The organism is Paenibacillus lentus (genome assembly GCF_042714055.1).
Lineage (GTDB): Bacteria > Bacillota > Bacilli > Paenibacillales > Paenibacillaceae > Fontibacillus > Fontibacillus lentus_A.
Window position 1 is genome coordinate 230,687 of record NZ_JBHGVC010000005.1, and the last position, 57,671, is coordinate 288,357.

Sequence of the window (57,671 nt, forward strand, 5' to 3'; positions counted from 1 at the left end):
ACCGGAGCAGGCGTTATCCCGGCTACGAAGGTAGATACATCTAATCTTGAATTGCCTCAATTGTACATCGATCTGTTTAACGAAATGAATCAAGCAAGCAGCATTACCTTGTTCGCAGACGTACAAATGCCTGCGAATGCGGCTGAGACACACCTTAACATGATCCAGGCTCTTTTTGGCAAAGCAGTAACACCGGAAAAATTCTCGGAAGAGCATGATGCGGCCATTGCCAAAGGACAATAATAGCTTCGGTTCAAGACATTGTGCAACAGGACGAGGAGACCTATCCGGCAGCATTGCCGGATAGTCTTTTCTAAAGAAACGACTATGAAGGAAAGGAGTCGGACAACGTGGATAAGGTGCTCTCAAATAAAAAGATAATCGCACTCTATGTACTGCCATCACTGCTACTCATCTTGGGCGTCGTTTACATTCCAATTATACTTACAGGCTTTTATGGATTGAATAAGTGGAATGGAATCAGCGCCATGGAATTCATCGGGATGGAAAACTACCTGGCTCTAGCGAAGGATTCTGCATTTTGGAGCAGTGCCTGGCACTCGCTTCTGCTAGCTTTGTTCTCCACGCTCAGTCTTGTGATCTATTTGGCTGTAGCGATGGTTCTTGCTACCCGCATTAAGGGGGCAAACCTGTTCCGTAAAATTTATCTTATTCCGATGCTGTTGTCTTCGGTTGCGATTGCGCAATTGTGGCTTAAAATTTACCATCCGACCAACGGGATTGTAAACAGCTTCTTGGAATCTATCGGTTTCGCTAATCCTCCTGCATGGCTTGCAGAAACATCATTGGTATTGCCTGCTCTATTCATTCCGATTCTGTGGCAATATGCGGGTTTCTATATTCTGATTTACTATGCTGCTTTAAAGAATATTCCGGCATCCCTCGAAGAAGCGGCGAAAATCGACGGTGCCAATGCATTGCAAATCGCCTGGAAAATCAAGCTTCCGCTGGCTATGGAAGTGATCAAGGTGACGATCGTTCTTGCCGTTGTCGGGTCGCTCAAATATTTTGACCTGATTTACGTTATGACCGATGGAGGGCCTAACGGAGCCAGTGAGGTTATGGCCTCCTACATGTATCGCGTAGCTTTCCGGGCTCATGATTTCGGCTACGGCAGCGCGATCGGATTCTTCCTGCTCGTGATTTGTCTTGTCATTACTTGGATCATTCGTAAATTAACCGCTACTAAAGATACCATTCAATATTCATAAGGAGGGACGCTTCATGATGTCTGGAACCGCAGGACAGCTTCAGAGCGGACCGGCTAGCTCGGGGGCAGCCCTTGGACGCAAATTAGGTTATGGCATATTGTACATTGTGCTTATTCTTGTAGCCGTCCTGCAATTGCTACCGCTGGTATGGCTGCTGTTCTTCTCATTAAAAAACAATCAGGAAGTGTTCAACCTTCCACCGTTCTCACTCCCTATGGACCCTAAATGGGAGAACTATTCCAAGGTGTGGAGCGCAGGGAATATCAATGTCTACTTCTTGAACAGCGTATGGGTTACCGTATTGGCGACCGCCTTGACGGTTGTATTGGGCAGCCTTGTCACGTATGCCGTGACAAGAATGAAGTGGAAGGGAAGCTCCTTCGTGCTCGGCCTGTTCATGGTAGCGATGATGATTCCCGTTCACTCGACGCTCATCCCTTTATTTAGCGTATATAACAACATCGGTTTGACGGATCATCCGTTATCACTAATTTTCTCATATGTTGCTTTTAACATGCCGATTACGATTATGATTTTGCTCGGCTTCTACTACGCGCTGCCGCGGGAAGTAGAGGAGGCGGCGGTCATCGACGGCTGCTCGGTGAATCGAATGTTCGCGCGAATCGTGTTCCCGATGACCAGCTCCGTGCTTGCCACGACGGCCATCATCAATATGATCTATAACTGGAACGAATTTATATTCGTAAATACGTTCATCAGCTCGGATATCTACAAGACCCTGACGGTCGGCGTTCAGAACTTTATCGGTCAGTATACGACGGATTGGGGCGCAATCGGAGCTACCCTTATGATCAGCATTCTGCCGATCCTGATCACCTTCCTGTTCCTTAGCGACAAGATTGTTGAAGGGATCGCCGCTGGCTCGGTTAAGGGTTAAGCTTTAGCTAGGCTAAGTTATTCTAAGCTAGGTAACTCTGACGCAACTCCGAGAATTTGGCTATAACTTAAACCGGATGGGGATCGGATGTGGAATAAGCAAAGGTGGAGGTTACAGACCGGGTTTGGTTATATCTATATCTGCTAAAGAATCTGAGGCTTGCCTCAGGTTCTTTATTTTTTGATGAGGAAATGCCCGGATCGGTGAACATAGGAGTCATCCATCACGATCCATCCCATCTGAGAAACACAAAAAAACAGGCCGCTCAAGGCAGGAACCCCTTGATACGACCTGTTTGTATATTAATTGTTCTTGTAGATGAAGTAGTCGAAGTCGGCAGGCTCGTTTTGGCCGGAGGTATCCTGGCATTGCATGCCTACAAACGCTCCTGTAAAGAAGCCTCCGCCTTGGATGTAATCGTCGGACAGCTTATAGGAGTAGAAGCTGACCGGGATAACCGTCCAGTTATCTCCATCGAATGAATAGGAGTAACGATATACATCCGTCTCTACATCTACGCGCAAGTACACATATTCAACATCCGCAGGAACTGCGATTTCATTGCCTTGCAGCGGGGCGGAGAACGTAAAGTTGTCGCAAACGACGAGTTCCAGAATTCTTCCCTTGTCTTCGTTCCAGGAGATTTGGCAGGAGGTCCAGTTCTGCGTGTTATAGTAATTCACTAATCCTGCCGACTGCTGGAAGGTCGTCGGATTGAATGCAACCTTAGTTTCCGCAGTGAAGTTAAAGTGCTGCCAGCGTCTGGCGATGAACGCCTGCGTAAATTTGGACGTCAGCGATTCCTTACCATACAGGCGCAGATGCCCCGGCTTGTCGGTTAGCGACACGATATGATCGCCCAGCGGAATGCGCAAGCTTTGGAAGTTCAGATTCAGCTTGTCGCTGTCGAAATCGTCCTTCTCCGGGAAGTCGGGTTCCCACTTCACTTCCGGAATGCTTGGCCCTTCGATTTGCAGGGATGGCTGGTTGCCGCCAACAACGTAAGGCCAATCATTTTTCCACTCCAGACGCTGAATAGCCGTCTCTCTGCCAAGCGGACAGAAGCCGCGAGGGTCAAGCAAAGGCTGGCCTTCCCGGGATAATGGTCTTCCCGTTAAGTGTACAAGGAACCATTCATCGGTATGCGTGTGCACGATCGAAGCATGTCCCGCCTTTTGCAGCGGATTGCGCGGTACGGAGAACGACGAGATCAGCGGGTTCTCTGGATGCACCTCATATGGACCGCGCAGATTTTTGGAACGGGCCATCGTAGCGCAGTGATCGTACTTGGTACCGCCTTCGGCCGTGAGCAAGTAGTAGTAGCCGTTTATTTTATATAAATGGGGTGCTTCCGTCAGCTTAATATCGGTTCCCTTGAAAATAATCTCCTTGTCGCCGACGAGCTTCCGCTCGCTGGCACTATACTCTTGAAGCACGATGCCGTAGAAGCTGTGGTGACCGACGCGCTGATCCCACAGCATGTTGACCAAATATTTTTTACCGTCTTCATCATGGAACAACGAGGGATCGAAGCCCGAGCTGTTCAAATAAATCGGCTCTGACCATTCGCCGTCGATGGTGTCGCAAGTAACGAGGTAGTTATGGCAATCCTTCCATTGTCCTTCCGTCACTTTAACGTCGGTGTAAATCAGCCAGAATTGCTCGTCCGCATAGGACAACTGAGGCGCCCAAATTCCGCCGGAGTCCGGATTTCCCATCATGTTGAGCTGACTCAAACGGTTAAGGGGTCTCGTTACGAGTCTCCAGTTCTTCAAATCCTTCGAGTGGTAGATGCCCACGCCAGGGAACCATTCAAAGGTAGATACGGCAATATAGTAGTCCTCGCCTACGCGGCAAATGCTAGGGTCTGGATTAAAGCCTGTCAAAATCGGGTTTTGAATTGTAGCCATGCTTCTTCTCCTTTAACATGTTATTTTGAAAAAAAAGTGTGAGTCAGAATTGGGGTTCACAAAGATAAATTACCCATTTCAATTTAAAGACAGAAAGGGTCGTAAATATGGTACAATAACTATATTATATCAATGTTATATGACTGTTCCCATATCCATTGCATGTTGATATTTACCCAAATCAATCAACTTCAAATTCGTGTCTAATATACGTAAAGGGGGTAGGGATTATGGAGGTACAAATGGAGCGCATACGAAGGGAAATGATGCTTCCCGACATGGAGTCCACCTTTCGCGTGTTTGCTGCCCACTGGCGCACGGTCGACCCGGGATGGAAATACCCTTCCCATAAGCATCCGCTATTTGAGGTGAATTTAGTCCTGTCAGGTACGCAGGAAATGATTGTGAACCGGACGGTTTATGTACAGAAACCGGGTGACTTCCTCTTGCTTGGCCCGGATGATGTTCATGAAAGCCGAGTGCTTGGCGAGACGGAAATGACCTATTATTGTCTGCATTTTGACGTCGATGAGAGGTCGTTTCGCGAGCTGCTGTATCGCAATAAAGCCTGTTACCACGCTTCAGGAAGCGAATTGGCGTCTGCGATTCGGCCTGCGCTCGATAAGCTGATTGCTTTGACCTCGGAGGAGGCGGTCGTGCGTGTAGAATCCCGCATGGCCGCATTATCGGCGATATTTGAGGTTTTTGCGGGGATTAGTGGTACGCTTGGCAAGCGGAATGGAGATACTGCCCCATCGCGAATGTCCCAAACGGCATCCCAGGTGGCTGCCCTTTTGGAGCAAGCCGTGGATGAGACCGCAGACGGAAGCAGAGACGGGCGAGAAATGGAAACGATCGAGTCAATTTCAGCGGCAGTAGGCTACAGCCCATCCTCCGTTAATCGAATGTTTGCATCCGTATTCGGTATATCGCCCCGGCAGTATATGTCCAATTTAATGCTGAAGAAATCCAAGCTGCTGCTCATGGATCCCGAGCTGACGATCGAAGGCATTTCCAGCAGATTAGGCTATAAAAATATCGCTCATTTCAGCCGGCAGTTTAAGCGTTGGACAGGAGAATCGCCGAGCAGCTTTCGCGCGCGTTTTCACACTTAGGTCTTAATATCTAATTTTGGGTTTAACATTTACAGAAGTATAAATATAACATATACTCCTTACAGTTTGGGACTAAAAGAGGAAATCATCTACAAATTGTAAGGAGTGATATTTCGTTGGATCAGACCCCCTTAACTAATGCATCCTCAGTTGCAGACACAAATGCAAATTCAACTCTCAAATCAAATACCTCAGGACCTCCTCCGTGGGGAAATTACAAGGGCCCCCCAATTCAGCCGGGTTCATTCCCTTCCGTTGCAGACATGATCGTGTATAGCTATAGTTCATCCATTATTTTTAGGCGTTGGGCTGCTACGGTGCTGGATCTCCTAATCTTTGTCGGTTTATTCGGTACAGCTCTCTTTTTTGATAGTATTTATCTAGCTTACGTCATTACTGGATTCATTTTGCTGTATTATCTACTGCTGGAGGGTTTTACCGGCTATACGGTAGGTAAATACATCCTTCGTATTCAGGTTGTACGAGAGGATGGAAGGCCGCCCGGATTCGTAAAATCCCTCATACGAACACTGCTGCGGATTGTCGATACGAACCCTGGACTATTAGGGGGATTGCCAGCCGGGATTTGCGCTCTGGTGACGAAGAAGAGGCAGCGGTTAGGAGATATGGCTGCAAATACATATGTAGTAAAAGTAGCTGATTTGAGCTTTATAAAACCAAGCCGCAGAACCAAGATTACGCTAGCCGTCATATTTTCTGCCATTATTTTATCTGCTGTAGTGCCGAACGTGATTGCCTGGACGACAACCGGTTATCCCGAGTCCAAACCCACAAGTGTTATACATAGAAGTGAAGATGGAAGATTTCAGATGACGGATTGGGGCCGGTTAAGGCGGGATTCTTCGTCAATGGCTGAGCTTGACGCCAATATGGCATTATCTAATGCTTTGAAAACGAAAAATATCGTCTTGTTTACATATACTAAAGAAGAAATGGGAGCAGATATCACTTTAGAGGATTTTTATTTCTACATGCAGGAGCAGAGGCTGGATCGTACGACGGAGGTAATTCGAGAAGGGGAAGCCGGAGTGTACGGCGGCAAGGCTTATGAGCTGACTTATCGGGGAGAAGTCGATGGCGATGAATATATGTATATCGCTACTTTTGTAGAAACTTCAGAGCATTTTCATGAAATCATTGCCATTACGGAGAAGAGAGATTATGCGAAATACGGGCCTGAACTCCGTGCAACAATAGCAACCTTTAGAGAAGTGAAGGGCGAAAACTAATCACGCAGCTCTCAGTGCTGCCCCAACGGTCTAAGTATTATCGTTTACGCACGGGTGGCTACAAGGCTATCCCTTTGGATCTACTGAAGATCCCAAGGGATAGCCCTCTTTACTTGGAATAGGACTGTTTTTCCTCGCGTTTCCTGGAGGCCCGGGGCGAGTGGCCGATCACCTTTTTGAACATTTTCGAGAATAGAAACGGGTCGGTATAGCCAACCGAGCGCGATACGTCACTGACGGTAAGATCGGGATTGCGCAGCAATTCCACGGCCCGATTCATTCGATATTCCAGCAAAAAAGTTTGCAAAGAGACGCCGAATTGCGCCTTGAACAGTCCTGACAAATAGGTTCGATCCAGCCCGACGGAACGAGCGATATCCATGACGCTGATTTTTTGGCTGTAGCTGCTCTCGATCCATTCGATCGCTTTGCGCACATAGACTTCTTTCGGGTAGGAGCTCTTCGGCTCCAGAACCGAATCCGGAGAGGAGGAGATAAGCTCGGCCATGAAGCGGTATATCATGCTCTGAATCAGCACATCCCCGCCTCGTTCCGAACGAGCTCCGGCGAGATCATCGTAACAGGTTTGAAATATGTGGCTATGAGACTGAAAAACAGGATTCATTAGGGATAGATTGGCTCGTTGCAATAGTGATTTGACGTGAAGCCCTCGGAAGCCGATCCAGGAATAAGTCCATGGGCAATCGAAGTCAGCTTCGTAGTAAACTAAGGTCTCCGGGGGGATGAGAAAGCCATGGCCTGCCGTCAATTCATAGGTTCGGTCATCCATGCGGAAGTGTCCCGATCCTTCATGGACGTAGTGGATAATGTAGCAATCGCGCAGACCAGGACCCCAGGCATGCCCGGACAGGCACTCCTCCTTGCCGAAGAACAGCAGATTCAAATCCATTTGATTTTGGAACGTTTCATTAAAATGAACGATGTCGATACGGCTCATGCTTCACATTTCACTCCCCCGCTTCTGCACCTTATCATATATGCATTATAACAGGTTTAATGTCGTGGACAAACGGATTATCCGGGTTATGAAATGGGATTATGACATGTTTTAGCGGGAAAGAGCCATGTTCATCCTGTTGCGGCGCGCTTATAGTTAAGGTACGTTCTAGCGAATAATGGAGGCGATGAATCAATGTCGAAAATTACATTTATGGGTGCGGGAAGCACGGTCTTTGTCAAAAATGTTCTCGGAGATGTCATGCTCACAGAATCCCTGCAAGGCTTTGAACTCGCTTTATATGATATTGATATGGAGCGGCTGAAGGATTCGGAAAACCTGCTGAACAGCTTAAAACAATCGCTCGGCAGTACCTGTGTTGTAAAGGCTTACAGCGATCGGAAGGAAGCGCTTCGGGGTGCGAAATATGTCATTAACGCGATCCAGGTAGGGGGGTATGACCCTTGCACGATCACGGATTTTGAAATTCCGAAGAAATATGGCCTGCGGCAGACGATTGCCGATACATTGGGGATCGGCGGCATCTTCCGCAACCTGCGGACGATTCCGGTCATGCTTGATTTTGCCAAGGATATGCAGGAGGTATGTCCGGATGCCTGGTTCTTGAATTACACGAATCCGATGGCCGTGCTGACGAACGTGATGAACACGGTTGGCGGCGTTAAGACGGTGGGACTATGCCACAGTGTGCAAAAGTGCATCCCTGAGCTGTTCGGAGCGCTTGGTTTGAGTGAGGAAGGGCTGGAGACGAAGATCGCCGGAATCAATCATATGGCCTGGCTGCTGGAGGTGAAGCGCGACGGCAAGGATCTGTATCCGGAAATTCGCAGACTTGCCGCGGAGAAGCAGAAGGAAAGCCATCATGACATGGTGCGCTTCGAGCTTATGCTGCGCTTTGGCTACTATGTGACGGAGTCCTCGGAGCATAACGCGGAATATCATCCGTATTTCATTAAGCGCAATTACCCTGAGTTGATTGAGCGTTTTAACATTCCGCTGGATGAGTATCCTCGGCGCTGCATTGAGCAGATTGAAGGCTGGAAGGCTCAACGGGAGAAGCTGTTTGCCAGCGAAAATATCGAGCATGTCCGCAGCCTGGAATATGCCTCGTACATTATGGAGGCTATGGAGACGAATCGCCCTTACAAAATCGGCGGCAACGTCATGAATACAGGTTTGATTACTAACCTGCCGCAAGAGGCCTGCGTGGAGGTGCCTTGTCTGGTGGATGCGTCAGGCATTACGCCGACTTACGTGGGGGCACTGCCTCCGCAGCTTGCCGCTTTGAACCGGACGAATATCAACACGCAGCTGCTCACGATTGAAGCAGCCGTTACCGGGAAGAAGGAGCATATTTACCATGCGGCGCTGCTTGATCCGCATACAGCAGCGGAGCTCTCGATCGATGATATCGTAGCGATGTGCGATGATTTGATCGAAGCACATGGGAATTGGCTTCCAGAGTTCAGATAAAAGAGAGGCAAAACGGCATACACCAGGCTCTTGAGGAAAAGGGGCTTTAATGGAGCAATCAAACGCTGTGAAGATTTTGAAGCAGATGACATATGATCGACCGACTGCTTCATTTAGCACAGCACCGATAGCTAGGAGTTGCATGATTAGAAGAAGGTTTATACGTGTTTCCAGAAGAGGGTCTCACCATTCAAAGTTGGGATATTGCCGAGATAAGGGGTAAAGCCTTCGCAATTATAATAATTATGGCTGTGCTGTGCTGTGCTGTGGCCAATGGCTAGCGTCGAAAGTCGGCCGTAAGTAATATGAGAAAGGGGCTCCTGCGCTCTGAAGCGAGCGGGGAACCCCTTTTTCTTACTATGAGGATCTAGATTATGAACACGAGCATAGTTCTGATCTATCAAAATCCATTTATATCCAGTTAGAAGTTCATATAAATAAATTCCTGCGTTTCGCCAGAGAAGAATAAGATGCCTAGCACGATAGCTATGATGACAATGGCTCCGCCGATTGCTGTCCCCAGCATCATCAGTGCTCGGCCCACACGATGACTGAGGCGATTGGCTTTCGCTCTGGCTAGCTTGGCGCTACGAGTTTGTAATTCCATATTGCATCAACTTCTTGTATAGAATTTCGCCGAACATCTTGTTGCCTTCATCCAGAAGGTGGGACGGATCGCGGTATAATTTATGCGGGATCGTATTTTCCTTCCCCTTGTTAAACTCGATATAAGGATAGCCTCTAGATTCAATCAGCTCCTGGTAAGCTCCCATCACTTTGTTGTAGTCTTCCCAGTTAAGCAGCTTTTTCTTGGTAATATGCTCCTTATCCAGGGGAGCGGAGTAGAAGACTGCCGTCTTATTATGCTCCTGCAATAGATCGAGCGTCTTCTCGATCATAAACAGGCCGAAGCTGTTGTCTTTATCGAACGGCTTATTCCAAACGTACAGCTGTTTGAAATGCTTGTTGATTTCTTCTTTATGTTTGTCCTGCATTTTTTCGTATGCCGTGTACATCGGAGCATAGCTTGGCGTCACGCCATTCTTCTTATCCTGTTCTTTCTTGATTTCCCGGCGGATTTTCTCCATCGGAGTGCGGGTCTTGAACAGCTTGTAGCTGATGACGTCGCGATCGTGATACAGTGTCCATTTACTTAGGAAATTGGATGTAGCCCAGTTGTGAATCTCGCTTGGAAGCGATTGACGGCTCTTATCCGGGAAATCATTCAGCCAGCTTCGCGGAATATTCTGGTCCAATTTGGTAATGAGAGACGGATAGACCGTTACACTAGGCTCATTATCCGAGACAACGGCAATTCCGTAGTTAATTTCATATACGACATAATCGACTTCATCGATGATTGAGGCTAGAACGGCATAGGTTTCCGTAAATCTGCCGCCTGTAAGTCCCATGTTGAGCACTCGACTGTCTTTCAGATGAACCTGGAGAACGCCGGCAGAGGTGTTGGCTCCTTTCATCACCGTCGTACCGAACACGGTAGAGGGACCGAATAGGCCGACCACCTGCTTCCCGTCATCCGGCTGCTCTTTTAAGTATTCAATCCACAGCGGCGTATAAACGATGGAGTCGTAAGCCGGAACCCGCAGCTCTTTCTTCGCGTGGGTCACCACGTCTTCCTTCATATGATCAACAATCGGATTGGCCCCGTCACTAATCCCAATCAAACCTGCAATAGCAAGCGAGACCATCATAACGGTTACCGTCTTATTCATGAATAAATTCGGCACTTTGTAATCCTCACTTTCCTTCAATCCATTTTATCGTAAACCAAGTAAGCGCAGCATTAAATCCCATCCGTCAACGATCGGCAGAATGAAGAATACCCGGCTCATTGTTACACCAAAGAATGTAATCAGAATGGCCATCAATGTTGTTCCCGGCTTCAGCCATTTTGGAACAGGCTTTAATTTTGGTTTGATTTGCTTCACATGGAATCTATGAATGCACAACATAACGCCATGGAACATTCCCCAAACGACGAAATTCCAGGCTGCACCGTGCCATAGCCCGGATACCGTCATCGTAGCCATCAGATTCAAATAGACCCTTGGAGCAGCTACGCGGCTGCCGCCGAGCGGGAAATACACATAGCGGGTCAGCCAGGAGCCCAGCGAGATATGCCACCGGTTCCAGAACTCGGCAACGCTGCGGGCAAGATATGGAAAACGGAAGTTCTCCGGAACGACGATACCGAACAAGCGGGCTGTACCAATAGCGATGTCTGAATATCCCGAGAAATCAAAGTAAATGACAAACGTATAAGCGATCAATGAAATCCATAGTGTCCCGATATCGGCTCCGACAATCCCGGCTTTAGAGTAAACCGGCTGAGCCAATAGATCGATCGAGCCTGCCAGCACAAGCTTCTTGAACATCCCAAAACCAATCCGGGTGACCCCGACCATAATATGGTCGATGTGAAACTTTGCTTTGAGCTGCGGATAGAACACCTGGAATTGCTTGATCGGCCCGGCGACCATCGTTGGGAAAAAGAAGATGAACGATAGCAGTCCTTCCGGTCTGTGCTCCGGCAAATTTCCGCGCTTGCGTTCAACCAAGTAATGGATGAGCTCGAACGTAAAATAAGAAATTCCTAAAGGAAGGACGATTTGCTCCGCCTTTGGGAAGAAGGGCTGCTGCATAAACGCGAACAAGCCGTTTAACGTGTCCAGCAACATATTCGTATACTTGAAATAACCGAGCACGAGAATAACCCCGATGATTGCAGCGGGGTAAATCCAGCGTTTACTCCACTTGGCAGCCGCCTTGACGACGATAATCGCAATGACGACCTCGGCCAGCAGCAGGAACAGGTAGGAGCCTGCGTAGTAGTAATAAAAAGTGACACCTGCGGCGAATAATACCCAGGGTCTGATTCGATGCGGCATAATGTGATACGTGACGACAGCCACGAGCACGAACAGCCAGTATATCCAGTCTGTATAAATCATAATATTTCGTTTCCACCATCCAAGTTGTATACTGTCTCTACTATTACTGCTTGTTCATGATAGCACAACATCGAGGTAACCGGTTATATCAAAATTCGCTAAATGCCCCAAATAACAGGAATATGAATGTACCCTGGAATACAAAATTCGCCAATTTGCAATGTTATTCCTCCTTTTTCTGTATAAAAAAAACGATGCTGCAATTGGTCTATAGATTAGACGTATTTCCTCCATAAAAGTTTCCAGCATTAGCGGGCTATAACGGCGAGCAGCACGAAAATGGCGCGGCCTGCATACGATATGAGTAATTCACCTAGGGGGTAATGCCGTGATTATTACGTTGAACATGGGGGCTGGCCGGCTCAAGCAGCTGGCATCGACAGAGCTGGATCAGAGTATTATTCGCCAGAAAAGATGGAGCACGGCTGTGCATGCTTATCGTTCACCGGAAGCGCTGAATTTTGAACTGAGTATGAGAGCGGCGATCGTGCAGGCCGCTAGAGACTTTTACGCAGGAGGAGCCCAATTCGCGACCTTCAAAAACTCCAGGGCTAATGAGCAGTACTGGACGCGCATGCCTAACGGGGGGTTTAGGCTTAAGGAGGAGGCCCAGCCATCGGAAGCGATTGTCGATATTTTTACTAACGGCCACAGGTATGCGATGGAATGCGCTACGGCCATGGTCGTTATTCTTTATAAGGGGGTGCTGGATTCCATCGGCGCTGAGGCCTTTAATAGCCATTTTAATCAACTGGTGCTCTACGATTGGCAATATGACAGTGACCTTCAGATGATTCGAGCACAGCAGGCAGCCGCCGGAGACGTCGTTTATTTTGAAAATCCCGATTTTAATCCGCAAACGCCCGAATGGCAGGGGGAAAATGCCATTGTATTGGACAATAACCTCTACTTCGGTCATGGGCTGGGCATCTCTTCGGCAGAAGCAATCATCGACGCCTTGAACGCAAAAAGAAAACCTGGAAGCACCACCTCGGCCTTTTTATCCGACCTGGTCGTCCATCCTGATTTTGAATACATCCGCAGGCTCGGCGGGCGTCGTTATCGGCAATGAATATATTCGACAAAAATCGAGGAAATAATTAACAAATATATCAATATATTTAACTATATAAAATATTTTTCTAGACCTAAGCAGTGGAGTATGTTATACCGATAATAAATTAGGAAAAACTTATTGTCATAGCGGGAAACACCGTGGAAAAAAGTCCAAAGTCGTTTGTTGCTGCACTGCTTTTAGCATTTTTTCTAGGATCTTTAGGAGTTCATCGTTTTTATGTGGGTAAGGTTGGAACAGGAATTATTCAGCTGCTTACTTTAGGCGGTCTAGGAATCTGGACATTAATCGACTTTATTCTCATCGCTGTGGGCAGCTTCACGGATAGCGAAGGCAGACCAATTAAGGCTTAGGTTCAATACATAGAACAACCCGATCGAGCTTCAAGTCGCCATCTGGTGGTATATGGAGATTCACGAACATAAGTAAATGCAAAGCGACCGCATTTCGGCAATAGCCGGGGCGGTCGCTTTCATTTACTTGGCGTACTGTTCGATTTGCTGAGAAGAATATATGGCTATCCTCTTAGGATCGTCCTTAGCTATCAGGTACATCGACTGGGCTACAGTCTCTGCTTCGATCGCTCTATATTTTCTAAGAGGGCCGGTAAATAGAAAGGAAAGGGCTTTGAAGCTCGCTCCTCCCCATCGCTCGGCAGGCCGGCATTCCTGGCGATCCCCCAACAGCAGCGAGGGCCGCAGAATCGATATGCTTTCGAAAGGCATTTGGCAGAGCTCTCGTTCAGCAATGCCCTTGATCCGGGAGTAGAATATGCGAGAGTCAGGATTGGCTCCCATCGCGCTAATGAACAGAAAATGCCGCGCTCCTTGCTGTAAGGCTAGTCTAGCAATCGTCAGCGGATATTCGACATCTATTTTATACATGGCTTCCTGTGTCTTGGCTTTTTTGATTGTGGTGCCCAGGCAGCAAAATACGTCATCTACGTTGAAGTACTGCTCATATTGCTCCAGTTCGTCAAAATCGATAATCAGCTCCGTGAGCTTGGGATGTTCCAACTGAAGGGGAGTCCGGACGATGGCTACTACGGCCTCGTAATGCTGTCCCTCCAGCAGCAGATGGAGCAGCCTATGGCCGACAAGTCCGCTGCCTCCGACGATCAGGGCTCTTTTTTTCATGAGATGCTCCTCTCCAGATTCGATCTAATTGTTTGCATGATTCTAGTTTACTATAGTTGAATAGCTTTTGGATTTGTTTTGAAGCGCTCGCAAGTGTACAATGTGGACGAAAGCAGGTTATTGATCAGTTGTCAGCTACTTAAGGAGGGATTAGGTTGAAGTATCGGAGACTAGGCAAAACAGAATTGAACGTATCCGTCATCGGCATCGGGACATGGCAGTTTGGCGGTGAATGGGGCATGCAGTTCAATCAGGATGAGGTGGATGCCATCCTTGATAAAGGCCAGGAATGCGGCATCAATCTTATCGATACGGCGGAATGCTATGGCGACCATCTCTCGGAGTCGTTTATTGGCGACTATATTAGCCGCCGCAAGCGGGAGGATTGGATTGTTGCCACGAAATTCGGCCATCATTTTCATGAGCGTTTTACCCGTACGGACGTATTTGATGCCGAGGATGTTCTAAAGCAACTGGACGCCTCTCTCAAAGCGTTGAAGACGGATTATATCGATTTGTATCAATTCCATTCGGGGCCGGATCAGGTATTCGATAACGATAAATTATGGACGATGCTGGACAAGCAGGTTGGGGCCGGTAAAATACGCCATTTGGGCACGTCGATCGGCAGCAATGATAATCTGCACCAGACCGATGCGTCGAGCCAAGTAAACTCTAAGGTTATTCAAGTCGTGTATAATCGCTTGGATCGCGTGCCGGAGAACCGTGTCTTTCCATCCTGCGAGCGGCAGGATCTTGGCGTGCTTGCCCGCGTTCCGCTGGCCAGCGGCTTCTTGAGCGGAAAGTATAAGCCGGGTGCGCAGTTTGGTGCAACGGACGTGCGGCATCGCCAGGATGCTGAGGTGGTTCGCCGTAAGCTGGAGGAGGTAGAGCGCATTCGCCGGGAGGAAGTGCCGGCGGGCGTGGATATGGCGCAATGGGCCTTGGCCTGGTGCCTCAAGAATCCAGTTGTGAGCTCTGTCATTCCTGGCTGTAAAAATCCCGAACAGGTTGCATCCAATGCAAGTGCAGCAGATTTAGTAGAATAATGATAAACAGGCCCCGCTAGCGTTAGACGCTGGCGGGGCTTAATTGTGCTAATGTGCTTAACGGCTATTTCAAAATTTACTCTTCGTGGGATTTCAGGACGATTACCGCGTTATGTCCGCCAAATCCGAAGGAGTTCGATATCCCGATGCGGAGCTTGGCCTGCCGTGCCTGATGAGGCACATAGTCCAGATCGCAAATCGGATCGGGATCATGCAGATTGATCGTTGGCGGAATGATGCCCTGCTCCAGCGATTTGACGAGAGCTATGGCTTCTACGGCGCTGGCCGCACCCAGCATATGCCCGGTCATCGATTTATTGGCTGTGACCGGAATCTGGTAGGCATGCTCTCCGAACAGCTTCTTTATCGCCTTTGTCTCCGACCAGTCGCCTACCTCCGTACTCGTTGCATGCGCACTGATAACGTCTACGTCCTGCGGCTCGATATTCGCCTCCTTCAGTGCGAGCTTCATGGCTCGGTAAGCCCCGATGCCTTCCGGGTGAGTCGCAACGATATGGTAGGCATCCGAAGTGGCCCCGTAGCCGATGACCTCGGCATAGATGCGGGCGTTTCTCCGTTTGGCATGGGTGAGCGATTCGAGAATGAGGATGCCAGCGCCTTCTGCCATAACGAAGCCGTCGCGATCCGCATCAAACGGCCGGCTTGCCTTAGTCGGCTCATCATTGCGCGCCGAGAGCGCGGTGGCATTGCCGAAGCTGGCTACGGAAATGTCCGTAATCGCCGCCTCGGTTCCTCCGGCAATGATCATGTCGGCACCGCCCGAGGAGATGAGCCGATATGCTTCTCCTATCGATGTATTTCCGATGGAGCAGGCGGTGACCGGAGATAGGGTAGGGCCGATCGCTCCGTATTTTATACTGATCATCGCAGCGGCCATGTTGGAAATCATCATCGGAACGAGAACTGGGCTAATTCGTTCGGCTCCTCGTTCCTGCAGCAGACGGCTCTGCTCCAGAAGTGTCTCGATTCCTCCCGTGCCCGAGCCTACATACACGCCCATGCGCTCCTTATCAATCTGCTCCAGATCCAGCCCTGCGTCGGCCACAGCCTGGTCGGCAGCAGCCAGCGCAAATTGGCAGAAGCGATCCATCCGGCGCGCTTCCTTGCGGCCGAACATCGCTTCGGCATCGAAGTCTCGCACGATGCCCGCGATCTTCGATTTATGCCTGGACGTATCAAAAGTATCAATGAGGGAAATTCCCGATTCTCCGTTCATAAGGCGATTCCAGAACAACTCTACCTGATTGCCGAGCGGTGAAATTACGCCCAGTCCTGTAATTGCGACTCTTTCCATAAGAACCTCCTTTAGAGCTGTTATGGGAGTCATTGTGCCATACGATTTATCCTATTACAAGTTGTAGTTTATTATAGTATAATTAGTACCACTTTAAGACGGATAATGAAGGAGGATATGGCATGAAGCAGCAGACGCGATTGCAGGAGCTATCCGCTTTTTTGAAGGCGCAGCGCGCCAAAATCGTTCCCCAAATGGTTGGACTGCCAGCGGGAACGCGGCGCCGAACGCCTGGTCTGAGGAGAGAGGAGGTTGCCCAGTTAGCAGGCGTCAGTACCACCTGGTATACCTGGCTGGAGCAAGGAAGGGACATTAAAGTGTCCGCATCCGTACTGGATAATATCGCAGCGGCCCTTCGCCTTACCCGTGATGAGCGAAGCTATCTGCATGCGTTGGCGATGGATACCGGGGGAGGCCCGGGCGCAGCAAGCCAGCTGCTGCAGGAAGGGCAGCCGGAGATCAGCCCTTCCCTGCAGAAAATTTTACAGGAGTTAAGATACTGTCCTACAATTATTTCTGACCGAAGATGTCAAATTGTCGGCTGGAACGAGGCGGCCTCGCATGTGTTCCTCGATTTTGAGCAGATTCCGGTAGAGCAGCGGAACATGATCTCACTGCTGTTCATGAGACAGGAATTTCGCAGGCTGGCCGTTAACTGGGAGCAGTTTGTGCGCGGTTTCCTGGCTATTTTTCGAGCCTACTATGGGCAATACGTGGAGGATGAATGGTATAATCGCTTTTTGCTAGAGATGAAGGAGGCCCATCCCCATTTCAATCATCTCTGGGAGCAAAGCGAGGTCAGCTCGGCGCCGGAGGTCATCTTGGAGTTCAGGCATGCAAAAGGGGGAAAAATGCATTTTCAGCTCACTTCGCTGCAGGTGCATGGAAATGTGGATTTACGCTGCAGTATTTATACTCCGGCCCCGGAGACAGCAACGGAGTACAAGCTCCGGCAGTTGATGGAGCGGCAGGAATAGTACATCCACGAATTACCAGTGTATTTTCGCGCATGTTATAATGTTCAGAAGAAAAAGGCGAAGATATGAATCGAAACGCTGTAATTCGTTTAGAAAAGTCAACTTCCAGACAGGTCAAGCAAGGAGAAAGGTATAGGTATGGAGCGAATAAATGAATGGTATAAATCGAAGCTAGTCGTGTTTTTTATGCTGTTTGCCCTTAAGCTACTGCTGCTGCGCACGTTCTTTTTTGGAGAAATATATTGGAGTGGTCTGCCCGCAGAATGGCTGGCCATTCTGGGGCTGTTATGCTTAGCAGAGCTGCTGACGCCAGCCAGGGGCAAAGGGGTCGTCTATTGGAGCCTGAACGCGGTATTCTCTTTCCTGTTATTCTCGTCAGCTCTTTATTTCGCTCATTTCGGGACAGTGCCTACGTATGCTGTGCTGAGCGGGCTGAATCAAGTTCCTCAGGTACGGGCAAGCGTCAGTGCGCTGCTGCGACCGGAGCAGTTCTTATTTTTTGCGGATTTTGTGATCTTCGCGGGATGGCGGATCGTCCGGGTTATACAGCGGCACCGCAAGGGTGTAGTTTACACATTTACGTTTAAGGAGCAGAAGAATCGAAACTGGATTTGGAGCATGCTCGTCACGGCCTTGCTTTTGGTTAGCGTGGTCTCATCCATATATTATGTTCGTCAGGGCAAGCAGATCGACAATGAGCTCGTTCGGGCGGAGAAGGTCGGATTTTTGAATTATCAAGTCGTGGCTGCGATCAGCAGCCGTGAGGAAGACCAGATGATCGCGGAAGGAAACATAGAGGTAACGAAGGCCAACATTGAGAAGCTGCAGAGCAGTTACCCTTATCGAACGACAACGAATGTGGCCGACGGAGAAAGAAGCCCGGATTATTTCGGCATAGCGGAAGGGATGAATTTGATCGTCATCCAGATGGAGTCCTTCCAGAACTTCCCGATGAACTTAAAGCTGAATAATGGCGCGGAGATTACGCCGGTATTGAATAAGCTGGCTGGAGAGGGCGTCTATTTCCCACACGTATATCAGCAGATCGGGCAAGGCAACACGTCGGATGCCGAGTTTATGTTCAATACGTCCATTTATCCGACGGCGGCAGTGGCGATGTCAACCGGCTATGGCAATCGGGAGCTGCCCAGCCTGCCGAGATTGCTGCAGCAGCGAGGTTATACGGCCAATACGTTTCATGTAAACAAGGTAACATTCTGGGATCGGAATATGCTGTATCCGGCCCTGAACTTTAACCAATATTACGATAAGCCCGCCTTCAATAATGATCATTTCAACGATTATGGGGCATCCGATGAGGAGATGTACCGGGTTGGCGTGGAGAAGATGAAGGATCTCCATGCGCGGAACAAATTGTTTTATGCCCAGTTCGTAACGACCTCCAGTCATTCTCCGTTCGTCGTTCCGAAGTCCTTCCAGCAAATTGAGCTGCCGGCTGAACTGGAAGGAACGAATCTGGGAAATTACATCAATGCGATTCATTATACGGACTATGCTATCGGCCAACTGATCGAGCAGCTAAAGGAAGCCGATCTGTGGGATAATACGATGCTTGTCTTCTATGGAGACCATTTTGGTCTTCAGCCAAAAGAGACGAGTGCGGAGGAAATCACCGCCAAGCTTGGCGTGCCTTATGATGATACGATTAGCCGTTTCAACATTCCCTTTATTATTCATGTGCCTGGCAAGAAGCTTGGCATCGTATCAGAGCGTGCGGGGGGGCAGGTGGACATGCTGCCGACCGTAGCGAATATGCTGGGTCTTTCCTTGAACAAGGAGCATTTCACCGCTCTGGGTCAAGATTTGCTGAATATTGACCGCAATGTATTCGGCGTCCGGTACTACTTGCCGACGGGATCTTTTTTTAACGATGATATTATGTTCATCCCAGGTCAAGGCTTCGAGGACGGACAAGCTGTCTCGATCAAAACGCTGGAGCCTGTTGCTGACTTTACCCAGTACCGTGAGGATTATGAATATGTGACTTCGCTCATGAAGCTTTCGGATGAATATGTAAAGCTTCTTCCAAAACGCAAGCGCTGAAGCCGGTGATTCAGCAGGCGATTTACTCATTTAGTAGAAAAATATAGCCAAGTAAAGAAACTTTTGCTGGTCTCAACACGTCAAATAGTCTAGACAACAGAAATAGGGGTAAGTTACCTATACCACGACATAGGAGGTTAAGCATGTGAGGAAACTTTGGATAACTATTCTATCAGCACTCTTAATTTTTCCATTAGTATTACAGACGCAGGCTAATGCAGCACAAGCCATCAGTATTTACATTAATGGGGTTAAGTTGCCGACAGATCAGGCTCCGATCCTGGTCAGCGGCCGGGCGATGCTGCCTCTCCGCGCCATATTTGAAGCGCTGGATGCAGATGTAGATTGGAACAACAAGACGAAGACCGTAACCGCTTGGAAAGACGGGACGACCGTCGTACTAAAAATGAATACCAAGGCGGCAACGATCAACAATCAAACAGTGAGCCTTGACGTTCCCGCACAGAACGTAAAGGGAAGAACGATGGTTCCCGTGCGCTTCGTCAGTGAAGCTTTAGGCGAAAGCGTAGTATGGGATCCTAGCAGCAAGACGGTGTACGTTACAACCAATAATGATCCTGTAGCGGCAGAACCCGTAGCATACGTTTCGGCTAGAGACATTGCCAACAATGGGGATGGACGCGACCTTCAGGTCAGCTTCTCCCGGCCTTCGAACCAGTCTTCCATTGATCATTACCGGGTATTTATCGTTAAGGCCAACAAAACCTCCGGTTTTAATCTGGCCGCTGCCTTAAAGGTACCGTCGGGCAACTATACGAGCGTAGCGGTCGGCAGCATTGATCCTACGATCACGTTGACGTCTCAATCTCGCGACGTTGAGGGAGATTTGATTAAGGCGAATCAATCTTATGTTGCCTATGTGGTCTCTGTCGGCAAGGGGAACTTGTCCAGCGCTCTCTCTTACCCGTCTCCTGCGATCACGCTGGGCACCAGCAGTTCGGTAGACGCGGCAACGAATGTCAGAGTCAGCGACGTCAGTGACTATGGCGATGGCAGAGATCTTTATGTGACCTTTACGAAGCCATCCAAGGACAGCGACATTTCCAGCTACCGCATCTTTGTCGTGAAGACGAAGGATGCAGGCAAGTTTAATCTCACAACGGCCAACGGGCTGTCCAGCCAGTATTACACCGTTGTCAATAAAACATCGAACAGCACGCTGACAGCCACATTAAGCTCCAGCGCAAGAGATACTTCCGGGGATTATATCAAGAACGGCGTTGCTTATACTGTATTCGTGCAGTCGATCAGCAACAATACAAGCAAGGCATCGCATAAGCTGTCTTCAGCGTCATCCTCGATTACGCTGAACAGCGGTTCCATCGCGGCACCAGTTATTACACAGGTCATCGATGAAAGCGACTATGGGGATGGACGCGATTTGCGCATCAGCTTTACGAGGCTGTCGGATGAATCAAGAATTAGCGGCTATCGCGTTTTTGTCGTTAAGGCTAGCGATTACGGCTCCTTTAACTTAGCGAAAGCAAATAATGTATCTAGCGCGAATTATACGGAGTGGAACAAAGACGGCTATAACTTTAATAAGAACTTGCCGTCCGGAGCAAGGGATGTAGATGGAGCAACCATCCGTAATGGAGTCAGCTACCGTGTATTCGTGATGGCGGTAGGCAACGGCGCTTATGCGGGCAACAATGCGCTGTCCAGCCCGTCTTACGCCATTACTCTGCTCAACAACTACAGTGTAGGCACCATTTCTAATCTAAGTGTAAGTGATGTCAGCGACTATAATGATGGCCGCGACTTGCTAGTTTCATTCAACCGGGCATCGGATGAATCCAATCTGAGCCATTACCGCGTGCTTGTCGTGAAGGCTTCGAATGCCAGCAGCTTCAACCTGGCGAAAGCGAATGCCGTGAAGAAAGAGAATTATACGCAAATCAACAAAGGCAGCAACAGCTATGTATCTCAGGCATTGTCATCTGGTGCTAGAGACGTCGATGGGGCAGCTATCCGCAACGGGGTCAGCTACCGGGTGTTCGTATTGTCGGTAGGCAGCGGCAGTTACTCAGGTAACAATACGCTATCTAGGGAATCCTCCGCAATCACGCTGTCTTACAATTATAACGTAGGCGCCGTAAACGACCTTACTGTAAGAGATGTGAATGATTATAACGATGGCCGTGATATGCAGGTATCGTTCAATCGCGCATCTGATGAATCAAACATCAGCCACTATCGTATCTTTGTAGTTAAGGCAGCGAATGCCGGCAGTTTCAATGCTTCCAAAGCTATCGGCGTATCGAGCAGGGACTATACCCGTGTCGACAAAGCAGGCTATAATTTGAGTCAAACGCTTGCGTCCACCGCACGTGATGTGGATGGAGCAACCATTCGCAACGGAGTTAGCTATCGCGTATTCGTACTCTCTGTAGGCTATGACGGCTCCGCAAATCAGAATGCTTTGGCCTCCGCGCCTACAGCAATTACGCTGACCGGGAATAGCGCGGTTACGCCGGTTGGCAATTTGACGGCGAACGTGAATGGCAACAATGGCGACGGACGGGATATCGTCGTCAGCTTCACTAGATCGGCTACTGAAGACAACATTTTAGAACACCGCATTTTGGTCGTGCCGACCAGCCAATATTTTGGCAAAGAAGAGGCTAATACGGTAGGCTCAGCGAACTATACGGTAGTATCGTCAGGCAGAGACATTTCCCAGGGCTTGACTGCTTCTACCCGAGATGTGAATGGTAATGTGATTAAAACGGGTGAGACGTACCGGATATTCATCCTATCTGTGTCCAGAAGCAATACGGCTTCGCTGAACGCTCTGGCCGGCCCGTCAAATGAGGTAAGATTATCTGTCATTGACCCTGCGGCTCCTGCCGCGACGGGTGTCAATGCTTGGTCAGACAGCAATACGGCAAGCCTGATCGTCAGCTTCACTAAACCGTCGAATGAGAACGGCATTTCTTCTTATGCGGTAATGATTGTTCCGGCAGGCGAGGGCATGAGCGAATCCCGGGCGAGCGGACTGGAGTCGCGGGTGTATAAAACCGTCAGCAAAGGCGCTGCTCCGATCGTAACCTTCACCGAGGCCGATTTGGATGCATCCGGCAATCCTATTACAGCGGGCGTATCTTACCAGGTCTATGTGCTCTCCGTTGCTGATGGAACGAACGCTACAGCAAACCGTTTGTCCGATCCATCCAACTCGGTAGCTCTGGCCAGCAGCAACTTTTTAAGTACCGAGTCTGAGGCCATATAACTAACTTTCATGGCCGAGCGTCAAGTGAAAAAGCGCGATATGCGCTAAGGCCATGGGCACCAATCACCAAGTACGACAAAGAACCTGAGGAGACTCCTCAGGTTCTTTTTTTAGATATTAGGAATGCGGACTGTCTGCTTAGAGAGTAATCATACGGCTATAACAGACGGATAAGGCGGCGATGGCCGGATGATCCGTTATTTAACGAGATGAACTGGCGGCGGGCCATCACTCTTCAGTAGGCTAAAGCATAGGATATCGATGAATTCACCATCATCATATTCGGCCTCTCGCTCGGTTCCCTCATGGCGGAAGCCTAGCGATAATAACGTACGCTGAGCCGCTTGGTTGCTGCCCTCTATTCGGGCTTCAATCCGATTCAGCTCCATGTCCTCGAAGCCAAAGTCAATGAGTGCGCTTAACGCTTCTTTAATAAACCCCCGCTTCCGGAAGTCGGGATGAAGCTCGTATACGAGCTCTGCTTTGTAATGAGCCTTGTTCCAATGGCAAAAACCGCAGGAACCGATCAGTCGGCTGCTGTTATTCAGATAAATACCGAAGCGGATTCCCCGTTGCTCCTGATAGGGGGTCATGAACCATTCCTGTATGCGATAGGCTATGGCTTCCTGTTCAGGGAGCCGTTGCTTGCGCTCTTCCTTGTTCGCCTGGGAGTTCGGGTGCTTGTCATTGCCCTGGCGAGTCTTCATCATCACGGAATTTCCATACAACTCTGCGGCCGCGTCCATGTCCTGCAGCGTCACTTCTCTTAATTGCAGACGTGCGGTGGACAGGGCGGGGAAGCGGTCAAACATGGTGATCCTCCTTGGTCAATCATTATTCTCGGGTCCTAGTATTCACGTCCTGTATATTATAACCGATATTGCGCTTAACCGCTTCTTGAGACGGATTGAAAAACTTCTCTTTTTCAAAGGAAACCTGCTGTTTGACAATCGACCCTAACGTTAGTACCCTTACAATAATAACTTGTACCTGAAAGGTCATATGATGGAAAATAGGCATGAGATAGACGATGTTCTTATATATGTATCCGCCAGCGGCGAGCTCGATGATCGCCATGTGTGGAGAAGGGATAAACTTTATCAGGGCATGAACGGCAAGTTCGTGGAACGCTTCTATGCGTCGCCGGAGCAGAGCTACATCTTCAAGCCGGTAACGCATGAGGGGAGCGAGGATCGTGAAGCCTGGGTGTACAAGCACATTCTATCCGCTTTCCCGCCTATATATCCGCGGTTGCTCGGCTGTTCCAAACCCGGTCAAGGGAAGGCGGGCTGGAGTATATTCGAGGATCTCGGCGAGATAAGCCATCGGTTCAACGTAAAGCATGCCCTGCTCGTAGCCAAGCAGATAGCTTGGTGGCACTCTTTTCCAGCCGTGCATTGGGGCGATGTGCCGGACATGGGACAGAAGCCGAATTTGAGACGGATGTCAGCCGATTTGTATGAGCGAAAGGAAGAGGCGGAGGCTTCTTTGGAAGGCGCGGAGCTGCCGCGAAGCCTGGCTGGCGATATTCTGCACAAGCTGGAGCAAGCAGGCTCCGGCCTGTTGGACAAGGATGCGGAAGTGCTGTCGCACGGGGATTTGCACTTGGGCAACTATGCAGTAACCGAAAGCGGCGAGCTGTATATTTTGGATTGGGAGCATGCTCATCTGAATGTCCCATACTGGGATCTGTATTATTTGCTCGACATGTCGCACCCTCGTTATCCGAAGCAGATGACACTGGCCTACAGGGAACGGATATTGCGGTACTATTTGAAGCAATCCGCTTACTACGGGAAGACCTGGGATGAGGAAGCTTTCATCAAGGATTACAGTCTTTTGGCGGCGGTATTCTCGTTATGGATGCTCATGCTGATCGCTAATGATCTGCAGCAGGGAAACAGCGTATGGTCGAGGGCGGAGCTTCTTTCACAACGTAACGAAGTGAAGGCCAGCTTAATCGATTGCTGGGATAGGATTGAGGCGGGGGATGACCAGGAAAATCATGTATTGCACAACACAGAAAGGGCGGCGAATCAGTGAAAAAGGTCGGTTTAATCATGCGTAAAATCCAGTTTGCCGAAGCCCAAGGTCCGCGTGTTTTTGCGGAGCGCCTTCGGGCTCTCGCTGCTGAGCTTGGAGTAGAAATCATCTTTATCTCGCCGGAGCGCCATGTCAGCGATCACGACTGGATTCCCGGTTATGAACACGAAAAAGGGGACTTGGTAAATTACGATATCGTACTGGATCAAATTCACGTCCAGGGCATTGAGCATGTCATTTTTACCGTCTCCGGCTTCACTTATTTAAAGATGTTTATTAAGAACAGCGTGCTGTTTCCGCACAGCTTTCCCGACCCGGCCCTGACGGGCTACGAGATGATGAAGCCGTTCTATAGCATCGTCGATAAAGCTGTCGTACAAACCGAGTTTTTGAAAAAACAGCTGGACAGCGTGTTCGGCGTCACGGATGTCGATGTGATTCCGATCGGCTTCAGCGAGGAATTGGCACATCGCTATTTCGATCCGGACGCGATCGTGCACAATCGTGTGCTGTGGATCGGCCGGGACGAAGAGAATCGCCGGCCGGATTTGGTGCTGGAATATGCCCGGCGCAACCCGGATCAGGAAGTATTTATGGTGTTCGGCGGTGAACGCTACCGGGAAAGCATGAAAAAATATGACATTCCCGGCAACGTGAAGCTGCAATTTGCTCTGTCGCAGACCGAGATTTTTCAATTGATGAACTCAGCCAAAGTATACTGGAGCTGCTCCAGGTTCGATACGTTTGCGATGCCGCTGACAGAAGCCTTGGCCATGGGCAAGATCGTCGTCAAGCCGGAGCATCCGTGTTATGACCACATCAGCTCGCGTCACGCTTTTGCGGGGAATGAGCAGAACTGGTTCGAGCTGGTCAATATGGCACTGGCCTCGCCCTTGTCTCACTCCTTGGATAACCGGGAATATGCTTTTGGCAAATTTTCGAGCACGGTGATGAAGGAAGGGTATCGGCAATTTTTCGATCAATGGTTGAGATAACCCTCCTCATCCAACCAGACGAAGCTTAAGCGGCCGACCTGCCGTCGTCGTGCAGGCGTAGGTTACTGTGAGCTGGGAGCTGCGCGCTAATATCAAATGCTAGTGCCAATCTAATAACGATGCGAAGTAGCGTCGAAATCTCAACTGGGCTCGAAGCTGCTTAATCGGTGCGGAGAGCGTAAATTGGCTGCAGCTTGGCAGCTTTATTTAAATCAAACTGAAAGATTGCTGAAAGTATGCGTGCGCTAAAACGGCAAAAGGGCTTATTGCCGAAATCGGTGTACCGATTCGCAATAAGCCCGTCTTAAGCCCCAAAGGCGGTTATTTGCTATTTTGGATCATGGATGATATGGCTCTATTGAGCTGCCATCAGCAGCTTTTCGATCGCCTGTTCTTCCAGCGGACGGCTGTAATAGAAGCCTTGAATTTGATCGCATCCAATTTCCTGCAGGAATTTGAACTGATCCTCGGTCTCGACGCCTTCCGCCAATACGGTCATGCCTAAAGATTTGCCAAGTTCGATAATCGAGCGGAGCAGTGAGCTGTCCCGCTGGGAAGATGGTGTTTCCTGAATAAATGTTCGGTCGATTTTTAACACGTGCAAAGGTAATGTTTTTAAATAATAAATGGAGGAATACCCTGTGCCGAAGTCGTCCAGAGATAAGCTGATGCCTCGTTCCTCTAAGGAATCGAGCTTCTCTTTGATCATCACCGGGTTGTTTATGAGTGATTCCGTCAGCTCCAGCTCCAAATATTCCGGTGCCAAGCCGGTTTGCTCCAATACATATTTCACCATATGAACGAAATGGGGATGCCTAAACTGAACTGCTGAGACGTTGACCGAAATCGGCAGCTTCGGATATCCGGCGTCCTGCCACTTTTTATTCGTGCGGCAAGCTTCCCACAGTACCCATTCTCCTAGTTGGACGATGAATCCGGTATCTTCAGCGATAGGAATAAATGAAGCAGGCGAGATACGCCCCAGCTCAGGATCATTCCAGCGAATCAGCGCTTCCAGCCCGGTAAGCTTTCGGGTGGCGGCATCGATTTTCGGCTGATAATGCAGCTCGAACTCTCCTTCGGCCAGCGCGCGCGGCAGCTTTTTCTCGATGTTGACCCGCTCCAGCAGCTTGTCCAGCAAATAATAGTCGAAGTAATGCGGGCCATTGAGCACTTCGATCTTCGCTTCCTTCATAGCGAGCTCGGCGTGCTTAAGCAGGATTGTCGATTCTGAGCCGTCATCGGGATAGAGGCTGATTCCCATCGCGAATCCGAGCGTTATTTCCTCATCGGATAAAATATAGGGCCTTCTCAAGGCATCGTTCAGCTCATTAGCGATCTCATGAACTTTCAGCGGATCGGCAATGCCGGTCAGCAGAACGATGAAGTCATCCGCAAAGCTGCGGCAAATCGGCGTTCCTTCCATCAAAGTGGCTTTGAGCCTTAGCGCCACTTCCTTGAGCAGCTCGTTGCCGGTACCTTCGCCGTAGCTCTCATTGATGTAACGGAAGCGATTCAGATTCAAACGGATGACGGCAGCCGTGTGAGTCTTCATTTCCGGTGCCTGGAACTTCTTTTTCATCGTCTCCCGAAAGCCGTTGTTATTCAAAAGTCCAGTGAGAGGATCGAAATTAGAGAGCAGCTTGATTCTTTGCTCAGAGGCATCGCGCTCTTCCATCTCTTTGGTGACATCAAATTGCAGGCCAATGAAATAGGTCGGCTCGCCCTCCGAATTAATGACCGGGCAAATAATAAACTGGTTCCAGAACGTGCTTCCATCTTTTTTGTAGTTTTTAATCGTAACGCTATCGGTTCGGCCTTCCTTGATCGCCTGGCGGATAACCTCTAAATGGGCTTTGTCCGTCTCTTTGCCTTGCAGAAACCGGCTATTTCGCATGAGAACCTCTTCGCGAGTATAACCGGTGATCATTTCAAAGCCCTGATTGACATAGACGAGCGGGTTGTCCTTTAAATTAGGATCGGAAATGGCTAAACCGATCCCCATCTTATCGATAGATCGCAGCAAAGTGGCCGAATCGATAATTGATTCGATACCCGAATGACTCAAAATATTAGCCCCCTCAAGTTGAACCGCGAATTGGTGTAGGACTTATGATGTAAGCATATTGGATTATGCCTTAAAAATATCATATTGCGGACGGTGTAGGAAATCAATGGATAGAGCATAAGAAATTCAGGAAAAATGGAGTTTTTTGTCGAAATATCGCAAACTCTTCAGGCAAGAGACATGAATCGGGCAATTTACATCTGTCCGAACGGGCTGACATTTCGTATGAGGTTACTAAATTTTGTATAGGTTTGACGGGCTCATGAAGTTCGTTTTACAATGCAGGGGAAGTTCAAAAAGCAAGGCGAAAGCGCATACGAAAGGGGCCCCTATCCCTGAAGTATGCGCTTTTTTTTATGCTCAATCCCTCTTCATGATGTCCTGGCGTGGTTTAGGCAAGCTGTCGTGAGAGGGATTTATTCGTTTAGCCGAAATTTATGACCCCTAACACGAAATCTGAAGCCTTACGACAGTCGGAGATAGATCGTACAATGAATCCGAGCGATGAAAATGCTTTCACGTATACGTTTAGGAACGAAACGAACATCTTGGAGGTCAAGCTATGGGACTAGAGCACCATGCCGAATCAGCCGCATTGTCAAAGATGAAAGGTACGCTCCCTGAGCCGCCTCGCCGCAATGGGCTGAGGAAGCTATACCGGCAAAGGCATATTCAGGTGATGGCTTTGCTGGGAATCGCTTGGATTATTTTATTCAACTACGTACCCATGTACGGAATTATTATCGCCTTTAAGGACTACAGAATCATTAAGTCCATTGCTGAGGCACCGTGGGTGGGCTTCGAGCATTTCAAGGCCTTCTTCGAGGATGATAATTTCGGAAATGTCATGAAGAACACTTTAGGCATCAGCCTGATTAAGCTGATCATCGGCTTTCCACTGCCGATTATCTTCGCCCTTTTTTTGAATGAAATACGTTCAATTCGGTTCAAGAAGGCTATTCAGACGATCTCTTATTTGCCGCACTTCTTATCCTGGGTCGTCCTCGGCGGGATATTGGCGACATGGCTTGCGGATGTCGGGATCATTAATAACATTTTGTTAGCCTTGAACCTGATAAAAGAGCCAATATCGTATCTTGCTGAGCCGGATTATTTCTGGGGAATTATTATTACCTCGGATATTTGGAAGGAGCTTGGCTGGTCCGCGATTATTTACTTGGCCGCAATCTCCAGTGTATCGCCTGATTTGTATGAAGCAGCAACGATTGACGGCGCGGGAAGGTTCCAAAAAATGTGGTATGTCACGCTGCCATCGATCAAGTCCACGATATCAATTCTGTTCATTCTGGCTGTCAGCGGCGTGTTGAACTCCAATTTTGATCAAATTCTAGTGCTGCGCAACGCTTTGAATGAGAGCGCCAGCAACGTCATCGATATTTATGTATACCAGACAGGGATGCTGTCCGGACGCTTTTCCTACTCTACTGCGGTTGGTCTGTTCAAATCGGTGATAGCCCTGATACTTCTGCTGATCGCGAACAGCGTAACCAAGAAGCTGAATAACACATCACTCTTCTAGAGAAGGAGCCTAGCAGAACATGCTGAGTCTTAACCGAAAGACCAAGGGAGAAGCGATCTTCGACCTGGTAAACCATATTGGAATGCTGCTGATATGCTTTGTGACCCTATACCCGATCTGGTATGTCGTCGTAAATTCGTTGAATGAAGGCATGGATGGCATGCGCGGCGGGATCTACTGGTGGCCTCGGATATTCAGCTTCGAGAATTACGTGGCTGTATTCAAAAGCCCCGGCATTATGACGGCTATGGGCATTACGGTCGCCAAGACCGTGCTTGGAACGCTGCTCCATGTATTTTTCACAGCGATGGTCGCTTACGCCTTTTCGAGGCGGGAGTTGATCGGAGGCAAAGTTTATATTTTCATCGGTACGGTGACGCTGTTTTTTGGCGGGGGGCTTATCCCTACCTACCTCTTGATGAAAGATCTACATCTGCTGGACAATTTCCTAGTATATATTATTCCGGTTTTGTTCAGTTTCTTTGATCTTATTATTTTCATGACCTTCTTTCGGGAAATTCCCGATGGACTGGAGGAAGCGGCAGAAATCGACGGAGCCAATGATTGGTCAATCTTCATTCGAATCATTATTCCGGTCTCCATGCCGGTCATCGCTACGATTTCGCTGTTCCACGGCGTATATCAATGGAATGATTATTTCACCGGTGTGATTTATATGAACAATATGGATCTGCAGCCGATCCAGACTTATTTGTATCGGGTGGTCGCTCAATCGAGCTCCAATCAGATGGCGGCCCAGGTGCCTGGCGGAGTCGGCAAAACCGTCACTTCGCAATCGATCAAGCTGGCGACGATGGTCGTGACTACGATGCCGATCGTATTCGTCTATCCATTCCTGCAGCGCTACTTCGTCAAGGGAATGATGATTGGCTCGATCAAGGGTTAGAAAAGGGTAATCTCTCTTGCTAAGCGATTAGTGAGAGTCACATATATTTTTATTAGAAAAGGGGTAGTTTTACATGATGGCAAAGCGAAAGACAAAGAGTTTGGCAATGCTTCTATGCGCGCTGCTGTTAGTTCTGTCGACGGCCTGCTCCAGCGGGGGAGGCGGCAAGAACGAGAATGGCGCTCAGCAACCGAGCGGGGAGCAGACGGCTGAAGAAGTAAAGTTAACCGAGAATGATCCGGGCTGGAAGGAAGATACGTCACCGATTACGTTTGATTGGTACATTAACTTTGCCTGGTTCCCGAACAAATGGGGCGTAGATATTACGAGCCAATATGTTACGGAGAAAACGGGAGTACACGTAAATTTCATCGTCCCGGCTGGTAATGAAGCGGAGAAGATGAACACGATGATCGCGTCCGGCAATCTCCCGGACTTCATTACGCTGGGCTGGAATGAAGACGCTGTTAAACAAATGATCGAAGGCGGCCTGGTGCTGCCGCTCAATGAGCTTGCCGATCAGTACGACCGTTATTTCTATAAGGCAACCGACCCGGCGAAGGTATCGTGGTATACACAGGAGGATGGCAATGTGTATGGGTATCCGAATGCGTCCTCCTCGCCGGAGGACTATAAGAAATTTGGCGATAATCTAACCTCCACCCAGACGTTTCTTGTACGCAAAGATATGTATGAAGCGCTGGGCAAGCCGGATATGCGGACACCGGAAGGCTTCCTGAAGGCGCTGGAGGATGCCAAGAGGATGTTCCCGGACGTGAACGGGCAGCCGTTAATTCCGCTCGGCATGTACGATTTTCATGAGAAAGGTAACGCTTCACTGGAGCATTATATTCAGAACTTCCTGGCAGTTCCTTATGAGAAGGACGGCAAGCTGAATGACAGATTTACCGATCCCGATTATGTGAACTGGCTAAAAACAATGCGCAAGGCGAACGAGATAGGATTGCTTGCCAAGGATATCTTCATCGATAAGCGCCCGCAAATGGAAGAGAAAATTGCCCAAGGCCGTTACTTTGCAATGCTGTATGCAAGGACCGATCTGGCGGCCCAGCAAAACGTATTATTTGCCGAAGATCCGAACTCGGTATATATTTCGGTAGACGGCCCGGCCAATTCCAATTTGGATCAGCCTACTCTAGCGGGGCCTTCGATTTCCGGCTGGACGATTACTTTGATCTCCAAAAATGTTAAAGATAAAGCTCGGGCCATTCGCTTCCTGGATTATATGATTTCAGAGGAAGGCCAGCGGGATACGTTCCTCGGGAAGAAGGGCGTAACCTGGGATACGATCGATGGCAAGGATCAATTCCTGCCGGAAGTGGTCGATATGCTGAATAACGACCGCAGCTCCTTCGATAAGCAGTACGGCGCTTCCCATACGTTCTGGATGCTCATGGACACAAACATGACTCCGGCCTGGGCACCGCCTGCCGTGGAGCCGTTTAAGCAAATGGAAGACTGGACGCGCGGCAAGACGATGAGCTTCTCGCAATTCGACCAGATCGATCCGCTCGGCAACTCGGATGAAGGCATCATGAATACGAAAATTTTGCAGGAGTGGGGCAAGGTACTGCCTAAATTAGTACTATCCAAATCGGATGAGGAGTTCGATAAAATCTGGAACGACTACCTGAAGAAACGGGATGAGCTGGGCTTTGCCAAAGTTCAGGAATACAAGCAGAAGAAATACGAGGAAAACCTGAAAAAGCTAGCCAAGTTTATTGAATAGAAGAATAGCCTTTATTGTTACGGGGTACCCCATGTCCGGCTTGGCCGGGTGGGGGCCCCTTTGGCCTTGTTTTCAAGTAGAATATGTACGAGTGGCCGTAAGGTAACGTATTTTTGTGCAGACAGGAAGTGCAGGGGATGAAGCAGCGTATGATCTCGGCTGGACAGCCGGTCATTTATTGGCTCAAACGCAGATCGATGCAGAGCCGACTTGTAACCGCGTATATTGTTATCATTTTGATTCCGAGCATCATTATTTCCAATTACTTCTTCAATGAAATTAGCAAGACATATACCCGGGATGCGCTGAAGCAAAGCCAATTTATGCTGGAGCTGGAGAAATTCCACATCGAGAAACAAATCGAGATCATGGAGTCAGCTGCACAAATTTCGACTTTAGATCAGGAATTAATGGATTATTTAAGCCTAGATGAGGAGCCGGGAACGATTGAATTGCTGGAGCTCACCAGGGGAACCTTTGCCGACTTCAGTCGAATTCAATTCAATAATCCGAGTATTCTTCATTGGCGGCTCTTCGGGAATAATCCGCTGATTCACGAAATATGGCCGATCGTATTCCATGAGAAGCGGATTCAGAATGAATCCTGGTTTGCCGAGGCCAGCTCGTTGGGCAATGCCGAAATGTGGGTGTTCCAGAACGGCGATCGGGATATTATGAAGCGCTATACGATAGAGCCGAATGTCGATCAGCCCAAGGTATCCCTGCTGCGGGAAATCAACAAGGGCGGCAGGCATGTTGGAATTATCAGCATCGAAATGCTGCTGAAGGAGTTTTCGCCGAAGACATTTGCCGGCATCGGGGACGTTGAATACCAAATGATGATCATGGATCGAGACGGCGTACTGTTTATGGATCAGAGACGAAATATTTCCGGCGATAATGAGGCGCTGGTAGAGGAAGTTCGTCATCAATTCGCTCAGCTGCAGCAAAGCGGCGAGGGAAAAAGCGAGTTCAAGATCAATGATCGTTCGTATTTGCTTACGGCCTCCCCGGTAGAACGGGTGGGAGCGCATCTGCTTAATATTATATCGATGGAAGAGCCTCTAAATCATATATCCCAATTAAAAAAGCAGATCATCGCCGCCAACATTATATTGATTCTTGTCCTGTCGGTGATTACGTATTTCTTGAATTCTATGATTCTAAAAGGCTTAAGACGTCTAACCGAAGCAATGAAAAAGGTACGCAAAGGGGAGCTCAATACAACGGCCCCGCGCCTTGAAGGAAGCGGCGAGGTCGGCGAGCTGGCGCATCATTTCAATAAATTGCTGCAAACGATTAATGAGTTGATCGCACAGGGAGTCCGAAAGCAGGCCATTACGAAGGAGGCGGAGCTGCGGACTCTATACAGCCAGATCGATTCGCATTTCCTCTACAACACGCTTGAAAATATCAAAATGCTGGCCGAGATTGAGAACCAGAGGACAATTTCGGACGTATTAACCTCGCTGGGCGGGATGATGCGCTACAATTTCAAATGGACAGGTGAATATGTAAAACTCAAGGACGAAATACGCCATATTGAAAATTATATCGATATTATGAATATACGTTTTGACGAGCCTGTTGTGTTGTCTTTAGACATCCCGTCCTATTTTATGGAGCTGGAGGTGCTGAAGATGTCGCTTCAGCCGCTTGTCGAAAATTGCATCAAATATGCCTGGCCAGACGGGGAAGACCGATCCCGCGAGATCAAGATTACCGTGAAGGACTGGGAAAATAACGGAATTGTCATCACGGTGGCCGATAACGGCAGAGGCATGGATGAGATCCATTTAAGCCGGATTAATGCCAGCATCGTGGCTGCAGGGCTGCAGGAAAGAGAGCGGGTGGCGTTTGGGCGGAGCGAGGAGAAGACGGAAGGGATCGGTCTCCGCAACGTTCATGAACGGATTTTGCTCTATTACGGCAGGCCCTATGGTCTAGAAATCACCAGCGTGTGGGGGCAATATACCGAGGTTGTCATGAGAATCCCGAAGGTGCTGCTAACAGGAAGGGGGATGGACATTGAGAAAGCTGTTGATCGTGGATGACGAGAAGAATATCCGTTTAGGGCTAAAAATGATGATTGAGCGCGAATTTCCTGATACCTATGCCATCATGACGGCCACACAGGGGGAAGAAGCACTCGCATTGTATTGCAGTGAAGGAGCGGACATTCTCATTACGGATATTCGCATGCCGGTGATGGATGGGATTACCTTAATAGAGAAGCTGAGTGACATCGATTCATCGGGAGAGCAGCGTTCCAAGCCGAACATTATCATTCTTAGCGGCTATGAGGATTTTGAATACGCCAGGGCTGCGATCAAATATCAGGCCCAGGATTATTTGCTGAAGCCGATTCGGCGGGATGAGCTTTTTGTATCGCTGCGCAAATGCGAAGAGGAGCTTAACAAGCGTTTGCAGTTAGCGGAGACAATAGCGGGGGCAGAATCTTACCGCCGCAAGCTGCAGTCCAGCCGCTTGCAGGAGCTGCTGCTGCAGACGGAGCTGGCCGATCAAGAACGGCGGGAGCTGGAGCGGGAAATTGATTTTGCGAGCTATGTCACTCCTTTTACGGTAGCCGTAGCAGCTTATAAGTATGAGGATGGACGAGAGATGAAGCGCGGAGAATTGATGGCGCTCGTCGAGCAGCTGCTGCATTGCGGGGATGGCATTGCACTGAACGCGTCGTTGCATGATCGGGAGGGTCGAGTCGTGCTCATCGGCAGCACGGACGAGAAATTTGTCGAGCTGGCTCGAATGGCGGAGAGTCGGGGTTTGAACGGAATGCTGTTCGGGTTAAGCGAGGAGGGGGAGCGGCTTGAGGATATTCACAAAGGCTACAATCAAGCGCTTCAGGCCTTGCAGTATTCCTTCATTTATCCTCATATACAATGGATCAGGTACCGGGACATCCAGGGACAACGATTGTTCTATCCCGTGCCGGAGGAGGACATCCGCAAGCTGGGCAACATACTGGGAATGAACCGTGAGAAGGAAATAAGCTCCTTGCTGCATGCTATTTTCCATAGCGATCAGCTAGCCAAGCTGGATATCGGCTATATTGAGCGAATTAGTCAAAGGATCAATGAACAGGTGCTCGACGAAGTATTTCGCGTGTATGGGGAGGCATCCGTCGAGGTGCTTAAGCTGTACCGCAAGGTCGGTACGATGAGCCGCTTTCGGCATTTTCATGATTATTTCAGATCTTTGGAGCAGCTATTGTTCAGCTTGCATGAGTATATTAAGGGAATTCGTTCCGCCCATTCCGAGCATGGCGACATGAAGGAAGCGGTAGCCTATATTGAAGACAATTATCATCGTTCCCTCAATATGGCGATCGTCAGCAATCATGTGTCGTTGAATTATTCCTATTTTAGCGAGGCGTTTAAGGCGTACACCGGGGAGAGCTTTGTAGTATATTTGAAAAAAGTAAGGATCCGCAAGGCCAAGCAGCTGCTGCACGATCAGACGCTTAGGCTTGCGGATATCGGGACAGCGGTAGGCTTCGAGAATACGAAGCAATTCTCCCGTGTATTTAAGGAGCTGGAGGGAGTTTCCCCATTCGAATACCGGACAAAGCTGTTAGCCAGCCAGGATCAGACGCATTGTCAGGCATGAGCTGCAGTTTATTTTGAATTTGTTTTAGCGGACGCTTTTTTTATAATATCTGCTATTTGAGCTTCGAGCTTGTACATGCTCTGCTTATGAGTTAGAACCTGATTGGATAGATTCGTTAAACGGTTCAGCGTATCTGCGGCTCTGCCGGCATCTTTATTTTTAAGAGCTGTTTTGAAATTTTTCCATTCAGTAGATATGCTCTTATTCTTACTGGTAATAGCGGTTCGCTCCGCCTTGAGTTTAATTTTAACGGTATCGATTTGGGCTAGGATCGCTCGAATTTCTTTCGTTTTCCTTGTCTTCTCGCTTTTGGCGGCCTTCAGCTCGGCATCTTTGTTTCGAATGTGGAGGCGAGCGAGGTTAATCGCTGGCTTTATCGCGTCGGCCTGCTGCTTCAGCTTTTTGTACAGACTCTTGTCTTTCAAAGATTTGACGGCTGTGGCCTGTTTATTCAAGGAGCTATGCAAATCGATTAACGGCTGAAGCTTGCTACGGGCAGCTTTGGCCTGATTGTCCAGCTTGAGGATTTTGTCGGCGTCCAGATTCGTGATCTGCTTGCGCACTTCGGTAAGCCGCATTTCATTGCCCAAGCGCAAACTGTTGGTCTTGGCGTCCTGTGCATCTATTTGCTTCTGAAGAGCGGCCAGATCATTGTACTGCTTTATCAACCGGGTCTTAGCGCTACCGTCCGCAGCCTCCGCTGTTTTCTCCAGAGCGGCTTTCACGGAATCGGTAAATTCCAGAGCAGCCGCTCTGACAGAGGACGCTGGGGTCATAAGGTGATGAAACAGGAAAATTAGCACTCCGATCGCTAACGCCGTTCTCCGTCTTCGTATTCCCTCTTTACGTAAATCCATTTTCACTCATCTCCTTTAGTCATTGTTTGTTTACATTAGAAACTCGTCCCAAACGACAAAAAAGCACCCGTGAGAATAGGCGCTGGCGCCTGCTCTTACGGGTGCTTCCGTCGTAAGTGGGTAGTAAATCGTTATACACATCTAATATACATTTAAATGGAATTTATGTCAATTTAAAGTGCTGTGTCTGCTTAGAAAGTACATCGATAGATTTTTCTTCTTATAAAAATCAATAATTTATGTTAATAAACCACAATTTGCCAAATTAGGATTGACAGTCCAAATTTTAATAACATAGAATACAATTAATTCTAAAATCTAGGAGGAATTGGTATGAATGTTGGTTTAGGAATATCCATATTTTTATCAACTATTCTTATATATTCCTTTATCTCGAAGTTTCTATCTTATAAGGATTTCAAGAAAACCATTGAAAAGTTAGGCTTTCCTAAGTTTACAGCATGGTTTGTGATGGCGGCTGAAATTGTTATTGCTGTCTTGCTATTAATAGATTCTGTGCGTCAAATAGGGAAGCTTGGAGCGTTGCTTTTATTCCTTTCGTTTTATTTTGTAGCCGGTTTATCCCTTTACAAGAAGCTGGATGTTACCTGCAATTGCTTCGGGAAGGCAAGCGAAGAGAAGCTTGGGTGGGGAACGATATGGAAAGTCACTCCGTTATTCGTATTGTCGGCAGCCGGTATCGCCATTAACGAGACCTCTTCTATTCTTCTACTTGATGTCACTGAACTAATCAGTTGTGTCGGACTTTCGATAGGCTTATTAAGTATTTACTTAATGCTGAAGAACAGAAAACTAATCATAGGGGAAAATCCAAGATGAATCTATTTAATTTGTCGTATCTCGTCTTGTGGATCATCGTCGCTTTGCAATCGTACTTCATTATTCAGTTGGGCAGGAATAGACAATTCATGCAGAACAGGGAGGCGGACAGCGGGCCGACTCTTTTAAAGGAAGATCATGGGGTTCCCAAGGGGCAAGTGTTTAACAAATTACAATTTGAATCTGTCAACCAGGGAAACATTGATTTAACAAAAATACGTAAAAACGGTTTTTTGATAGCGCTTACCTCGCTTGGCTGCGATCAGTGTAAGCCGCTTTATCCGATACTTGAAAACTTCCACAGGCAGCATGCAGATCTTCAATTGATTCTGATGACGGTAGGCCTGGAAGAGGAAGTTATCAACAACATACATAAATTTCAATTGACGATGCCGGTTGTGGCAATCACCACCGCAGATATGAAAATGATGCAAACAGGATACTTCCCTTTTATTTATTACTTATCACCGCGAGCCGAAGTGTTAACAAAGAGTCTTGTGTTTGATGAGGAGCAATTTGCTCTATTGCTTGAAAGAGGAATGATAGCCAAGACAGCATAACCCTCTTGCTAGATAGTTGAGGCAAATGCCTTTGACTATACATATCAATGATGAAAGGAGGGACCAAAATGTGCTATATGTATGAGCCTTGCACTAGTACGCAATGTACAACACAAGCCTATGACCAGAATGGAAAGCCACTGCCGTACCAAATCATAAAAAATGTTAAGGAACACTACCTGGAGAACTGTGGCAGCGGTTCTGGCTACAAGGGATCAAGCTGCAGCTGCTAATTGTATCGCATAAGTCAATGTTAGAAAAATTAGAAGATGAAAGGAGGGAAGAAAATGTGCCAAATGTATGAGCCTTGCACTAGTACGCAATGTACAACACAAGCCTATGACCAGAATGGAAAACCACTACCGTACCAAATTGTTAAAAATGTTAAGGAACACTACCTGGAGAATTGCGGTAGCGGTTCTGGCTACAAAGGATCAAGCTGCAGTTGTTAAATCTCATACGTATAAGTGAAGAGTGAACCTCACTCTTCACTTAATATTTATTATGGTTAAGGTGGATATTATGCAGAAAAACTCGATTCATAGTGCGGGAAGCACATTTCAGGAGAAGAAAAAAGTCGTTATCGATATGTTTCGCCGGTTCATACCGATTATGCTCAGGGTCATTCCCGGGACGACGGTTTTTCTCGTGCTGCTTAAAATAATTCCTTCTTTCGTGCCGATTGTTCAAATTTATCTTGTGAAGGAACTAATTGATACCATCACCAAGATATTTAATCAGCAGCAAGGATTACTACCTGATGCTTTCCAATTGTTAGCCATTCAAGCGGCTATCATGCTTTTTGAAAGAGTCTGCTTTTATATAGAAACATTAGTCGGACTTCAGGCTCAGCAAAAGCTGAAGTACCATTTTGAGCAGCTATTAATCCATAAGTCAGCTCGGTTGCCCTTAAGCTTCTATGACCGGGCGGATTACTATGACCAACTAGAGAAAGCAGCATTCGGCGTGGATATAAAGGGGTTTAATATTTTCAATTTAATTCTAAACGCTGCTCGTACGATCATTACTATGGTTGGACTAGTCGTTGTTATACTGTCCTTTCACTGGATATTGGCTGTAGCCGTCCTGCTCATGCTCGTTCCAAACATTCTGGTAAACACCTATTTTGGCAGGCAAAAATACAATCAAATGGTTTCCCAAACGCCAACGCAACGAAAAGCTCATTATTTGCTAACAACGCTTCATAGCAGAGCTGCTGCCAAAGAGCTGAGGGTATATAACTACGTATCTTATTTATTCTCCAAATGGAAGACCCTATTTTGGCAAACGTCGAATGAACGTTATGAGCTGGAGAAGCGTTCAGGTTCAAAGATGCTATTGGTTCACTTATCCCATAATCTATTAAATACTGCTGCGATTATTATTCTTATCTTCTTTGGTGCCAGTGGTGCATTGACGATCGGTCATTATGTCTCATTGACTCAGGCCATCGGGCAAATTCAATTTATGATAACCAGCTTGGGCTCTAATATAGCCAGTATTTACGAAGAGTCTCTTTTTGTAAGCGAGGTATTGAATTATCTGGATTTGGAAGACGAGAGCACGGACGAACGAACACAGAAGTTTCCTGATCAATTAACTACCATGATTGAAGTTGACAATCTCTATTTTACATATGCAAGTCATTCTGCCCCTCAATTAAAAGGAATTAGCTTTACAATCAAACCGGGAGAGAAGATAGCCATTGTAGGAGAGAATGGCGCAGGGAAAAGTACGCTGGTCAAATGTTTGCTAGGACTCTATATGCCGGACAGCGGAACTATTCGGTTTGATGGAATTGACATTGACTCCATTGATCCCACAAGTATGCGTAAGAATGTGTCCGCCGTATTCCAGGATTACGTAAGCTATCAACTGACGGCCCGTGAGAATATTGCAATGGGACATGACCGAATGCATGAAGATGCCTTTGTGCAATCGGCTGCTGCTAAATCGGGCATTGGCGGGCTGCTGGAGCGGCTGCCGAACGGTCTGGACACGGAGCTTGGACCGGCGTTCAGCAACGGATACGAATTGTCAGGGGGGCAATGGCAGAAGATTGCGCTAAGCCGAGCGTTTATAAGAGATGCTCAAATTGTTATTCTTGATGAACCGACAGCGGCATTGGATCCAAGAGCAGAAGCGGAAATATACGATAAATTCGCAAATCTATATGAAGGTAAAACTACGATTATGATCTCGCATCGCTTAAGCAGCTGCCGATTTGCGGATAAAATTATTGTTTTGAACAACGGCGAAATTGTTGAAGAGGGGAGTCATGATGACTTAGTTCGCTTAAATGGTACTTATGCAGAGATGTTCCATACTCAGGCCAAGCGATATACCGCATAAATCAGGCCTTCACAGAATGCAAACAAAGGACCAGACTCCTGAAAGCAAGGGGAAGGGTCCTTTTACGATATCATTATTCGATTTTTATAACAAATAACTTGATATACAAATGATATAATTAATTCTATAATTTGGTGCTGGCGTAATCACCTATGTAAAGGAGGATATGATGAGAGCTTTTATTGTCTTAATAGCTATTGTGCTGCTTACGGCATGTACGAGCGGGACATCCAACCCGGAGCAATGGGATCCAGGCAAGAAGACGATATTAACGGTATTAACTTATAATGAACGAATTTTTAAGGAGCAGTATGGAACGCCCTTTTCGATCAAAAATGGGAATATCACCTTGATCACTAAGCTGCCTGGTCCAGGTGAAGCAAATTGGGAGAAAGAGCTTGCGGAGAAACAGCCGGATTTGCTGCATATTACCAAGGAACAATACATAGAGCTGGTAGAACAAGGGCTGTTATATGACCTTGAGCCGATGCTCAAGGAGGAAGGATGGAATCCGGAGGGGCTGCACCCGGCCGTGCTCCAGCTTCTTCGCGATAATATAGACGGAGTCATGTACGGAGGCGCGGCCACGCTGCAAAGCAAGGCTTTATATTATAATGCCGGGCTGTTTCGCCAGTATGGGGTTCCCCTGCCAGAGGATCACATGACCTGGGAACAAGTCTATGATCAGGCAAGCCTTTTTCAGGGGGGGATCAGCGAAGATGAGCCCATCTACGGCTACTCTTCTCAGGAGCCTTCCGTACTTGATCAACTTTTGCAAATAGGCAGATCTGAAGGACTTTCCCTCTTTTCCCCAGACGGGAAGCAGTTTCTGTTAAACACGGAAAGCTGGAAGTCTATCTATGGCCAACTGGCAAAAGCGCTCAAGACCGGAGCTGTCTTTACGCTTCCAAGCTCAGCTTACAGCCCGGAAACGCAGTATAGAAATCATCCATTTGTGATGGGGAAATCAGCCATGTTTGCAGGAGATACCAGCTATCTAAGCATCATTAATTCACAAGCCGTAGCAGAAGAAAAAAAGATAGATTGGGGAGTCGTGACCCTGCCTCAGGGATCGTCGCAGTCGGGGAGCAACCCAGAATATCAATTGTTCGATATTATAGCTGTTTCGAAAGAAGCAGCGCAGCTTGGTGCAGCTAAAGCGTTTATCAAATTCATTATGGGTGAAGAATGGGCCAGGGAGAATGCAGAGGCTAACCCTTACTCCCTGCTGGCCAGATCCCAATTGCAGAAGGAAGAAGTCGTACCGGAAAGAAGGCTGGATCCATTCTTCTCTTTGGATTCCATTGCGACACTGGAGGGTATGCAAATTTCCGATGAAGTGATGGCACAAATTGAAGACATCGTATTGGAGGAAACCGAACAAGCAATATCTGGAACGGTAACGGTCGAAGCGGCGCTGCAATCGATACAAGCGCGAGGTCAGGCGATTCTGGACAATGGTAGCCAATAATATGGGGGAGAGAATAGATGAATAGAAGCATCGTTATGATGTGCTGTATAGTGATCATTGCGGGATTGCTAGTCGGATGCAGCAAGGAGCACTCGAAGCCGCCGGAGCCGATCGTTATGAAAATCATGGTGGATAATAAGACATTTTTTAGCTATGAGAGCATTATTCGTTCAAAATTTCCGCATATTACCTTGGAAGTGATCGATGCAATGCCAGCTCAAATTATTCAGCCAGAGGATGAGAACATATTTGAGGGCGTGGAACAACGTCTTCGGGACTTAATACAAACAGAAGAACCCGATATGTTCTTCCGCTTTCGGCCGGAAGGTATTGCCGAGAACGTTGAACTTGTCGATCTTGAGCCTTTAATCAAGCGCGATAACTATGAGCTAAATGAGATTCAGCAGTATCTTGCCGAGTCAACCAAGCAGTCTAATGACAGCATTATCGGGATGTCGCCAACCTTTGAACGCGGTGTGTTGTTTGTCAACCGCAAGCTGTTTCGACAGCTTGGAATTAGTGAGCCAGAAGCTGAGTTGAGTTGGTCTGAATTTCGACAATTGGCAGAGCGCTTCTCATCGCTGGAAGCAAATGATAAGCCGGTCTATGGCTATTATTTGGGAAGCAATCACTGGAGAATAATGCTTGAAATCGCAGGGAATATTCACAGCATGCAATTATTCAATGGTGAGGGGCAGCTTGTTTTGGATCAACCCGCCTGGAGAGATCTGGCGGAAGGGTTGATTGCCGACTATAAGAACGGCACGCTTCTTATGGATGAACAAGTCTTTGAAATCGATGATATGAAGCAAACGGCTATGTTTATTGGCGGCTCCAGCGAACTGGCAACGTTGTTGTTAAGTAATGAATCTGCGGATGACTGGACAATGATGTCAGTACCTATTGATCCACGAAACCCTCAGGGCAGTTCCATCGAACCTAACGGGTTATTCTCTATTAATCGCTCGAGCGGGCATGTGGAGGAGGCGTGGGAGGTCATTAAGTATTTGAACAGTGTTGAAGCGGCGCCTCATATCGCAGCTTCTTTATATTATCCTCACCTGATGACACACTTATCTTATACGCCGTCCGGGGCTTTTAACGTGGAGGCGTTCACTGCAAATATTGGAACTCCAAATAACGAGTATAAAGCTCCGCCTATAGGGACTGCGAAGCAGAATCAATTGGCGCTTACTATTATTGAAGAATTAACCGCTGCAGCGGAAGACCAAAAGACATTTGAGGAAGCCTGGGAAGAGCTATTGAGGAAAAGTAAGGCATTGCTTAATGCCAGCTCTGATTAGCTCAGGGTCTGATGGATAAAAATAACCTTAGTTCGGAATTTAACCGGACTAAGGTTATTTTGCATCCATCTATTTCGCCTTGACGGTGCAAGAATTATTTAACGGTTCATCTCGGCTACGGTATCCTGCATATATTCTAGTCTGCGAATGATCTCTTTCTGCCACTTCAAGTCGCCCAACCGGGTAGCCAGATTCAGAAGATCCAGATAATCATCGACTTGCAGGGAAGCTTTACGCGTAGATACGTTCATGGGCACTGACTCCTTAATGTTTATAGAAGCTGATTCAAAACTTATATACGGATGGAACATTCGGGAATTCGTTCCTGTACTGGTAGCTTGCCAACGATCAATAATGATAATCATTATCATACTATACATCTTATTATGCACAATTTATTTGGAAAAGTAAATATCAAAATGGAAAGGTACGTTTAATTATGACATAGTGGTGTAAATATCGCTAAAAGCGGTCTGGCATTGTATTAAACTAGTCCGGTGCTAAATATACTTGGTTTTGCCTTGACATCGGTCAAGATATATGGAGAATGAGGAAGAATATAATACATAGGAGGCGCTATGGAAACAGAATCGCTATACAAAGTAGAGGAGCTGGCTGTGAAAAAGCATCGGATCTACAAGCAGAACCTGCTCCATTACATCGCAAGATCCATGCTCGCCAGTATGTTTATCGGGTTCGGGGTTATTGTTGCTTTTAAGACGGGCAATTTCTTCTATTTGGAGCAGTCGCCGTTGACCTATCCGATGGCAGCCATTACATTTGGTGCGGCTATAATCCTGATCGCTTACGGGGGCGGGGATTTGTTCACGGGGAATACGTTCTACTATACGTATGCCGCCTTAAGGAAAAAGCTAAAGTGGATTGAAACGATTAAGCTGTGGGTCTTCAGTTACACAGGCAATATCATGGGGGCTGCGGCCTTCGCTCTTCTGATCTTTTTAACCGGATTATTCACGGATTCGTCGGTAAACAGCTTTCTGCTAAACGTAGTAGAGCATAAAATGACGACGTCTGCGTCCGAATTGTTCTTCCGGGCTATTTTGTGTAACTGGCTGGTTTGCCTTGCGTTCTTTATTCCCATGTCCTTAAAAGGGGACGGAGCTAAAATGTTCGCGATGATGCTGTTCGTGTTCTGCTTCTTTATTTCGGGATACGAGCATAGCATAGCCAACATGTGTACGTTCGCGATTGCGCTCGTATTGAACCATCCAGGCACAATTTCCTTCGCTGGCGTGCTGCATAATTTGGTTCCGGTCACGATTGGCAACTTGATCGGAGGCGTCATATTCATGGGCTTTATGTATTACTTTGTGAACAAGCCCTATTTGGATGCGGAGGATCAAGAGAAGCTGTTGATGAATAACACGCAAGATAACCCAAAGAAATAATGGATCAAAAAAACGGAAAATAAACCGGCCTATCCCTCCAATGGCGGAGTGAAGGCCGGTTTATTTGTTTTTCCTGCGCTGCAGGAGCTTGAAAACATTATGAATCATCCTGAGTAGGATAGGAGCCGATCAAATGATGTTATTTCTGAGACCTGCGCCTCTGTTACTGTCCAGGTTTATACGTATGCATTTGGTAGGTCACATAACCGCCGGTCAGATTTCGGGTGCGGAAACCGTTTTGGTTTAGAATGCGGGAGGCTGTATATCCACGAAGACCAACCTGGCAATAAACCCAAATTTCCTTGCTGGCATCCAGCTCGTCCAGGCGATCGCGCAGCTCATCAATAGGAATATTGATGGAGCCGGGAATATGGCCGCGCGAATGCTCTGCCGCTGTTCTTACGTCGACCAGCAGAGTGCTGCCTTTATCTCTGTCTTCCAGCTCTCTCGGCAGAAATACATGCGTTTTCCCGGTTAACACATTCTCCGCCGCATAGCCGGCCATATTTACCGGGTCTTTTGCAGACGAATACGGGGGTGCATAGGTTAGCTCGAGCTCGGTTAGATCCGTGATGCTGCCTTTAAAGCGAATGGCCGAGGCCAGAACGTCAAGCCGTTTGTCTACGCCGCTTTGTCCAACGGCCTGCGCTCCGAGCACGTCGCCTGCAGGGCCGAACAGCAGCTTGATCGTCATCGGCGAGGCTCCCGGGTAGTAAGTCGCATGGGAGCTTGGATGCACATAAATCGCATGATAAGGCGTGCCGAGACGCTGCAGCGTCTTCTCGTTATTACCAGTCGACGCTCCGGTCAGGCTGAATACCTTGATAATGGATGTGCCTTGCGTTCCTTTATACGTCGTTCCCAGCCCGCAGATGTTATCCGCGGCAATTCTTCCTTGCTTGTTAGCCGGGCCGGCCAGAGGAACCGCCGTCTGCGAGCCGCTGACGAAATCGGTTGTCTCAACAGCATCACCGACGGCATATACATCCTTAAGATTCGTCTCCATATGCTCATTAACAAGGATGTGGCCTTTCGGACCAATACCAATGCCGCTGGATTGCAGGAAGCGGGTATCCGGAGTGACGCCGATGGCCAAAATGACGAGGCCTGCCTGGATTTCCGTCCCGCTGGCAAGCTTGACCATTACCTCGCCGTCGGCATCCTCGAAGGCAGTAACACGGTCTCCAAGCCGCAGCTTTACACCGTGCTGCTCCATTTCTTTTGCCAGCATATTAGACATTTCTCCGTCAAAGGGCGCCAAAATCTGCGGGCCTGCCTCTACAAGGGTGACATCCAGACCGATTTCCCGCAAGTTCTCCGCCATTTCGACGCCGATAAATCCACCCCCGATAACAACAGCCGAGCGGCGGCCTGCTTCCGTTACCTGTTCTTTAATTCGATCCGTATCCGGAATATTGCGCAGCGTAAAAATTAACGGATGCTCTATGCCCGGCAGTGCTGGCCGGATAGGTTTTGCTCCAGGCGACAGAATTACGGCGTCATAGGATTCCTCGTATTCTCCGCGTTCTTCGCTGCGAACCATTACTGTGCGTGCCGCCGGATCGAGAGAGAGTACCTCGCTTCCTGTACGGACATCGATATTGAAACGCTGGCGCATCGCCTCCGGCGTCTGTACAATCAGCTTCGAACGCTCTTTAATCGTATCCCCAATGTAATAAGGCAGTCCGCAATTGGCAAAAGAAATATACGGATCACGCTCGAACAGGACGATATGAGCTTCTTCATCCAGCCGGCGGAGCCGAGCGGCTGCGGAGGCGCCGCCTGCTACGCCGCCAACAATCAAAATTTTTCTCTTCATTAGTTATTCCTCCCCAAATAAAGTACGTATGAGCTGCTTGACCATCTCATTCTCAATGGTGTAATGAATTTCATGCCTTTGGCGCTGCGCCTTTACGATCCCGCTCGTTCTCAGCTTCTGCAGATGCTGAGAAACTGTAGATTGCGGGATTTCCAGACAATCTTGCATGTAGGAGACATTGCAGGGGCCATTTTTTAGCAGCCCGCGGGCAATGCAGAGGCGAACGGGATGAGCCAGCGCTTTTAGCATTTCGGCAGCTTCTTCGTAAGCGTTGAAGTTGTTATCCATAAGCAACCTCCATCTTTAACGACATCATAATATCGTAATATTACAATATAACGATATTAATTGCAAATCTGTGATGAAACGCACAGAGGATCAGATATCTTATTTTTAGCAATAAGGTATATAATATGTACTAGATTTAACCGCTTCATCTTGTCAAAGGAGGAAGATTAGATTTGAAACCGATCATTATGGATGTAGATACAGGCATCGATGACGCTCTGGCTATCGCCTACGCCGCACATTCTCCCGAGCTGGAGCTGATTGCTCTAACTACCTGCTTCGGGAACATTAGCGTAGAGGAGGCGACCCGCAATTCCTTGTACGTGCTGGAGAAGCTGGGCAAGTCTGTTCCCGTATACGAAGGAGCCGGCGCACCGTTAAGCGGTACCCTGAATAAGCGTTATGCAAGGCATATTCATGGGGAGGACGGACTTGGAAATGCGCTTAAGGGAGAGCCGCACGGACAAAAGGCTAAACTGGCGGCGCCTGACTATATCATTAAGCAAGTGAAGGAGCGGCCGCATGAAATGACGATCATCGCCGTAGGGCCGTTGACGAATTTGGCGCTGGCTATCGAGAAGGCGCCGGAAATCGTTCCCCTGATCGGTGAAGTCGTGGTCATGGGCGGGGCGGTCACCGTTCCCGGCAATATTACCCCTCACGGCGAAGCGAATATTGTGGCTGACCCGGAGGCAGCAGCGGTCGTCTTTGCGTCCGGCGTTCGGCTGAAGCTCGTCGGACTGGACGTTACGCTGCAGACACTGCTGTCCAGCGTGCATTTGGAGACGTGGCGCAATTCCGGCCATGAGCTGGGACGGTTGTTTGCGGAGATGACGGAGTTCTACATCGGCGCCTATGAAACCCGCTATCCCGGCATTGGCGGCTGCGGCTTGCATGATCCGCTTGCGGTAGGCGTGGCTATAGATCCGAGCCTTGTTTCGTGTGAAGCGATGCGGGTTACGGTCGTTACCGAAGGGGCCGCCGCAGGCCAAACGGTGGGATCGACTGAAGGAGAACCTAGGATCAAAGTATGCACGAGGGTAGACGCCGATCGCTTTCTGCAGCACTTTTTAAGTCGGGTTATATAGATCTAGAAGAATACGGCACAGAAAAAGCAGCCCTCGCCATGATGATTCATGGGGGGCTGTTCGCGATTAAAGAGATGCATCAAGCCGATTTGCCTCAGGCAAGCTTCTCATCCAGGAAAATATTCTCCAGCGAGACCTTTTCCCGTTCCAGGCTGTAAACTCTTATTCTACACGCTACTGCGGCTTCGACAATTTCCGGGATAACCTCTTCCTCGTCCAGTTCAATCTCGACATAAGGGGTCTTATGCCGCACTGAACCGACCATCTGCTGTAACCGATCCAGCCACAGGCTTTCTTGGGATTGGTCGCTGGCTTGATATTTGATGGTTAAGTTTATCTTGCGGGTATGTGCCTCGCGAAGCTGATCCAAGGTTCCCATTTTTTCAATTTTTCCATGGTTCAGAATGGCCACCCGATCACAGATGCGTTCAATTTCTTCGAGATTGTGGGACGTCATAAATATAGTAATGCCTCTAGACGCTAGCGTACTGATCAATTGACGAATTTGCAGTGCGGACTCGACGTCCAGCGTCGAGGTGGGCTCATCTAGAAAGATCAACTCCGGGGAGCCGATCAATGCCTGAGCGATGCCTAATTTTTTTCTCATTCCAAGCGAGAATTGCCCGACCTTTCGGCCCAAATCCTCTCCTAGGCCTACCGATTCAAGCAGGGCGGCAAGGGAGTCCTTTCGGGCAGAAACTCCTTTAACTTGAGCGAAAAATTTCATGTGCTGGATGGCGGTCATCTCATTGTAGTAATTACTGTTATCTGGCAAGACGCCGAGGCGCTGTTTGATTTTATTCATATGCTTGTAAGGTGTATTCAGAATCTCGATAGTGCCGGAGGTTGGCGTTAATATGCCCGTCAGCATGTTGATTGTGGTACTCTTGCCTGCTCCATTTCTTCCGAGAAGAGCGAATACTTCTCCAGCCTCCAGACTAAAGCTGATTTCCTGCACGGCCTTCTTCGTTCTATATTCTTTAGACAATTGGTTCACGACTAACGCTTTCATGCTTATAAATCCTTTCTCTGAAACAAAACCATGGCGGCTGCTAAGAAGACCAAGACTTCGACCACAGTTACGAGCAGCAGTACTGGTTGTTCAGACATTGGGTAGTAGGGGAGTACATAACGTAGAGCACGAATAGGTACAACGGAGGAGAATAAGCTCCAGGTTCCAAAAATCGGCAGGGCTAAACCGAGCAGCACGCTCAGGATAACGGAATAGGCGTGGTTTATCACTACGGTCGACAGCATCACACAAATGCTGGCCAGGAAGGCAAGATATATCCATAGAAATAGCAATTCATGAATGACAAATGTTCGGGTAATGAAGGATACCAGTACAAATGAAATGAGAGATACGATGACCCAAAATAACCAAACCGCCAAGAACTTACCCAGAATCACTGAAGTGCGTGAGGTTTTTGTAATTAAAAGTCGGATGCGCTGTAGTTGAATGTCGCGATTCACAATATCATGCGAAAGAGTAAGCACAAATAGAGCTCCAAAGATAACAAGTATAAAAGATAATCCAGCGAGAGCCGTAGCCGATGGATTTGAGGATTCGTCCATAAATAGGGGGCTATTTCTCAAACTCCGTGCCGCTAAAATGGATACTCCCGTAATAAATAAAACGATTAGTATAGACTTAATTCCTCGGATCAAGCCAATAAATTCTTTAATAACGATTCCCTTCATACCGGTTCTCCTTATCCTACAATTACTTCTCTGTTAATATATCCTCCATGTTGATTACTTTATAGTAAATAGCTCTGACGACAGCGCCTACACGCGTGGATGCATTCAATTTGCTGGTGATCTACTGAACCTAACAGTTCAAAGAATCTCCGTATTAAAAATTTTTCTCCTCTTTTTACTAAGTTTTTTAATATTTATATTAAATTTATAAAAAAAACCTGTCAATGAGTGATTGTTAATTTTCTCCAAAATAGTAAAAGCCCTGACCAGGATATCATCCTGGTCAGGGCTTTTTCAGTTTAAGGCTGTATTTTCAGCGAAGTTACATCCGGATCGGCCAGAAAGGAAGTTATCGGCATCGAGGCTGCTCCAAGGGCAGTGCTGCGAATGCCCAGCTCGGCAAAGGCGACATGCGTCTTCTTCATGTGATAGGATAGGCTGCGGCTTTCCAGCGTATGCAGCATCGGCTCCTGAAGCAGATCTCCGGCCATCGAGAGGCGGTTGCCGATAACGATCAATTCGGGATTCAGAATGTTGACGAGGTTGGCTAGACCGACGCCCAGATGGTTTCCCGTCTCTTGCAGCAGGGTAATCGCATCGGGATTTCCTTTTCGAGCCAAATTCAACAGACGGGCCAGCCCCTTTTCCTCAGAGGCGGCCGCATTATCCTTCCAATGCTGGGCAGCGCGGTCGAGCAGTGCTTTCTCCGAAGCGAGCGTCTCCCAGCAGCCGCGATTCCCGCAGCGGCATAGGGGGCCGTTCTCGGTGACCGTCATATGCCCCACCTCGCCGGAAAAGTTGGAAATGCCGCGGTAGAGCTCTCCGTTAACGATCATGCCTGAGCCGATGCCGACGCCGATGCTGAGATAAATCAAATTAGCCGCGTCGCGCCCAGCCCCGTACAATTTCTCGCCGATGGCTCCTGCGTTGGCTTCATTATCTATATGGATATTCTCCCCGAACTCTGACATGAGCGAGTTTTGCAAAGCTACATTGTTCCAGCCCAGGTTCGGGGCGGAAACGATTCGGCTCTTCTCATTGACTAATCCCGGAACGCCAATCCCGACGCCGACGATGCCATAAGGAGATTCCGGGGCTTTTTTGCTGAGCCAGGTGATTATTTTATGAATTTGGTCAAGCGCATGGTCAGGGGAGGAATCATCCAGCGGAATCGTTCTTTCCTGAATGACATTGCCTTCCAAATCAACGAGCAGCGCAAAGAGATCGTTGACGCGGATATCTACCCCGATGGCGTATCCGGCCCCCCGGTTGAACAGCAGCAGCGTAGGCTTCCGTCCGCCGCTTGACTCGCCCGGCCCAATCTCGGTCACCAGCTGGCTTTCGATCAGCTCAGATACGAGTGAAGACACGGTGGCTTTGTTCAAGCCAAGCGTCGCGGCTATATCGGCACGGGACAAGGGCTGCCGTTCGCGGATCGTATCCAGAACGATCGTTTTGTTCATTTTCTTGATCAGTTGCTGGTCGCCCGTAATTTTCATGATTAGTACCCCACAATTCTACTGAAAGATAACTACATCATACACATAACCGTTGAGCTAAATCAATAACTTAGTTAGTTTACTAGACAAACTAAGTTGACCGTGTTAGGATAAGAATATCAAGCAGCATGCCCCGTATAAATTTAGGCCATGCTACTAATAATCATCACGATGTAAAGGCTTACTTTCCAAAAGTAATTCTAAATTAGACTGGGAGGATTTCAAGCATGAGTTATTTCAAAAACGTAGGCAAAATCCAGTATGAAGGTTCAGGCTCCAACAATCCGCTGGCATTCAAACATTATAATGAGGACGAAGTCGTTCTCGGCAAAACTATGAAAGAGCATCTGCGTTTTGCGGTTGCTTATTGGCACACTTTGACGATGAACGGAAGCGACCCATTTGGTCAAGGCAATATGATTCGTCCCTGGGAGACTCGTACGGGTCTGGATTTGGCGAAGGATCGCGTGGAAGTAAACTTTGAGTTCCTTGAGAAGCTTGGTGCTCCTTACTTTGCTTTCCATGATCGCGACATCGCTCCAGAAGGCGCTACACTGCAAGAAACGAACGAGAACCTTGACGTTATCGTAGCTAAGATCAAAGAAGGCATGAAATCCACTGGCGTTAAATTGCTTTGGAATACGGCTAACATGTTCACCAACCCTCGTTTCGTTCACGGCGCAGCGACTACCTCAAATGCGGATGTATTTGCATATGCTGCGGCACAAGTGAAGAAAGGTTTGGAGACTGGTCTTGAGCTCGGCTCCGAGAACTATGTGTTCTGGGGTGGACGTGAAGGATATGAATCGCTGTTGAATACAGATATGGGTCTTGAGCTTGACAACCTGGCAAGATTCTTCCATATGGCTCTTGATTATGCGAAAGAAATCGGCTACACCGGCCAATTCCTGATCGAGCCTAAGCCGAAAGAGCCTACCAAGCACCAATATGACTTTGATGCGGCTACAACGATCGCCTTCCTGCAAAAATACAATTTGCAAGACCATTTCAAGCTGAACCTGGAAGCGAACCATGCGACTCTTGCCGGCCATACGTTCGAGCATGAGCTGCGCGTTGCACGCATTAATAATATGTTAGGTTCCATCGATGCCAACCAAGGCGATATGCTGCTCGGCTGGGATACGGATGAGTTCCCAACGGATCTGTACTCCGTTACGCTTGCTATGTACGAAATTCTGGAGAATGGCGGCCTTGGAGCCGGTGGCGTGAACTTCGACGCGAAAGTAAGAAGAGGTTCCTTCGAGCCTGAAGACTTGTTCTACGCTCACATCGCTGGTATGGACGCATTTGCTAAAGGACTTAAGGTAGCAGCTAGAATGATCGAGGACAAATTCTTCGACAATCTGCTGGAAGAGCGTTATGCCAGCTTCAAGAGCGGGATCGGAGCTGACATTGTATCCGGCAAAGCCAACTTCAAGACACTCGAAGCTTACGCATTGAAAAACAGCGAGATCCGCAACAAATCCAATCACTTGGAATTGGTTAAAGCTCGCTTGAACGAATATATCTTCACTACGAAATAAGATGAATAACCAAGGGGACGCTGGACGTCCCCTTTTGACTATGAGAAGTAGTTCAAAAAGTCAATCTTTGATCACGAAGTAGCTCAGGTGGTTCATTCGACATCGAATCTTGAATTCAGCCGAGCCTTCCGGTGCTCACGTAGGTTTTTCCTACGCTCCGCTCCTCAGTCTCTAGCTTCATTCAACCTTCTCGGTGCTGAAAGATTTACTTTTTGAAACTTATTATAAGAAAAACTTCTAATTTGTGAAGGGAGAGTCACGAATGAAATATGTAATCGGTATCGACCTGGGCACCAGCTCGGTAAAGACGCTGCTGGTAGGCAAAGACGGAGAAATTAAAGGAGAAGCCACCGCCGCTTATCCGCTTATTCATGAGCGCCCCGGATACAGTGAACAAGATCCTGAAGAATGGGTAAAAGGCACGATCACCTGCTTGAAGGAGCTAATGAAGAGTACGGGAGTATCGGCAGAGGATATCGAGGGAGTTTCGTTCTCCGGTCAAATGCACGGCCTGGTGCTGCTGGATGACAAGAATGAAGTACTGCGCCATGCTATTCTGTGGAATGATACTCGTACGACGAAGCAATGCCGGGAGATTGAGGCCAAGCTTGGCGACAAGCTGCTGGATATTACCAGAAACGCGGCGCTGGAAGGCTTTACGCTGCCAAAAATCCTCTGGGTGCAGGAGAATGAGCCGGAGCTGTTCGCCAAAGCTGCCCGCTTCGTACTGCCGAAGGATTATTTGCGCTACCGCATGACAGGTAATGTAGCCATGGAGCTGTCCGATGCGGCAGGTACGCTGATGCTGAACGTGCCAGAAGCGAAGTGGAGCGAAGAAATTCTGGAAGCGTTCGGGCTATCCGGCGATTTCGCGCCGCCGCTCGTTGGAAGCACCGAAGAGACCGGCACGCTGCTGCCGGAGTTTGCCGAACTGACGGGCCTTTCGACGAGCACGAAGGTGTTCGGCGGGGGAGCGGATAATGCTTGCGGCGCTGTTGGAGCCGGTATTGTGCGCCAAGGGGATGCGCTGTGCAGCATCGGAACGTCCGGCGTTATTTTATCGTATGAGGAAGATAAGAACAAAGATTTTGCGGGCAAAGTACACTTCTTTAACCATTCGCACCCTGGTGCTTTTTATGCGATGGGAGTTACGCTGGCTGCGGGATACAGCATGAGCTGGTTTAAAGATTCACTCGCGCCGGAGCTGAGCTTCGACGAGCTGCTGAAGCCGGTAGCCGATATCGCGCCAGGCGCGGAGGGACTGCTGTTCACGCCGTATCTGGTCGGTGAGCGGACGCCGCATGCGGACAGCGTGATCCGCGGCAGCTTCATTGGATTGTCCGGTACACATCGCCGCGAGCACCTTGCTCGCGCTGTGATGGAAGGCATCACGTTCTCCTTGGCGGAATCCCTGGAGCTGTTCCGTCAGGCGGGAATTACCGTTGAGCGCATCATTTCGATTGGCGGCGGAGCCAAGAATCCGGTGTGGCTGCAAATGCAGGCTGATATTTTTGGCACCCCGGTCGTCGCATTGAACAATGAGCAAGGCCCGGCGATGGGCGCAGCGATGATGGCTGCAGTCGGCAGCGGCTGGTTTGACAGTCTGAAGGACTGTGCAGACCAGTTCATCGGATACCGTGCAACGTATGAGCCTAATGCGGCTAATGTCGAGAAATATGAGCGGCTGTTCAAGCTTTATCAAGGGGTATATTCGGCAACACGTTCTTTGAACGAAGGCTTGCAGGAGTTTAGAGAGCAATAATCGCTTGCTTTTCGTTACAATCTAAGGTCAACAAAACACACCAATAATGGGCACCGGAAACGGTGCTCTTTATTTTGGGCTTAAAACCGGAAGGATATAATAACAGGTATCTTGCAATATACAGTACTGGATGTTAATATATGTATATTCAACTACTAAACATTAAACAGTACTGAATATAACGATAGTGAGAAACGATGAGAATCAATTTAAGAAGGGCTCGCACCATTCGTGTTGATACAACGCGTTTTCAAGGAGGAATATTTATGATTACAGCCAACGCTACAAAGGCAGTCATGCTCGAGGCGGTTAATTTGTGCAAATCCTACACCACGGGAACAGAACAGTTTCATGCGGCCAAAAGTGTAAATCTGAAGCTTTACGAAGGGGACTTTACGGTCATGATGGGCAGCTCGGGCTCAGGCAAATCAACGCTGCTGTACCTGCTGAGCGGTCTGGATTCGGTAACCTCCGGGGAGGTCTACTTTAAAGGGCAGAGGATTGATAAATACTCGGAAAAAGAGATGACAGATTTTCGATCCAACAAAATCGGATACGTCTATCAGTCCATCAATTTAATCCCGGATTTCACCCTGCTGGAGAATGTCGCTTTTCCGGGATATGTGGCCGGCCGCAGCAAAAGCAAGATCAATCTACAGGCCATGAACCTGCTGCAAATGATGGACATTGCAGAGCAGGCCGATCGTCTGCCATCCCAAGTATCCGGCGGGCAGCAGCAGCGGGCAGCCATTGCCCGGGCGTTGATCAATTCGCCTGAGGTCATTTTTGCTGATGAGCCGACGGGGGCGCTCAGCCAGGAGCAGGGCATGATCATTTTGGATATTTTGACCGAGATGAACCGTCAATCCCAATCGATTGTCATGGTCACTCACGATATTAAGGCAGCCTGCAGAGCGGATCGTTTGATCCTCGTGAAGGATGGGAATATAGATGGGATTCTGGAGCTTGGCAAGTATTCTCCGGATCAATTGAAAGCAAGAGAAAACCAAATCTTTATGTTCATGTCAGGGAAGGGGCGGTAACGGATGTATGCTATATGGAAGCTATGCTGGTCGAACCTGAAAAATAAAAAAATACAAAACAGCTTCATGGCGATCATCATCCTGTTATCCACCCTGCTTCTCTCTACGGCTGTACTGGTCATGAACAACACCAGCCGGGTATATGAGAATATGCATGCCATGGTTCATGGCGCCCATCAAATTTTGCAATTGGAGAACGGCCTTCACGATCCCAAACAGGTTCATGAGTGGTGGGCCGGGCAGCAGGGGGTTACAGCCTCAGACATGATGCGGTACCGCTATCTTTCCAGCATGTCTCACGCCGGAGAGGAAATTCCCAATGTCAACTTGTTTATGATGGATACGCCGAGCGGCCCTTTTCCCGTCGATAAGCTCTTGTTCGTCCAAGGGGGGGAGAGGCCAGCGCCCGAGCCGGGAACAGCTTGGATTCCCACATCTCTCGCCTATTCCAACGATATTGGGATCGGCGATCCGATTGAATTCAAGACGGACAAGGAAACCTTCCAATTGCAAGTCGCTGCCGTAGTCGTAGACATATCGTATTGTTCACCGTTTGCCACCAGCGGGAGAATATGGATGAATGGTCAGGACTACAATATTCATATGTCCTCACTGCCAGGCAATGACAAGTACATGACCGGGCTGCGCTTTGAGGATTACAGCCAAAACCGCGCCTACTGGGAAGGCTTCGAGAAATATCTAGGCACTCCCTATTTGGAGTCGGTAAAAGATTTTGAGAGCATATCCTCTTACTATATGATCGCCAACCAAGTCATCAGCTTCATTATGATCTTTCTAGCGGCCGTCATGATCTTCGTTGCCCTGTACACGCTTGGATTTACGATTTCCGATGCGATTCTTTCGAGCTATAAGACGATAGGCATTATCAAATCCGTCGGCTTATCCTCTCGAAAAGTGATCTCGGCCTACGTGACGCAATATACGCTGCTGGCCTTCCTCGCGGTCATTCCGGGGATATTGCTCAGTTATTTCTTCTCGAGCCAAATCGTTAGCAGCTCCATGGCTTATCTCAACACGGGCACAGCAGATAGGAATGTTCAATTTTCGGCGATAGCGATCTGGGTGGGGCTTGCGGTCATCGCAGTGATTTTCCTCTCCGCACTGCTGTTCTCCTATAAAGCTCGCAGGGTCGAGCCGGCACAAGCGATTCGCTACGGCATGTCGGAAAAGGATAGCTCCAGAAAATCAGTTCGTGGAAGCACATGGAGGAAGAAGCTGCTAAGGCTAGGCTCCCTTCCGACGGAAATGATTATCGGGCTCAGAGGCGTGACGAAGAACATTCGCGGCTCCGCATTGATCATTCTGATCTCAGCTTTATCTACTTCGGTGCTCGTGTTTGGATTTTTGTTCGTATACAGCATTTCTTCCATCCATGGAACGATTGCGAAATGGGGTTATGATTCGGCTGATTTATCCGTAAGAATAGACAATCCGGCCAAGCTGACCTATAAGCAGCTTCAGGAAGAAGTACTATCAGATCAAAGGGTGAAGAACTACAGCCGATTTGGAGACGCCAATGCCGTAGTGCCGATAAATAAGGAGCTCGCAGCCAAAATAGAGCAGGATACGATGGGGATACTGCTGACGGTGGCAGAGGGGAATTATGACGAGATCGGCTATGAAAACGTCAAAGGCCGTAATCCGATGAACGACCATGAAATTTCCATCGGCGTAAACATCGCCAAAAATCTCAATATGGATGTAGGAGATTCCTTGGAAATTTACATTGAAGGAGAGAAGCATACGCTAACCGTGACAGGAATTTATCAGGCGATCGCGAACATGTCCTATACGGGACGCATCACGGCCGACGTCGTCAGAAAGGTTAATCCAGACTTTGGAGAGGCGATGAATACCACCTTCATTAACCTGCAGGACGGCGTTTCCATCGATGAATTTGTGAACAAGCTGCATCATAAGTACGGCAGTGCGATCTGGACGGCGAGTCAAGCTTCGTTGGTCAATGAAGTATTCTCCCAGGCCGTGACTGTATTGATTTTGCCGATGTCCGTGATGGCCTTGCTGTTCATTGTGATTACGTTCGTCATCATCTACAGTATTTGCCGCATTAATATGAAAACAGAGAGCCGAACGTACGGCATATATAAATCGATCGGCATGACCTCCAGGCAAATTCGCATGTCGGTGACAGCTGGAATTTTGGTGGTGTCGGCTATCGGTGCTCTAGTAGGAGCTCCGCTGGGGCTAATCGGTCTTCCTCCGCTGCTTAACTTCATTTTGGCTGATTACGGTATTGTCGAAGTGCCGTTGATTATGAATAGGGGAGGAATTGCGGCGATGATTCCCTTGAGCATTTTAGCTGCGTGCCTGGGCTCCTGGTTCGCCTCCAGATCTGTGACAACGACATCGCCGCGCATCCTGACGATCGAATAAAACTTTTTGCTATTTTGGGAAATTGCCGCTTATTAAGGGCCATTTCCTTTTTTTGTTTCGTGATGGCCGCGTTTCCACATAAGAAAATAGA

The 57,671-nt window shown here is 48.3% G+C and carries 46 protein-coding genes (1 of these 46 cut by a window edge); 30 read left to right on the top strand and 16 right to left on the bottom strand.

The window, feature by feature from the left end:
- From ACE3MQ_RS13680 to ACE3MQ_RS13690, 3 genes are all read left to right on the top strand, one after another.
- Window positions 1–243: the end of an extracellular solute-binding protein gene (locus tag ACE3MQ_RS13680; RefSeq protein ID WP_379393468.1), read on the top strand. It extends 1,089 nt beyond the left edge of the window; 243 of the gene's 1,332 nt are visible here — the last part of the coding sequence; its start codon lies off the left edge, out of view; its stop codon occupies window positions 241–243.
- 107 nt (window positions 244–350) lie between these two features.
- Entirely contained in the window at window positions 351–1,232 is an 882-nt protein-coding gene (locus tag ACE3MQ_RS13685) for a carbohydrate ABC transporter permease (protein WP_379393470.1), read from the top strand.
- Window positions 1,233–1,245: 13 nt separating this feature from the next.
- On the top strand, window positions 1,246–2,130 hold the full coding sequence (locus tag ACE3MQ_RS13690) for a carbohydrate ABC transporter permease (RefSeq protein WP_379393472.1): 885 nt from the start codon (window positions 1,246–1,248) through the stop codon (window positions 2,128–2,130).
- Window positions 2,131–2,432: 302 nt separating this feature from the next.
- Here the strand turns inward: ACE3MQ_RS13690 and ACE3MQ_RS13695 are convergent, their stop codons facing one another.
- Entirely contained in the window at window positions 2,433–4,040 is a 1,608-nt protein-coding gene (locus tag ACE3MQ_RS13695; protein ID WP_379393474.1) for a glycoside hydrolase family 43 protein, read from the bottom strand.
- A 230-nt stretch (window positions 4,041–4,270) separates the two neighbouring features.
- Between ACE3MQ_RS13695 and ACE3MQ_RS13700 the strand changes: the two genes are divergently transcribed.
- Together ACE3MQ_RS13700 and ACE3MQ_RS13705 are read left to right on the top strand one after the other, a co-directional pair.
- Window positions 4,271–5,155 carry a helix-turn-helix domain-containing protein gene (locus ACE3MQ_RS13700; protein ID WP_379393476.1) on the top strand — a complete coding sequence of 295 codons (885 nt, stop codon included), beginning with the start codon at window positions 4,271–4,273 and terminating at the stop codon, window positions 5,153–5,155.
- 269 nt (window positions 5,156–5,424) lie between these two features.
- On the top strand, window positions 5,425–6,405 hold the full coding sequence (locus tag ACE3MQ_RS13705; protein WP_379393478.1) for an RDD family protein: 981 nt from the start codon (window positions 5,425–5,427) through the stop codon (window positions 6,403–6,405).
- A 109-nt stretch (window positions 6,406–6,514) separates the two neighbouring features.
- Here the strand turns inward: ACE3MQ_RS13705 and ACE3MQ_RS13710 are convergent, their stop codons facing one another.
- Entirely contained in the window at window positions 6,515–7,363 is an 849-nt protein-coding gene (locus ACE3MQ_RS13710; RefSeq protein ID WP_379393480.1) for an AraC family transcriptional regulator, read from the bottom strand.
- A 195-nt stretch (window positions 7,364–7,558) separates the two neighbouring features.
- Between ACE3MQ_RS13710 and melA the strand changes: the two genes are divergently transcribed.
- Window positions 7,559–8,857: an alpha-glucosidase/alpha-galactosidase gene (melA, locus tag ACE3MQ_RS13715; RefSeq protein ID WP_379393482.1), complete on the top strand. Its 1,299-nt coding sequence runs from the start codon at window positions 7,559–7,561 to the stop codon at window positions 8,855–8,857.
- A gap of 421 nt (window positions 8,858–9,278) precedes the next feature.
- On the opposite strand, the gene ACE3MQ_RS13720 is transcribed toward melA, so the two are convergent.
- From ACE3MQ_RS13720 to ACE3MQ_RS13730, 3 genes are read right to left on the bottom strand one after another with little or no spacing between them, the layout of a single operon-like run.
- Window positions 9,279–9,464, bottom strand: coding sequence for a hypothetical protein (locus ACE3MQ_RS13720; RefSeq protein WP_379393484.1), 186 nt, complete (start codon window positions 9,462–9,464; stop codon window positions 9,279–9,281).
- Window positions 9,445–10,605, bottom strand: a complete 1,161-nt coding sequence (locus ACE3MQ_RS13725) for a hypothetical protein (RefSeq protein ID WP_379393486.1) — start codon at window positions 10,603–10,605, stop codon at window positions 9,445–9,447. The genes ACE3MQ_RS13720 and ACE3MQ_RS13725 overlap by 20 nt, the downstream gene beginning before the upstream one ends.
- 30 nt (window positions 10,606–10,635) lie before the next feature.
- Window positions 10,636–11,829, bottom strand: a complete 1,194-nt coding sequence (locus ACE3MQ_RS13730) for an MBOAT family O-acyltransferase (RefSeq protein ID WP_379393488.1) — start codon at window positions 11,827–11,829, stop codon at window positions 10,636–10,638.
- A 328-nt stretch (window positions 11,830–12,157) separates the two neighbouring features.
- Here ACE3MQ_RS13730 and ACE3MQ_RS13735 point away from each other — a divergent pair, with 328 nt between their 5' ends.
- Entirely contained in the window at window positions 12,158–12,901 is a 744-nt protein-coding gene (locus ACE3MQ_RS13735) for a protein-glutamine gamma-glutamyltransferase (protein WP_379393490.1), read from the top strand.
- Window positions 12,902–13,044: 143 nt separating this feature from the next.
- Complete coding sequence (locus ACE3MQ_RS13740; protein WP_379393492.1) at window positions 13,045–13,257, top strand: TM2 domain-containing protein; 213 nt, start codon at window positions 13,045–13,047, stop codon at window positions 13,255–13,257.
- Between the two features lie 123 nt (window positions 13,258–13,380).
- On the opposite strand, the gene ACE3MQ_RS13745 is transcribed toward ACE3MQ_RS13740, so the two are convergent.
- Complete coding sequence (locus ACE3MQ_RS13745; RefSeq protein ID WP_379393494.1) at window positions 13,381–14,040, bottom strand: oxidoreductase; 660 nt, start codon at window positions 14,038–14,040, stop codon at window positions 13,381–13,383.
- A 155-nt stretch (window positions 14,041–14,195) separates the two neighbouring features.
- Between ACE3MQ_RS13745 and ACE3MQ_RS13750 the strand changes: the two genes are divergently transcribed.
- The gene (locus tag ACE3MQ_RS13750) at window positions 14,196–15,089 is read left to right on the top strand and encodes an aldo/keto reductase (protein WP_379393496.1); all 894 of its coding nucleotides are present in this window, start codon (window positions 14,196–14,198) and stop codon (window positions 15,087–15,089) included.
- 76 nt (window positions 15,090–15,165) lie between these two features.
- On the opposite strand, the gene fabF is transcribed toward ACE3MQ_RS13750, so the two are convergent.
- Complete coding sequence (gene fabF / locus ACE3MQ_RS13755; protein ID WP_379393498.1) at window positions 15,166–16,404, bottom strand: beta-ketoacyl-ACP synthase II; 1,239 nt, start codon at window positions 16,402–16,404, stop codon at window positions 15,166–15,168.
- A 122-nt stretch (window positions 16,405–16,526) separates the two neighbouring features.
- Between fabF and ACE3MQ_RS13760 the strand changes: the two genes are divergently transcribed.
- From ACE3MQ_RS13760 to ACE3MQ_RS13770, 3 genes are all read left to right on the top strand, one after another.
- On the top strand, window positions 16,527–17,381 hold the full coding sequence (locus ACE3MQ_RS13760; protein ID WP_379393500.1) for a helix-turn-helix transcriptional regulator: 855 nt from the start codon (window positions 16,527–16,529) through the stop codon (window positions 17,379–17,381).
- 138 nt (window positions 17,382–17,519) lie between these two features.
- A complete protein-coding gene (locus ACE3MQ_RS13765) occupies window positions 17,520–19,445 on the top strand; it encodes an LTA synthase family protein (protein WP_379393502.1) in 1,926 nt (641 codons plus the stop codon).
- A gap of 145 nt (window positions 19,446–19,590) precedes the next feature.
- The gene (locus ACE3MQ_RS13770) at window positions 19,591–22,698 is read left to right on the top strand and encodes a stalk domain-containing protein (protein ID WP_379393504.1); all 3,108 of its coding nucleotides are present in this window, start codon (window positions 19,591–19,593) and stop codon (window positions 22,696–22,698) included.
- Window positions 22,699–22,895: 197 nt separating this feature from the next.
- On the opposite strand, the gene ACE3MQ_RS13775 is transcribed toward ACE3MQ_RS13770, so the two are convergent.
- Window positions 22,896–23,510 (bottom strand): GNAT family N-acetyltransferase, encoded by a 615-nt coding sequence (locus ACE3MQ_RS13775; RefSeq protein WP_379393506.1) that lies wholly within the window; start codon window positions 23,508–23,510, stop codon window positions 22,896–22,898.
- Window positions 23,511–23,703: 193 nt separating this feature from the next.
- Here ACE3MQ_RS13775 and ACE3MQ_RS13780 point away from each other — a divergent pair, with 193 nt between their 5' ends.
- Both ACE3MQ_RS13780 and ACE3MQ_RS13785 read left to right on the top strand, forming a co-directional pair.
- Window positions 23,704–24,741, top strand: a complete 1,038-nt coding sequence (locus ACE3MQ_RS13780; protein ID WP_379393508.1) for a phosphotransferase family protein — start codon at window positions 23,704–23,706, stop codon at window positions 24,739–24,741.
- The gene (locus tag ACE3MQ_RS13785; RefSeq protein WP_379393510.1) at window positions 24,738–25,736 is read left to right on the top strand and encodes a glycosyltransferase; all 999 of its coding nucleotides are present in this window, start codon (window positions 24,738–24,740) and stop codon (window positions 25,734–25,736) included. The genes ACE3MQ_RS13780 and ACE3MQ_RS13785 overlap by 4 nt, the downstream gene beginning before the upstream one ends.
- 355 nt (window positions 25,737–26,091) lie before the next feature.
- Here the strand turns inward: ACE3MQ_RS13785 and ACE3MQ_RS13790 are convergent, their stop codons facing one another.
- Window positions 26,092–27,804: a putative bifunctional diguanylate cyclase/phosphodiesterase gene (locus ACE3MQ_RS13790; RefSeq protein WP_379393512.1), complete on the bottom strand. Its 1,713-nt coding sequence runs from the start codon at window positions 27,802–27,804 to the stop codon at window positions 26,092–26,094.
- Window positions 27,805–28,408: 604 nt separating this feature from the next.
- Between ACE3MQ_RS13790 and ACE3MQ_RS13795 the strand changes: the two genes are divergently transcribed.
- From ACE3MQ_RS13795 to ACE3MQ_RS13815, 5 genes are all read left to right on the top strand, one after another.
- Window positions 28,409–29,344, top strand: coding sequence for an ABC transporter permease (locus ACE3MQ_RS13795; RefSeq protein ID WP_379394064.1), 936 nt, complete (start codon window positions 28,409–28,411; stop codon window positions 29,342–29,344).
- A 19-nt stretch (window positions 29,345–29,363) separates the two neighbouring features.
- Window positions 29,364–30,251 carry a carbohydrate ABC transporter permease gene (locus ACE3MQ_RS13800; protein ID WP_379393514.1) on the top strand — a complete coding sequence of 296 codons (888 nt, stop codon included), beginning with the start codon at window positions 29,364–29,366 and terminating at the stop codon, window positions 30,249–30,251.
- A 73-nt stretch (window positions 30,252–30,324) separates the two neighbouring features.
- Entirely contained in the window at window positions 30,325–32,001 is a 1,677-nt protein-coding gene (locus ACE3MQ_RS13805; RefSeq protein WP_379393516.1) for an extracellular solute-binding protein, read from the top strand.
- A gap of 137 nt (window positions 32,002–32,138) precedes the next feature.
- The gene (locus ACE3MQ_RS13810) at window positions 32,139–34,055 is read left to right on the top strand and encodes a sensor histidine kinase (RefSeq protein ID WP_379393519.1); all 1,917 of its coding nucleotides are present in this window, start codon (window positions 32,139–32,141) and stop codon (window positions 34,053–34,055) included.
- Window positions 34,030–35,628 carry a response regulator gene (locus tag ACE3MQ_RS13815; RefSeq protein WP_379393521.1) on the top strand — a complete coding sequence of 533 codons (1,599 nt, stop codon included), beginning with the start codon at window positions 34,030–34,032 and terminating at the stop codon, window positions 35,626–35,628. The genes ACE3MQ_RS13810 and ACE3MQ_RS13815 overlap by 26 nt, the downstream gene beginning before the upstream one ends.
- A gap of 8 nt (window positions 35,629–35,636) precedes the next feature.
- On the opposite strand, the gene ACE3MQ_RS13820 is transcribed toward ACE3MQ_RS13815, so the two are convergent.
- The gene (locus ACE3MQ_RS13820; RefSeq protein ID WP_379393523.1) at window positions 35,637–36,485 is read right to left on the bottom strand and encodes a hypothetical protein; all 849 of its coding nucleotides are present in this window, start codon (window positions 36,483–36,485) and stop codon (window positions 35,637–35,639) included.
- A gap of 333 nt (window positions 36,486–36,818) precedes the next feature.
- Here ACE3MQ_RS13820 and ACE3MQ_RS13825 point away from each other — a divergent pair, with 333 nt between their 5' ends.
- From ACE3MQ_RS13825 to ACE3MQ_RS13845, 5 genes are all read left to right on the top strand, one after another.
- Window positions 36,819–37,325 carry a MauE/DoxX family redox-associated membrane protein gene (locus ACE3MQ_RS13825; protein WP_379393525.1) on the top strand — a complete coding sequence of 169 codons (507 nt, stop codon included), beginning with the start codon at window positions 36,819–36,821 and terminating at the stop codon, window positions 37,323–37,325.
- Window positions 37,326–37,414: 89 nt separating this feature from the next.
- The gene (locus tag ACE3MQ_RS13830) at window positions 37,415–37,885 is read left to right on the top strand and encodes a hypothetical protein (protein WP_379393527.1); all 471 of its coding nucleotides are present in this window, start codon (window positions 37,415–37,417) and stop codon (window positions 37,883–37,885) included.
- A gap of 522 nt (window positions 37,886–38,407) precedes the next feature.
- A complete protein-coding gene (locus ACE3MQ_RS13835; protein ID WP_379393529.1) occupies window positions 38,408–40,237 on the top strand; it encodes an ABC transporter ATP-binding protein in 1,830 nt (609 codons plus the stop codon).
- A 169-nt stretch (window positions 40,238–40,406) separates the two neighbouring features.
- Entirely contained in the window at window positions 40,407–41,708 is a 1,302-nt protein-coding gene (locus tag ACE3MQ_RS13840; RefSeq protein WP_379393532.1) for an ABC transporter substrate-binding protein, read from the top strand.
- Between the two features lie 17 nt (window positions 41,709–41,725).
- Window positions 41,726–43,012: an ABC transporter substrate-binding protein gene (locus ACE3MQ_RS13845; RefSeq protein WP_379393534.1), complete on the top strand. Its 1,287-nt coding sequence runs from the start codon at window positions 41,726–41,728 to the stop codon at window positions 43,010–43,012.
- A 98-nt stretch (window positions 43,013–43,110) separates the two neighbouring features.
- On the opposite strand, the gene ACE3MQ_RS13850 is transcribed toward ACE3MQ_RS13845, so the two are convergent.
- Window positions 43,111–43,263 carry a hypothetical protein gene (locus ACE3MQ_RS13850; protein ID WP_379393536.1) on the bottom strand — a complete coding sequence of 51 codons (153 nt, stop codon included), beginning with the start codon at window positions 43,261–43,263 and terminating at the stop codon, window positions 43,111–43,113.
- 327 nt (window positions 43,264–43,590) lie between these two features.
- Between ACE3MQ_RS13850 and ACE3MQ_RS13855 the strand changes: the two genes are divergently transcribed.
- On the top strand, window positions 43,591–44,421 hold the full coding sequence (locus ACE3MQ_RS13855; protein WP_379393538.1) for a formate/nitrite transporter family protein: 831 nt from the start codon (window positions 43,591–43,593) through the stop codon (window positions 44,419–44,421).
- Window positions 44,422–44,584: 163 nt separating this feature from the next.
- On the opposite strand, the gene ACE3MQ_RS13860 is transcribed toward ACE3MQ_RS13855, so the two are convergent.
- Both ACE3MQ_RS13860 and ACE3MQ_RS13865 read right to left on the bottom strand, forming a co-directional pair.
- On the bottom strand, window positions 44,585–46,240 hold the full coding sequence (locus ACE3MQ_RS13860) for an FAD-dependent oxidoreductase (protein WP_379393540.1): 1,656 nt from the start codon (window positions 46,238–46,240) through the stop codon (window positions 44,585–44,587).
- A gap of 3 nt (window positions 46,241–46,243) precedes the next feature.
- A complete protein-coding gene (locus tag ACE3MQ_RS13865; protein WP_379393542.1) occupies window positions 46,244–46,528 on the bottom strand; it encodes an ArsR/SmtB family transcription factor in 285 nt (94 codons plus the stop codon).
- 173 nt (window positions 46,529–46,701) lie between these two features.
- Here ACE3MQ_RS13865 and ACE3MQ_RS13870 point away from each other — a divergent pair, with 173 nt between their 5' ends.
- Window positions 46,702–47,616 carry a nucleoside hydrolase gene (locus ACE3MQ_RS13870; RefSeq protein ID WP_379393544.1) on the top strand — a complete coding sequence of 305 codons (915 nt, stop codon included), beginning with the start codon at window positions 46,702–46,704 and terminating at the stop codon, window positions 47,614–47,616.
- 94 nt (window positions 47,617–47,710) lie between these two features.
- Here ACE3MQ_RS13870 and ACE3MQ_RS13875 read toward each other — a convergent pair whose 3' ends face one another.
- From ACE3MQ_RS13875 to ACE3MQ_RS13885, 3 genes are all read right to left on the bottom strand, one after another.
- The gene (locus ACE3MQ_RS13875; protein ID WP_379393546.1) at window positions 47,711–48,628 is read right to left on the bottom strand and encodes an ABC transporter ATP-binding protein; all 918 of its coding nucleotides are present in this window, start codon (window positions 48,626–48,628) and stop codon (window positions 47,711–47,713) included.
- A gap of 2 nt (window positions 48,629–48,630) precedes the next feature.
- Window positions 48,631–49,317, bottom strand: a complete 687-nt coding sequence (locus ACE3MQ_RS13880; RefSeq protein ID WP_379393548.1) for an ABC transporter permease subunit — start codon at window positions 49,315–49,317, stop codon at window positions 48,631–48,633.
- A 299-nt stretch (window positions 49,318–49,616) separates the two neighbouring features.
- Window positions 49,617–50,816, bottom strand: coding sequence for an ROK family transcriptional regulator (locus ACE3MQ_RS13885; RefSeq protein ID WP_379393550.1), 1,200 nt, complete (start codon window positions 50,814–50,816; stop codon window positions 49,617–49,619).
- 227 nt (window positions 50,817–51,043) lie between these two features.
- Here ACE3MQ_RS13885 and xylA point away from each other — a divergent pair, with 227 nt between their 5' ends.
- The 4 genes from xylA to ACE3MQ_RS13905 all read left to right on the top strand — a co-directional run bounded on the left by xylA (window position 51,044) and on the right by ACE3MQ_RS13905 (window position 57,580).
- On the top strand, window positions 51,044–52,360 hold the full coding sequence (xylA, locus tag ACE3MQ_RS13890; RefSeq protein ID WP_379393552.1) for a xylose isomerase: 1,317 nt from the start codon (window positions 51,044–51,046) through the stop codon (window positions 52,358–52,360).
- A gap of 262 nt (window positions 52,361–52,622) precedes the next feature.
- Window positions 52,623–54,122: a xylulokinase gene (gene xylB / locus ACE3MQ_RS13895; RefSeq protein ID WP_379393554.1), complete on the top strand. Its 1,500-nt coding sequence runs from the start codon at window positions 52,623–52,625 to the stop codon at window positions 54,120–54,122.
- A 266-nt stretch (window positions 54,123–54,388) separates the two neighbouring features.
- On the top strand, window positions 54,389–55,165 hold the full coding sequence (locus ACE3MQ_RS13900; RefSeq protein WP_379393556.1) for an ABC transporter ATP-binding protein: 777 nt from the start codon (window positions 54,389–54,391) through the stop codon (window positions 55,163–55,165).
- Between the two features lie 3 nt (window positions 55,166–55,168).
- Window positions 55,169–57,580 (top strand): ABC transporter permease, encoded by a 2,412-nt coding sequence (locus ACE3MQ_RS13905; RefSeq protein ID WP_379393558.1) that lies wholly within the window; start codon window positions 55,169–55,171, stop codon window positions 57,578–57,580.
- Window positions 57,581–57,671: the final 91 nt, after the last annotated feature.

What these genes read in the sequence shown, in the direction of transcription:
- ACE3MQ_RS13690 (WP_379393472.1), top strand. Translation starts at nt 1,246, where the DNA reads ATGATGTCTGGAACCGCAGGACAGCTTCAGAGCGGACCGGCTAGCTCG.
- ACE3MQ_RS13695 (WP_379393474.1), bottom strand. Translation starts at nt 4,040, where the DNA reads ATGGCTACAATTCAAAACCCGATTTTGACAGGCTTTAATCCAGACCCT.
- ACE3MQ_RS13700 (WP_379393476.1), top strand. Translation starts at nt 4,271, where the DNA reads ATGGAGGTACAAATGGAGCGCATACGAAGGGAAATGATGCTTCCCGAC.
- ACE3MQ_RS13710 (WP_379393480.1), bottom strand. Translation starts at nt 7,363, where the DNA reads ATGAGCCGTATCGACATCGTTCATTTTAATGAAACGTTCCAAAATCAA.
- melA (WP_379393482.1), top strand. Translation starts at nt 7,559, where the DNA reads ATGTCGAAAATTACATTTATGGGTGCGGGAAGCACGGTCTTTGTCAAA.
- ACE3MQ_RS13720 (WP_379393484.1), bottom strand. Translation starts at nt 9,464, where the DNA reads ATGGAATTACAAACTCGTAGCGCCAAGCTAGCCAGAGCGAAAGCCAAT.
- ACE3MQ_RS13730 (WP_379393488.1), bottom strand. Translation starts at nt 11,829, where the DNA reads ATGATTTATACAGACTGGATATACTGGCTGTTCGTGCTCGTGGCTGTC.
- ACE3MQ_RS13745 (WP_379393494.1), bottom strand. Translation starts at nt 14,040, where the DNA reads ATGAAAAAAAGAGCCCTGATCGTCGGAGGCAGCGGACTTGTCGGCCAT.
- fabF (WP_379393498.1), bottom strand. Translation starts at nt 16,404, where the DNA reads ATGGAAAGAGTCGCAATTACAGGACTGGGCGTAATTTCACCGCTCGGC.
- ACE3MQ_RS13760 (WP_379393500.1), top strand. Translation starts at nt 16,527, where the DNA reads ATGAAGCAGCAGACGCGATTGCAGGAGCTATCCGCTTTTTTGAAGGCG.
- ACE3MQ_RS13765 (WP_379393502.1), top strand. Translation starts at nt 17,520, where the DNA reads ATGGAGCGAATAAATGAATGGTATAAATCGAAGCTAGTCGTGTTTTTT.
- ACE3MQ_RS13775 (WP_379393506.1), bottom strand. Translation starts at nt 23,510, where the DNA reads ATGTTTGACCGCTTCCCCGCCCTGTCCACCGCACGTCTGCAATTAAGA.
- ACE3MQ_RS13780 (WP_379393508.1), top strand. Translation starts at nt 23,704, where the DNA reads ATGGAAAATAGGCATGAGATAGACGATGTTCTTATATATGTATCCGCC.
- ACE3MQ_RS13795 (WP_379394064.1), top strand. Translation starts at nt 28,409, where the DNA reads ATGAAAGGTACGCTCCCTGAGCCGCCTCGCCGCAATGGGCTGAGGAAG.
- ACE3MQ_RS13800 (WP_379393514.1), top strand. Translation starts at nt 29,364, where the DNA reads ATGCTGAGTCTTAACCGAAAGACCAAGGGAGAAGCGATCTTCGACCTG.
- ACE3MQ_RS13805 (WP_379393516.1), top strand. Translation starts at nt 30,325, where the DNA reads ATGATGGCAAAGCGAAAGACAAAGAGTTTGGCAATGCTTCTATGCGCG.
- ACE3MQ_RS13810 (WP_379393519.1), top strand. Translation starts at nt 32,139, where the DNA reads ATGAAGCAGCGTATGATCTCGGCTGGACAGCCGGTCATTTATTGGCTC.
- ACE3MQ_RS13820 (WP_379393523.1), bottom strand. Translation starts at nt 36,485, where the DNA reads ATGGATTTACGTAAAGAGGGAATACGAAGACGGAGAACGGCGTTAGCG.
- ACE3MQ_RS13825 (WP_379393525.1), top strand. Translation starts at nt 36,819, where the DNA reads ATGAATGTTGGTTTAGGAATATCCATATTTTTATCAACTATTCTTATA.
- ACE3MQ_RS13830 (WP_379393527.1), top strand. Translation starts at nt 37,415, where the DNA reads ATGCAGAACAGGGAGGCGGACAGCGGGCCGACTCTTTTAAAGGAAGAT.
- ACE3MQ_RS13835 (WP_379393529.1), top strand. Translation starts at nt 38,408, where the DNA reads ATGCAGAAAAACTCGATTCATAGTGCGGGAAGCACATTTCAGGAGAAG.
- ACE3MQ_RS13840 (WP_379393532.1), top strand. Translation starts at nt 40,407, where the DNA reads ATGAGAGCTTTTATTGTCTTAATAGCTATTGTGCTGCTTACGGCATGT.
- ACE3MQ_RS13845 (WP_379393534.1), top strand. Translation starts at nt 41,726, where the DNA reads ATGAATAGAAGCATCGTTATGATGTGCTGTATAGTGATCATTGCGGGA.
- ACE3MQ_RS13850 (WP_379393536.1), bottom strand. Translation starts at nt 43,263, where the DNA reads ATGAACGTATCTACGCGTAAAGCTTCCCTGCAAGTCGATGATTATCTG.
- ACE3MQ_RS13855 (WP_379393538.1), top strand. Translation starts at nt 43,591, where the DNA reads ATGGAAACAGAATCGCTATACAAAGTAGAGGAGCTGGCTGTGAAAAAG.
- ACE3MQ_RS13860 (WP_379393540.1), bottom strand. Translation starts at nt 46,240, where the DNA reads ATGAAGAGAAAAATTTTGATTGTTGGCGGCGTAGCAGGCGGCGCCTCC.
- ACE3MQ_RS13865 (WP_379393542.1), bottom strand. Translation starts at nt 46,528, where the DNA reads ATGGATAACAACTTCAACGCTTACGAAGAAGCTGCCGAAATGCTAAAA.
- ACE3MQ_RS13875 (WP_379393546.1), bottom strand. Translation starts at nt 48,628, where the DNA reads ATGAAAGCGTTAGTCGTGAACCAATTGTCTAAAGAATATAGAACGAAG.
- ACE3MQ_RS13880 (WP_379393548.1), bottom strand. Translation starts at nt 49,317, where the DNA reads ATGAAGGGAATCGTTATTAAAGAATTTATTGGCTTGATCCGAGGAATT.
- ACE3MQ_RS13885 (WP_379393550.1), bottom strand. Translation starts at nt 50,816, where the DNA reads ATGAAAATTACGGGCGACCAGCAACTGATCAAGAAAATGAACAAAACG.
- xylA (WP_379393552.1), top strand. Translation starts at nt 51,044, where the DNA reads ATGAGTTATTTCAAAAACGTAGGCAAAATCCAGTATGAAGGTTCAGGC.
- xylB (WP_379393554.1), top strand. Translation starts at nt 52,623, where the DNA reads ATGAAATATGTAATCGGTATCGACCTGGGCACCAGCTCGGTAAAGACG.
- ACE3MQ_RS13900 (WP_379393556.1), top strand. Translation starts at nt 54,389, where the DNA reads ATGATTACAGCCAACGCTACAAAGGCAGTCATGCTCGAGGCGGTTAAT.
- ACE3MQ_RS13905 (WP_379393558.1), top strand. Translation starts at nt 55,169, where the DNA reads ATGTATGCTATATGGAAGCTATGCTGGTCGAACCTGAAAAATAAAAAA.